Genomic DNA, 57485 nt, shown 5'->3' on the forward strand with positions numbered 1-57485 from the left:
ATCTCGCCGAACGCACACCGCAGCACCGGCGTGGGCGGGTGATCTCGCTCGGCGCGAGCGTCTACTCGCTCGGGCAGGTGCTCGGCGTGCCACTCGGCGCCGCCCTTGCCTCGCTGACCAGTTGGCGGTGGCCGTTCCTGGCCGTCGGCCTGCTGATGATCGCCACCTCGGCGGTGCTGTACGCGCGGCTCGAGCACACCCCGGCGACCGGCACCGCCCGCGGCTTCGGCGCGCTGTTGGCCCCGTGGGCGCAACCGCGCATCAGCTTGGGGCTGATCGCGACACTGTTGCTGCAGGCGGGCCGGCTCGGCGCCTACACCTTCGTCGGGGTGATCTTCGCCCATCGTTTCGGTTTCAGCCTCAACGCACTCGGACTCGTCGGCCTGCTCGTCGGCGCGGGATCGCTGGTCGGGTCGCTGAGCACCGGCACCATCCTCGATCACTTGCACCGGCGAAATATCAGCGGCGTGTGGGTTTCGGTGGTCGCCGCCGCGGCATTCGCCCCATGTGCCGCAGTGGCTTTGAGCACGCACCAGGTGCTCGTCGCCCTGGTGGCGCTGACCCTGTGGTGCGTGTTCGGCGGGGCGTTCTACTCCAGCCAGCAGGCTTACCTCTCCTCGGCCGATCCGACCCAGCGTGCGTCGGTCGTCGCCTGGAACAACTCGATGATGAACGCGGGCATCGCGATCGGCACCACGCTGCTCGGCACGCTCGCCGTCGGCGGTGCCGCCTTCGCCGGATCGACCGCCGCCCTCGGTATCACGGCGGCGCTGGTCGCGGCCGCCCTCCTCGTCCTGCTCCGAAAGGACCGTCAGCCAGCATGATTCCCGCATCGACCACCGCGCCGAACCGAACCGCCCTGCCCGTCGCGGCGTGGGCACAGGGCCCCTACATCTACGACGCCGACGGAAACGACTACCTCGACGGCTCTTCCGGCGTGCTCAATGTGAATGTCGGACATGCGCATCCGGCCGTGCTGCAGGCCATCGAGGACCAGCTCCGGCAGTTGACCTTCGTGCATCGCACGCAGTTCGGCAATGCGCCCGCGCGGCGACTCACCGAGCGCCTGCTCACCATCGCGCCCGCCGCGACCGCCGCGATCGAGTACAGCAACTCCGGGTCCGAGGCCAATGAATGCGCGCTGCGGCTGGCGTTCGCCTACCAGCACCGGCGCGGCGCACCGCAGCGCACCGTCATCCTGTCCGAGGAGCCCAGCTACCACGGGATGACCGCGGCGGCGTTGTCCATCACCGGCAGTCCCAACAAGCGCGATCCGTCGGTGGAGCCGCTGTTGGGCCGGCACCACGGAGATCGAGTCCTGGTGCGCCCGAAACCCGGTCGGCGGCGCGCCACCCACGAGGAATGGGCCCAGGCCCTGCTCGGCGTCGGACCTGCCAAGGTCGCCGCCATCGTCATCGAACCGCTCGGCGGCGCATCGTCGGGTGCCGCACCCATCGACGTCGATACCATGCACTGGCTACGCCGGGAGACGAAGAACAACGGGATCGTCCTCATCGCCGACGAAGTGATGTCCGGCTTCGGACGTACCGGAAAATGGTGGGCCTGCGACCATTCCGGTATCGCCCCCGACATGCTGACCTCGGGCAAGGGCGTCACCGGCGGCTACACCAGCCTGGCGGTCACCATGATCGCCGAGACCATCACCTCGGCGATCGCGGAGCCGCTCGGCCCGATCGCGCTGGGGCACACCATGTCCGCGAACCCGCTGGCCTGTGCGGTCGCCAACGCGGTGCTGAGCGTGCTCGAGGACGAAGCGCTGTTGCGCAACGCCGCGCGGGTCGGTGAACTGCTCGCGGCGGCGCTGACCAGCCTGTGCGACCGGCATCCGACGCTGTTGTCGGATCAGTCGGGCATCGGGCTCATGCGGGCGTTGCACATAGTGCCCGGACAGCCGGCCGACACGAACAAGCGAATCATCGCCGCTGCGAAGGAGAACGGGCTTGTGCTCTGTGCCGCAGGCATCGGCGAGACAACCAATTCGGTGCTCGTGGCACCGCCGCTGAACAGCACCCCCGAGCTCATCGATGAGCTGGCCGATCGCCTCGACAAGACGCTGTCGACGGTCTCCGGGAACCGAGCCGACCATGCGTGAGGTAACAGAGCTGCTCGCCGCCCTACCCACCGAACTGTGGATCGGCGGCGAGCAGACACCGGCGCTGGCGGGAAGCACCTTCCCCGTGCACAATCCGGCTACCGGCGAGGTCCTGACCGAGGTTGCCGACGCGGCGGCCGCCGATGGCGTGCGAGCCCTCGATGCCGCAGCCGCGGCGCAAAGCGGTTGGGCCGCAACGCCCTCTCGCGAGCGCGCCGAAATCTTGCGCCGGGCCTGGGAACTGGTCATCGCACGCCGCGACGACTTCGCCATGCTGATGACACTGGAGATGGGCAAACCGCTGACGGAAAGCCAGGGCGAGGTCGACTACGGCGCGGAGTTCCTGCGCTGGTTCGCCGAGGAGGCGGTCCGCGTGCACGGCCGCTACACGCGGTCGCCGTCCGGCAACGGCCGCATCCTGGTCACCAAACAGCCGGTCGGCCCGACCTTGGCCATCACGCCGTGGAACTTCCCGCTCGCCATGGGCACCCGCAAGATCGCCCCCGCGCTGGCGGCAGGGTGCACGGTGGTGGTCAAGCCCGCCGCGGAGACGCCACTGACCATGCTGCTGCTCGGACAGGTCCTCACCGACGCCGGACTGCCACCCGGCGTGCTGTCGATCCTGCCGACCGCGGACGCGGCGCCGCTCACCGACCCGATGTTCGCCGACGATCGGCTGCGCAAGGTGACCTTCACCGGGTCGACCGGCGTCGGCAAAATACTGCTCGCACAGTCGGCTACGCGGGTCCTGCGCGCCTCGATGGAGCTCGGCGGCAACGCGCCCTTCGTCGTCTTCGCCGATGCCGACATCGATGCGGCGGTCGACGGCGCGATGGCGGCCAAGATGCGCAACACCGGCGAGGCCTGTACCGCGGCGAACCGCTTTCACGTCGACAACGCGGTCCGCGCGGAGTTCACCACCAAGCTGACCGACCGCATGCGCGCATTGAAAGTCGGTCCAGGCCATCTCGACGGGGTGCAGGTCGGTCCGCTGATCAGTGCGAAGCAGCGTGACATCGTCACCGAATTGGTCAGTGACGCAACAGCAAAGGGCGCACTCGTGGCCACCGGCGGCGCGCGCATCGCGGGCGAAGGCTACTTCTTCGAGCCGACCGTGTTGACCGACGTGCCTGCCGACGCGCGCATTCTGCGCGAGGAGGTGTTCGGCCCGGTGGCCGCGATCACCGGCTTCGACGGCGAGACGGAGGGGATCATCGCCGCCGACAACACCGAATTCGGGCTCGCCGCATACATTTACACCGCTGACCTGGACCGCGCGCTACGCGTTGCCGAGGCGCTCGAGTCCGGCATGGTGGGGGTGAACCGCGGCGTCATCTCCGACGTGGCAGCGCCTTTCGGCGGCGTCAAGGAGTCCGGTCTCGGCCGCGAGGCGGGCACCGAGGGCATCGAGGAGTACCTCGAAACCAAATATATTGCCCTGCCCTGAAACCGGAGCGACTTGCCATACGCGTATTTTTACGGCATCTTTACGGGTAGGTGCGCCGGGAAGTCTGGTCGGCAAACCCGGCCCGCAGAGCGGCGGGTCGGGCCGTTCGACCGCGGGGAGATTCGCACCATGTTCGTGACACTCAGGGATGACAGCAGGGGCGGACTTCACTACGTCAGCATGGCTCTCGGCTGGGACCCGGTCCACCAGCGCCGTTGGTTCAGCGGCGGAGCCAAAGACATCGACCTGAACGCTTCCGCCTTGTTGTACGCCGAGGACAACCTCGTGGACGTCGTCTACCACGAGCAGCTCATGTCCAGGGACGGCGCGGCGCGCCATCTCGGCGACAGCACCACCGGAGAAGGCGACGGCGACAACGAGATCATCACCGTCGATCTGACCAGGCTGGCACCTGAGGTCACCCTGGTGTTCTTCCTGGTGACCTGTTACACGGGCCAGACCTTCGACCAGATCGAGAATGCGTTCTGCCGCATCGTCGATGGGGTGTCCGATGTGGAGATCGCCCGCTACGACCTGAGCAGCGCCGGGTCGCACACCGGGCTGATCCTCGGCAAATTGGCCCGATCGGGCAACGTGTGGCAATTCGACGCGATCGGCGAAGGGATTTCGGCCAGGCATCCCGCCGACGCGGTGCCTCAGCTGAGAACCTTGGTGCCGTAACGGGATTCAGCGCGCGCGGGCCGGACCGTCGAGTTCGTCCAGCACCTGCTGCCCGATGGCGAAGGCGGCGTTCGCGGCGGGAACTCCCGCGTAAGCGCCGGTATGCAACAGGACCTCGGCGATCTCCGCGGTAGTGACGCCGTTGCCGATGGCGGCACGGACGTGCATCGCTATTTCCTCGTGCCTGCCCAATGCCGTGAGTATCGCCAGCGTTATGCAGCTTCGGGTACGGCGATCCAGGCCGGGTCGGGTCCAGAGTGATCCCCACACCGCCTCGGTGATGTACTCCTGGAACGGGCGGGTGAATTCCGTGGTGCCGGCTTCGGCGCGATCGACGTGCGCGTCGCCGAGCACCTCGCGCCGCACTTGCGAACCCTGTTGTGCCCGCTCGTTCACGAGTTCTCCTTCAGCTGTCCGAGGATCAATTCATTGACGATGCCCGGCTGTTCGATATTGGCCAGATGTGCTGCCGGGCCGATGATTTCGAGCCGCGCCAACGGCACCGCATCGACTATCCGATGTGCGTGCGGCGGCGGCGTCGCGGGATCGTCCGCGCCCGCGATGACCAGTGTGGGCGCGCTGATCCTGGGCAGGCGTGCGGTGAGGTCCATCGTCTCGATCGCTCCACAGCACGCGGCATAGCCTTCGGCGGGAGTGCTCGCGATCATGTCCTGGAAGTCGCGGGTCCGTTCCGGACGGGCGGCCCGCCACCCCGGGGTGAACCAGCGCTGCACGGCCGCCTCCGCCACCGCGCCGGTCCCCTGGGCGCGAACAGTCGCGGCGCGGTCGGCCCAGCCGCCGGGCGGTCCGAGCTCGGCCGAGGTGCAGCACAGCGTCAACGTGCGCAGCCGGTGCGGTGCGTGCTGGCCGACCCACATTCCGACCATGCCGCCTAGCGACAGGCCGACGAAGTGCGCCCGGCGAATGTGCAGCCGGTCGAGCAGTGCGAGCGCGTCGGCACCGAGATCGGGCAGCGCGTACGGTCCGGGCGGAACGGGAGAACGGCCGTGCCCGCGATGGTCGTAGCGCACGACCCGATAGCCCGCCGCCGTCAGCGCGGCGACCTGGGGTTCCCACATCCGCAGATCGCTGCCGAGCGACCCACTCAGCAGCACCGGCGGACCATCCGACGCGCCCGCCACGACATAGTGGACATCGACCGCCGTCATCGCTCCCCCTGCGCCGCCGGCGGTCGTAGGCGCGACTGCCGGTCACGTAGTGCGCGCCGAATGAATTCCTGCGTGGAACCCAGATATCCGGCCGGCTCGAGCAGCTCACCGATTCTGCTGCGGTTCAGAAACTTCGCGATCACGGGATCGGTCGCGAGCACGTCGGCGAGATCGGTCGCTGTCGCCTCGGCCTGACGGCAACACTCCGCGACGAGGTCGCCTGCCTCTTGTCTACCCACCGCACCGCGCGACGCGGACACCAACTCGATGGCGACGTGCTCGGCCAGCAGTCGGCCACCGCTGCTGTCGATGTCGGCGCGCATCCGCTGCGCATCGATCCGAAGGCGGTCCAGGCAGACCCGAAGCCAGTGCGCCGCCGACCCCGTGCTGCGCAGCAGCTCGATCAGCGGCCGCCACTCGGCATGCCACGATCCGGCGGCCCGCTGGTGTTCGTGCGCCGCGGTGCCAAGCAGCGTGGCGACCAGCCCGGGGGCCTGCGCCGCCGAACCGACGGCCAGCACCGCGGCGACCGGATTCCGCTTGTGCGGCATCGTCGACGAGCCACCGCTGCCCGGCGGGCCCTGTTCGAGCACCTCGGCGATCTCGGTCTGCGCCAGCAGGGTGATGTCGCGCGCGATCTTCGCGACCGCACCGCTCGTCTGACCGAGTACCCCGGCGACCTCGGCGATCCGGCTGCGCTCGGTATGCCACGGCAAAACCGGCTCGGCGAGTCCGAGACGACGAGTCAGCTCGCTCGACACCTGGCTGCCCTTGCCGCGCAATGCCGCCAAAGTGCCGACAGCGCCGCCGAATTGGACCGCGAGACGGTCCCGGAGAATCACGTCGATCCGGTCCAGCGCCGCGACGACGCCGCCGAGCCACCCTGCCGCGGTGAGCCCGAAGGTGACCGGCGGCGCCTGCTGCAACAGACTGCGTCCGGCCAGCACCGTTTCCGCGTGCTCCTGCGCGAGTTGCGCGAGTCTGTCCGCGCAGGCGTGCAGATCGGCGCGCAACGCGGTCAGTGCCCGCGCGGTCACCAGCATGGCAGCGGTATCGAGGACATCCTGACTGGTCGCGCCCAGATGCACGTAGGCGGCGGCCTCGGGAGTGACCCGCGCCGTCAGCGCGCGCACCAGCGGTCCCGCGGGATTGCCGATGCCCACCGCCGCCGCGCCGAGCGCAGCGACGTCGTACTGCTCTGCGTGGCAGCAGCTTTCGATGACGGCTGCGGCCTCGGCCGGGATCACGCCGGTCGCGGCCGAGGCCAGGGCGAGCGCCGCCTCGAAATCGAGCATCGCTTGCACCCAGGCCCGATCACCGACCAGCTCGGCGACGGGTCCCGCCGCGAGCACGCCGTCGAACAACCCCTCAGACATCGAAGAACACCGTTTCGCTCGCGCCCTGGAGGTACACGTCGAACACGTATCCCGCGCCGTCGCGCACCGCGATCAGTGTGTCTCGCCGCTCCGGTGGCACCGTGACCAGCACCGGGTCGGCCCGATGCCGGTCGGCGTGCTCCGGAAAGTAGACCCGGGTGACCAGCCGATGCAGGAGCCCACGGGCGAACACCGACATATCGAGGTGCGGAGCCTGCAGACCCCCGGCACCGTCGCACACCGGACCGGGGACGACCGTGTAGAGGGCGAACTGCCCGCGCCGAGTGTCGCTGCGCGCGAAGCCTCTTCGGCCGCTCTGCTCGTCGTCGGCCGAGCCCGGTGCGTCGGCCTGCCAGGTCTCGACCATGGCGTCGTCGATGGCGGTGCCCGCTCCGTCGAACACCCGGCCTGTAATCCACACCGCGCCAGGCGTTCCCAGCGGCACGGCGAGCTCGCACTCGTCGCGGATCAAGCCGATGTGCAGATAAGGTCCAACGGTCTGGGACGGAGTGCTGCGCAAGCTAGTCATCGTCGTCCGCCTCGTGTTCGAACGGTGTCGCGCCGGCCCCGCGCAGGACGATGTCGAACTCGAAGGCCAGTGCCCGCTCCGGCTCGCTGCGCGCGTGATCGAAACGGCTGACCAGTAATTCCCGAGCATGCTCGGGAACCGAGTTGAAGACCGGATCCTGGAAGAACAGCGGATCGTCCGGGAAGTACATCTGCGTCACCAGCCGCTGGGTGAAGGCCTGTCCGAACAGCGAGAAGTGGATGTGCGCGGGCCGCCACGCGTTGTGGTGGTTACGCCACGGGTAAGCGCCGGGCTTGATGGTGGTGAACTCGTAGCGCCCCGCATGGTCGGTGTAGGTGCGCCCGGCCCCGTCGAAGTTGGGGTCGAGCGCGCAGTTCCAGCGGTCGCGGTCGTGCCGATAGCGCCCGCCCGCGTTGGCCTGCCAGATCTCCACGAGCGAGTGCGGGATGGGCTTGCCGTCGCCGTCGAGCAGTCGCCCGTGCACGATGATGCGCTGACCGATCGGCTCGCCCGCATGCTGAGCGGTCAGGTCGTTGTCGTTGGGGCCCAGTCGATCCGAGCCGAACACTGGCCCGGTGAGCTCGGTGAGCCGCTGCGGCAACAGGATCAGTGATTCACGCGGATGCCGCAGCACCGTGGAGGTGTAGCCGGGAAAGTCCAGCGGCGGGTGGATGTCGTCGGGGTCGCGACGGAAACCAGCCGCCGGTCGTGTCTTCATGATGTTGCCTCCAGCACGACGGCGAGACCTTGGCCGACGCCGATACACAGTGCGGCCAGTCCCCACCGGCAGCCGCGGTGCCGCATTTCGCGGGCGAGCTGATTGACGATCCTGGCGCCGGACGCACCGAGCGGATGCCCGAGCGCGATCGCGCCGCCGTTCACATTGACGATCGCCGGGTCCAGCTCCGGCCACCCGGCCAGACAGGCGAGCGACTGCGCGGCGAACGCCTCGTTCAGTTCCACCACCCCGACCTCGCCCCAGCCGATCCCGGCGCGCCGCAATGCGATTCGCGCGGCTTCTACCGGACCGATGCCGAATGCGTCCGGGTCGACGCCTGCCGCGCCGCGCCCGGCGATGCGGGCCAGTGGCGCGCTGCCGATCCGATCGGCGAGCGTCTCGTCACCGAGCAGCAGCGCACACGCGCCGTCGCTCAGTGGCGAGGCATTTCCCGCGGTCACCGTCCCGTTCGTGCGGAAAGAAGGGCGCAGGCGCGCCAGGGTGGCCACCGTGGTGTCCTGGCGCATCGGTTCGTCCCGGCTGAGGTCGATGCCGGGCACGGCCGCGACGTGATCGGCGTAGAAGCCGTTCTTCCAGGCCTGCGCGGCGAGTTGGTGACTGCGCGTGGCGAATTCGTCCTGTGCCGCGCGATCGATGCCGAACAGGTCGGCGAGCAGTTCGGTGCCCTCGCCCAGCGATACCGTCCACCGTGCGGGCATGGCCGGATTGACCAGCCGCCAGCCCAGTGTCGTCGAGTGCAGCGTGGCGTCGCCCGCGGGAAATCCCTTGGGCGGCTTGGTCAGTACCCAAGGTGCGCGGCTCATCGACTCGACTCCGCCCGCCACCAGGACAGCGGCGTCACCGGTCTCGATCATGCGCGAGGCGTGTAGCACCGCGTCCAGACTAGAGCCGCACAACCGGTTCACGGTGCCGCCGGGCACCGAGGTCGGCCAGCCCGCGAGCAGCGCGGCCATCCGCGCGACGTTGCGATTGTCCTCGCCCGCCTGGTTGGCGGCGCCGAACAGCACGTCGTCCACCGTCGCCGGGTCCAAATCCGTACGCTCGGCCAGCGTGCGCAGGACGTGCGCGGCGAGATCGTCGGGGCGGGTGCCGGCGAGCGCACCGCCATAGCGGCCGAAGGGCGTTCGCACGCCGTCGTAGAGAAATGCTGCGCTCATGACTGTGCCTCGCGAACAAGCAGTGGCGTTGCCGTGTCACTCATGATGTCGCCTGCAAGGTGTGCAGCGCCGCGAGTTCGGTGGCGGTCGGCGGTTCGGTGACGGCCAGATCGGCGGCCACCTGCAATTCCCAGCCGGTCGCCGCGCGGACCTGTTCGACGGTTACGCCTGGGTGCACGGCGGTCAGTACCAGCTCACCGTTCGCATCGGGCCGCATGATGCCCAGATCGGTGATCACCTGGGTCGGCCCGGCCCCGCGCAGCCCCAGGCGCGCGCGCTCGGCACCGCCGCGCCCGTGCCCGAACGAGGTGACGAAATCGACTCGCTCGACGAAGGATTGGCGCGATTGCCGGACCACGACGAACACCTCACCGCACGACGCGGCGATCTCCGGCGCGCCACCAGCTCCGGGCAGCCGCACCTTCGGCTTCCGGTAGTCGCCGATGACGGTGGTGTTGATATTGCCGAAGCGATCCAGCTGCGCCGCGCCGAGGAACCCGATGTCGATGCGTCCCGGCTGCAGCCAGTAGTTGAACACCTCCGGCACGCTGATCACCGCGTCGGCGGTCTCGGCGAGGATGCCGTCACCGATCGAGGCGGGCAGTCGGCCCGGTTTGGAACCCAAGGTGCCGGACTCGTAGATCAGCACCAGATCCGGAGCATGGGTGGTGCGCGCCAGATTCGCGGCGGTGGACGGCAGGCCGATGCCGACGAAGCAGCGCTGCCCACCGCGCAGCGCCCGCGCGGCCGCGACCGTCATCGTCTCGGTGGAAGTCGAGTTCATGCCACGCTCCCTACGTGCTGCGCCAGCCAGTCGGCGAAACGTGTCCGATCACGACTGATCGCGTCCCACGCGGCGTAATAGGCGTTGTCTCGGTCGGAATACCCCTGTGCGTACGAAGGATTCGCGCCGCCGGGGACCTCGGCCACCATCGTCACCGCCCATGCAGGCAGGAGTATCGCACCGGGCACCGGGGTGAGCTCGTCGACGATCTCTTCGACCGTGACCAGGCTGCGGCGCGCGGCCAGCACGGCTTCCTTCTGCACCCCGAGCAGACCCCACAGCTGTACGTTCCCGGCCCGGTCCGCACGCTGGGCGTGAATCACGGTGACGTCCGGGTTGATCGCGGGCACCGCGGTCAACCGCTCGCCGGTGAACGGGCAGGTGATCGGCTTGATGGTCTCGGTCACCGTCGGCAGATCCGTGCCAACGTAGCCACGCAGCACCGCGAACGGCAGTCCGGAGGCACCCGCGACATAGCGGTTGGCCATGCCCGCGTGGCTGTGCTCCTCGATCGCCAGCGCGCTCGGCCAGGCATGCTCGACCGCGTCCCGAAACCGGTGCAGGGAACCGACTCCAGGGTTACCACCCCAGGAGAACACCAGTTTCGCCGCGCAGCCTGCGCCGATCAGCTGGTCGTACACGATGTCGGGGGTCATCCGCACCAGGGTCAGCTCGCGCCTGCGCTGCCGGATGATCTCGTGTCCGGCCGCGACCGGGATCAGGTGCGTAAAGCCCTCCAGGGCAACGGTGTCGCCGTCGTGGACGAGTTCGGCTACCGCGTCCGCCAAGGACGAAATCCGGGCCACAATCACTCCTTACGTTCGTCGGGTCTGGGTCTGCTGCTGCCAGCCGGTGTACGCCTCGGCGAAATACGCCGCGCCATAGCGGGACTCGGCGATCAACGACAGCTCACCGCGCTGTCGTTCGATATCGAAGGGGGACGCCCCGCCCACCGCGTGCAGCATCGTGGTCGCCCAGTACGAGAAATGCTGTGCCCGCCATACCCGGCGCACGGCGAGTTCGGTGTATCGGTCGAGCACATCCGCGTCACCGGTTCGGTAGAAGTCGGTGATCACCTCGGCCAGCACCGCCACGTCGGCGAGCGCGAGGTTCAGCCCTTTCGCGCCGGTCGGCGGCACGGTATGCGCGGCGTCGCCGGCCAGCAGCAGCCGATCGTGGCGCATCGGCGCGGTGACGAAGGAGCGGAACGGCAGCACCGTCTTCGCGCTGATCGGGCCTTCCCGGAGGGTGAAACCGTTGCCGTTGACGCGGCGGCGCATCTCGGTCCAGATCCGGTCGTCGTCCCACTCCTGCGGGCGCTCGCCCGGTGCGCATTGGAAATACATCCGCTGCATCGTCGGTGTGCGCTGACTGATCAGCGCGAAGCCGAACTCCGAACGCGTATAGATCAATTCGTCGTGCGACGGCGGGGCTTCGGTCAGGAATCCGAACCAGGCGAACGGATACTCGCGGAACCATTCGCGGCGTGCGCCGGGCGGGAAGGCGTGGCGGCAGATCGATCGGGAGCCGTCCGCACCGACGAGTAGGTCGGCCTCGACGCGCACTCTGGCGCCGTCCGCCTCGGTGAACGTGACCGTCGGGCGTGCGCCGGTGACGTCGACGACGGTATCGGCCACGCCGTAGCGCACGTCGCCCCCGTCGACCGTGCGCCGCATGGACAGATCCAGGAACACCTCGGTTTGCGGGTACAGCCAGACGGATTCGCCGATCAGCTCCTGAAAGTCGATCCGGTGGTTCTCCCCGTCGAACCGCAGCACCACGCCGTCGTGCCGATGGCCCTCGGCCAGCACTCGATCGGATACTCCCGAATCCACCAGTAGCCGAACCGAACCCGCCTCCAGAATGCCCGCCCGGATCGTGCCCGCGATCTGTTCGTACGTACGGATATCGACGACGACGGACTCGATCCCCGCGCGATGCAGCAGATGCGAGAGCAGCAGACCGGCCGGGCCCGCGCCGACGATCGCTACCCGGGTGCGGGTGGTTCTCATGCCGGGCGTACTCCTTCGTCGATCAGCGGGGCCTGCTCCGGCGCGAGTCCGTCGACGGTGGTGCGCGGCACGGCGGCCATGGCGAGCAGCCCGATCCCGGCGACCGCGGCGAAAAGATAGAAGCCCCAAGGGTTCGCGGAGCCGAGGACGATGAGCCAACCGGTGATGGTCGGCCCGAAGATCGCGCCGAGCCGGCCGACACCCGCGGCGAATCCCATGGCGGTGGCTCTGATCTCGGCGGGGTACGCCTGAGTCACGTAGGCGTAGATGAGCACCTGCGCGGAGAAGACGAAGACCCCGGTGATCAGCACCAGCCCGTTGAGCAGCACCGTGCTGGAAATCTTGATACTGAGCAGCGCCAGGAAAACCGCCGCCGCACCGAACCACACCAGCACCGTCGGTTTGATGCCGCGCCGATCGGCGAGCGTACCGGCCGTGAGCAGACCGATCACCGCACCGATGTTCAACATCAACAGCATCGTCAACGAGGTCGACATGTTGTATCCGGCATCACGCATCAGCTTCGGCAGCCAGGTGTTCAAACCGTAGACGAGCAGCAGGCCCATGAACGATCCGACCCAAACCCCCAGCGTCGCACGCAGATACAACGGCTTCAGCAACACCGCGGGCCGCACCCGAGTCGGCGCGTCCTTGGCCGCGAGGAACGCCTCGGACTCCGGCAGTTTCGCCCAGATCACCGGCAGCAGCACGAAACCGGCCAGGCCACCGCCGTAGAACAGCGGCTGCCACTGCGGGATGACCCGTAGCGCGAGCAAGGCGGTGAGCACAGCGCCGGTGTGATAGCCGGTCATGGTGATCGTGCTGGCGAAGGCCCGGCGCGCAGGCGGCATGTGTTCGGCCATGAAGGTCAGCGCGGTCGGGAGGCACGCACCGAGCCCCACGCCCGCGATGAGCCGGAACGCGGCGAACACACTGACCGATCCGGCGAGCGGAATAACGGCGGTGAACAGCGAGAACACCGCGATCGAGCTGATCAGCATGCGGCGGCGGCCGTAGCGATCGGCGATCGGGCCTGATGCCGTCGCGCCGATGGCCACGCCGACCAGCGAGATGGTCGCGGCGAAAGTCGCACTGGCCGCGGTGAATCCGACGTGGTGCTGGTCGATGAGGGTGGGAATGACGGCGCCGAGCACGACCAGGTCGTAGCCCTCCAGCAGCACGATCAGCCAGCAGAGCACCGCCGGCCAGGACAACAACTTCTTCATGGTGACTTCGTTTCTGGTGTGCAGTTGTGACTGCCATCACGCTACGATCGGCCAGTTCAGAAATCCAATAGATGTTTTTTCACATCTGTATAGAGGAGATCTATGGCGGCCGAGTTCGATCTGAACCTCATCCGGACCTTCGTGCTGCTCTACGAGACGCGCAGCGTGACGGCGGCGGCGGACGTGCTCGGCGTCACCCAGCCCACCGTCAGCTACGGGTTGGGCAAGCTGCGCAGGCGGCTCGGCGACGAGCTGTTCGTGCGCGGGCCCGGCGGTCTGGTTCCGAGTTCGGAGGCCGAGCGGCTCTATCCGCCGCTGCGCACCGCCATCGAGCAGCTCGATGTGACCATCGGCGCCGCAACACAATTCGATGCGTCGGGACCGGTCAGTTTCTCGATCGGCCTGTCCGACCTCGGCGAGGTCAACACGTTGCCGCTGGTGCTCGCCGAGCTCGCGGCCCGCGCACCCGCGGCGACCTTGCAGGTGCACGCGTTCGACATCGACACCGCCACAGACGAACTCACCCGCGGCCGGGTCGACGCGATCGTGGCCAGCCCGGTGCTGGATTCGGTTCGGCTGCACCGGCTTCCGCTGTTCACCGAGGGGTATGCGGGCATGGTCGCGATCGATCATCCACGCCTGCGCGGTGATTCGGCGACCGAGGACGAGCTGCGCGGCGAACGGCACATCGTCGTCGACGGAACCACGGGTCATCCCGCGCCCCGGCAGGCGTTGCGCACCTATGGCCTGGAAGGCCGAATCGCCGTCCGTGTCACCCGTTTCGCCACGCTGCCGTATGCCGTGCAGGACACCGATCTGGTCGCCATCGTGCCGCAACGTGTCGCGCACGCACTCGCTCGAACGCATCGCGTGCGGACCTTCGCGCTGCCCTGGGCCATCGAACCCGCCGAGATCGCCGCCTACACCCGCAGAACACCCGGCCGCAGCCCCGCGCAGGCGTGGTTTCTCGAGGTGATTCGAGCAGCGCTGCAAGACTTGCCGTGAGCAGCATCAGTGTCGTCGGCCGACCCCACTTCTGCGGGCATGACTATCGGTGCTACGGCACATACGATCCCCGGACAGGCAGACTGCTCGTCAGACGTCCCATAATTGAATAAGGGGGCGGCGGGGCTGACGAATCGCTCTGACTTCGATGACGACCATGGGAGGAATCGTCAGTGAACGATGATCGGGCGGGAAAATTCGAGCAATTGGATCATGGGCGCAGCGGAGTGCGCGGGTTGGGGACGACCCTGCGCTGGTTCCGTGATCCGCTGGCCGTGATGGGTCGGCTCGCCGACCAGCAAGGACCGGTAGCCGGCTTCCGGATCGGCATGTTTCCGGCGGTGCTGGTGACCGGTCCGGAGGAGATCCACGAGGTCCTGGTGTCGCGTGCCCAGGAATTTCGGCGGGCCAGGGCGGTGACCGGCACGCTGTGGCCCGCGCTGCGCGAGGGGTTGATCATCTCCGAGGGCGAGGTGCACCGCACCCAGCGGGCGATGGTCGCGCCGCTGTTCACCGCGCGGCGGGTGCCGAAATACGTCGACGTGATGGCGACCCGCATGCACGCGCATCTGCGGCGGTGGCAGGCCGCGGGCGAGGTGGACCTGCTCGCCGGGGTACAGGCGATGATGCACGATGTCGTCGCCGGGCTGCTGATCGATGAGCCGCTCGACGAGCACACGGCCGTGGTCGACGCGGCGACCAGGATCTTCGACTGGGAGATGCGGGCGATGTCGCGACCGATCGTCGCGCCGTTGAACATTCCCACGAAGCGCAACCGCGACTTCATCTCCGATCTCGCGCTGGTCCGCGACTGGGCCGCCCGGATGATCAACGCGCGCCGCAGCCATCCCGAGCGGCACGACGACATCGTGACCGCGCTGCTCGCCCAGCGTGATCGCGACGGCGCGCCGATGAGCGAGGATCGGCTCGTCGACGAGGTGATCAACCTGTGGGCGGCGGCGCACGAGACCAGCGCCGACGCGATGTTCTGGACCGCATACGCGCTGTCGCGGCACCCGGCCGTCGCCCGGCGGGCAGGCGAGGAAGCCGACCGGGTACTCGGCGGGGCGACGCCCACCGCTGAGGATCTGGCACAGCTCCCTTACTGTTTGCAGGTGTTCAAGGAATCGATGCGGTTGTATCCGCCGTCGCCCGCGTTCCTGCGCGAGGCTGCCGAGGAGACGCGGATCGGCGACTACGCGATCGCCGAGGGCACGATCGTGTTCGTCGCGCCCTACGTGATGCACCGTTCGGCGCGGCAGTACCCCGACCCATTGGCCTTCGACCCGGATCGGTTCGCCCAGGAGTCGGCGCGACCGTGGGAACGACTGTCCTACTTGCCTTTCGGGGCGGGCGAACACGTCTGCATCGGTTCGGCCCTCGCGCTGCTCGAGGGGCAGATCTTCACCGCGCTGCTGCTCAGCGGCGGCACGCTGCAACGGATCGACGGCGACGTCGGGATGAAGCTGACGATCAACCTGCGCCCCAAGCGCGCGGCTCGACTGGTCTACCCGCCGAGACGGCGGGTATCGACCCGCGAACTGTCCGGGATCGAGGTCGGCGAATCTCGATGATTTCGCCGTCATTGTCCGACCGGGTCGCGGCGGCGGTGTCGCGCCGATTCTGTCGGCGGTCGTCGTCCACCCGGGCCGCGACCGAGCAGATCGAACGCATCCTCGCCTTCGCGCTCGGCGTCGGGGTCTGGATCTTCGGCGTCGGCGACGCCGCCGAGATCGCCAGGCAGTCACGGCATTTCCCGACCTGGTGGACCGTGCTGGCCATGTGTGGTGTCTACGGCACCGCGCTGCTGATGGCGGGGCTCGCGCTGCGCGCCCCGCTGACGGCCGTGCGAGCCCTCGCGGCAACGCACGCAACGGTTTTCGCGGTGGCCGTCGCGTTGTCCGGCTTCGCGGTGGCGCCGGGACAGATCACCGACGACGTGGCCTGGATCTATCGGCTGGTCCCGCTGGGCGGGGTCGCGGCAACGCTGGCCTGGCGGGCGCCGGTGGTCTCGATCTACGTCGTCGGCGTCGGCACCCTGGCCGCGTCGTCCACCGGACAGGCCACCGGCGACCTCAGCTGGACCGAGTTCGGGCTCACCTCGATGCGGATCCTCGGCATCACGGTGACCTTCGTCTACATCACGGCGATAACGCGCCGCGCGGCCCGCCTGCTCGACCAGGAACGGGCACGTGCCCACCATCAGGCCTCGCTCGCGGCGGCGGACGAGGCCCGCGCCAGCGAGCAAGCCCGCTTCGCCGGTGTGATCCACGACAAGGTGCTCGCCACGCTGCTCGACACCTCCCGCGGTGGTTGCCCCAGCATGCTTGCGCGGCAAGCCAATCAAGCCCTCGGCCAATTCGCCGCCATCGGGCGGGTCAGCGATCTGTGCACCGATCTCGAGGCGATCGACACGATCACCCGCGAAGCGGTCGGCGCCACCGATGCCGAACTGCGCGTACAGGTTCGGCACGACTGCAACTCTTCCGACCTGCGCGTCGACTCCGCCACCGTCACCGCGCTCGCCCAGGCCGCCGCCGAAGCCGTCCGTAACAGCGTGCGGCATGCCGACGTGCCTGGACGCACCGTCGCAAGGCAATTGAGGATCGAGGCGCGCGCGTCCGGACTCACCGTGGTCGTCGGCGACGACGGCGCCGGATTCGACCCGGCCCTCGTCGCGGCCAACCGGCTCGGGCTTACCGTGAGCATCGTGCAGCGGATGCGCGAAGCGGGTGGCCGCGCCCTTATCGAGTCCCAGCCCGGTGCGGGCACGCGGGTCATCCTGGAGTGGAATGCCCCCGATGACATCTGACAGCAGCGACCTGAGCAGGCTGCTCAGCGCGCACCGCTCCACCATGGTGACCATCATCGCCGTGGTGCTGGCCACCGACGCCGCCGTGATGATCCGCTCCGTCCGCCGAGCCGAGCTGCCCATCACGGTGTCTTTGGTCGCCGCCGCGATAGTCATCGTCGCCGCCACCGTTGTCGTCGTGCTGGATACGGGCAACCCGATTCACACCTACGCGGCCGTCTTCGCCGCCTCCGCCGGCGCCGTCGCCACCTTGATCGCCAGTGATCAGGTGAACGCCGAACTCAACGCGAACACCAGTGTGTGGACCGCCTACACCGGCGGCAGCGCGCTCGCGATACTCGTGCTGCGCGGCCGAAACATCCTGGCCTGGACGGGAACCGTGGCCACCTGGCTCGCCGTCGTGCTCGCCGCGGACGGCGACTCGACCGTCTACGTGCAGGCGATCGTCCCGCTCGTCAACGTCGCCATCGCCGCCGCGTTCGCCGCCATCATGCGCCCCACCCTGCGTTCGCTGCGCGAGCTCGAAGTCGAGTCCACCGCCCGCGCCGTCAAGCAAGCCAGGCTCGACGCCCAGAACGCCGAGCGCAAGCGCCAACTCGACCGCCTGGACCGCCGCGCCCGCCCCATGCTCGAACGCATCGCCGCCGCCGTGCCCTTCCAGCCCGACGAGCGCGAAGAATGCCGCCTGCTCGAGGCCGAACTCCGCGACGAGCTCCGCGCGCCGACCCTCTCCACCCCCGAACTCCTCGCCGCCGCCCGCGCCGCCCGCGCTCGCGGCGTCGAAGTCATGCTCCTCGACGACGGCGGACTCGAATCCGCGCCCGCCCCCCTCAGCGCCCGAGTCCGCGAAGTAGCCATCCGCGAACTGGACAACACCACCCACGGACAAGTCACCGTCCGCGTGCTCCCCCCTGGCCGCCACAACCTGGCCACCGTGCTGGTAGACGAGAAGTGCGGTAACCGCCGCACCGAGATCGACAGCGCCGGAACAGTAACCGTCACCCTCGACCGTGCCGTCCGCTCGGACGAGTCCAGCGACCCACCCCCACCCCGCAAGTCACCCTGACCCGCGGTCCGGACCTGCAGAGCGCTACTCGGCGCGGACCTGCATGGCCGCGACACCGAAACGCACTACCGGACAGATGATCACGTGGAACTGGTGACACTGCCTTCTCGCGTGATGCCGGCACCAGTTCCACGTGATCGGACGACCAACGACGCATTCAACCGGCCTCGGCAGGTAGTGTCCGACCTGCTGGATGTGAGTCCGCGTCACTGCCCGGTCGCATCCGACGGAATCCTGGTTTCGAGGAGGCGAGGGGTGCGGACTAGTGGCTGCTGACACACATGGCGGGTCTGCGGACGAGGGGGCATCCGGAGCTGGTTTGTGGGTGCAGCAGGTTCGGATAGTGCACCGGAGGGTGGAGTATCCGAGTCAGCCTGCGGTCGAAGAATTCGAGATGGTGATCGTCCCGAACGGGCCGATCGACGTCGATTGGCTCGGCGAGCAGATCGAGTCCTTGCATCTCGAGTACGACGAAGAGTCAGCCAGGAATCTTCAGCGTTACCCCTACGACCTGACGCAGACGCGTCGGCATTTCAGTTGGGGTGCGGATTCTCAGACGGTCCAATTTCTGATCGAAACGGCCGCGACCTTCGGACGCGACGGTTTGATTGCCGCCGGCGGTGCCGGAGCTACGTTGCTTCTTGAACAGGGTTGGCAGAAGCTGTACGACCAGCTGAAGGCGCGGGGGCACGACGTGCGGTACGGCAGGATCGCGACGCTCTCCGATGATGAGGCCGAGAGCCGGGGGCGGTGGCTGATAGTGAGCGAGTACGCGGTCGAATACGACGAGCTGATGCCCCGGGCGGTGGGTCGGAACAAGGCGGATCAGACATATTCGCTGACGGCGTCTGGTCCGGACGGTGCGGTGTACAACGTCGTGTTCCAAGTTCGGGGTACCAGCGCGACACTGCTCGAGTGCAAGAAAGAGCTGCCGTGATACCGGAGTGCCTGCGCCCCGACGTTTTTCGGAGCCGATAGCGAACCCGCGGTTGATTGGCTACATGACGCGGGGGCGGTGGGCTCGGATATCGACGGGGCGTCCGTCGGGATCGCGCGCCGTCATGGTCCATTGGGTGGGTAGGGTTTCGATCTCGCCGACGGGTAGCCCGGCTGTCAGGATTCGTTGGCGAACTTCACACAACAGTTCGTAGGTTCCTACGCGCAGTCCCCATCCTGCTCGGCCCAGTGGGTCCAAGTCGGGGATTGCGGGAGTGGTGGTTTCTACGAGCATCAGGTGGTCCGCTCCGCCGACATCGATGACCGCTATACGCGGATCGTCACGGGTGGCCGGGCGCTCGAATGCGAGTCTTGCCCCGAGCATCTCGTAATAGCTCACGAGCTGGTCGAGATCGGGGGTGGCGAGCGTCAGGTGGTTGATTCCGAGCAGTTCTTGCATGGTGCGTCGAGCGTAGTGCGGCTGCTGGGCGGCACCTAGCCCCCTTTGTTGGGGTGCCGAACAAGGTGGCTGCGCTCAGGGAGTGGCGTTTCGGTTCTGCAGCACCAGATCTCGGTATTCGGCGGCGAGGCGGTGACAGTCGCCGGGCCATCGTGCGGAGAGGTAGTTGCGGTCGCGGACGGTGAAGCCGCGGTTCGGGTGGTTTGCGGTGTCGCGGCGCGGAAGCAACGGCCCGGATTCGAACTGGCGGGGATCACGCAGGGCGGCAGTGACTTCCGCTTGGACGGTTCGGGGATAGGTGCGGTAGTAGTCGCCGAGGCGCAGGCGGGTCAGGTTCCAGGCGGAGAGTTCTAAAGTCGCTGTGACAGCGGTGGTTCGGCGGTCGTAGAGCACCGAGCGGCCGGTTTCGGGGTCGGTGGCGCGGGCGGCCAGCAGTACCCCGTGGCACACGGCGGCGACCGGTTTGTCGGCGAGCAGTGCGCGGCCGAAAATCCCCTGGGCGGTGGTGGATTCGAGCATCGATTTCATGCCGGGGGCGTGGCCGCCGGGGACGACGACGCCGGAGACTTCGTGATCGACCACGTCGGCATAGGCGAGCGGTGACTGGAAGTCGGGGTCTTCACGCATTCTGTCGTAGTCATGGAGCGCGTCGGGGCGGGTCATCAGGAGTGGGGACAGGATCGAGAAGCCCTGTTCGACGAGGCGCTCGTCGGCGAGGGCGACGCGACCTTCGGGGGTGGCGAAGCGGACGGGCACGCCTGCGTCTCGCAGTGCCGCCCACGGCACCGCGGATTCGGTGGGGTCGTAGTCGCGGGCCGGGAGGAGAAACAGGATCATCTACGAATGGTAGCGGTGAATTTGCCCGTTTAGAGGTTCAATGGCTGACGGCCGGGTCGGGTGCGGCGCCAGGCGACCGCGAGGAAGGCGACGAGGCCGAGCAGCGGCAGAGTGGCGATGGTCCAGCTGAGCGGCAGGGGTGGGCCCGGCTGGTCGAGGACGTGGATGCCGTCCAGGGTGCCTTCGCCGTGGCCGAGAGGTCCGTCGAGCAGGAAGGTGATGCGGTAGTCGCCGGGGTCGTCGATGGCCATGATGTCCAGGCCCCACGAATCGCGTTTGCGCGGGTGGCGGACGAAGGGGGCGTTGCGTTTCCAGGACTTGAACGCGGGGCCCGCCATCCGGAAGGCGCCGGTCTTGTCGGCGATACCGCCGTCGGGCACGAAGGTGAAGTCGAGCGACTTCATCGCGCGGATGGGCCAGGTGGAGAAGCCGACGGTCATGGCGTAGGGGCCGACCTGGACTCGCTCGGTGTGCACGATGTCGACGGGGGCGTAGGCGGCGGCGGGGGCAATCGCGACCAGCGACAGCGTGATCGTGGCGAGCACAGTGAGGGCGAGTTTGCGCAGCGCGATCATCGGGCGACCTCCGTGGCGGGCGCGGGCAGCATGCGGACGAAGCGGCCTGCGAGGAAACCGGCGAGCAGGCCGAGGGGTATCGCGACGACCGTGGACAGCACGACGTCGTCGAGGGCGAGGCGGGCGAAGAAATGGGTGAACTGCAATTGCAGCGGGAAGGTCACCCCGACCACGAGCCCGGTCACCAGCCCGGCAGCCGCCACGATCTTGTTCGGGTCGTACCCACGGGTGCGCGCCAGCCAGAACAGGCCCTCGACGGCGACGGCCGCGACGAGCAGGAACATCGGCATGATGGCGGGCAGGGACGGCGGCCGGGAACCGATACCGTCGCGCAGCGGCAGACCGATCGACGAGGCATAGGTCGCCGCGGCCCACGGCGAGAACCACCACAGGCCCGCCTGCATCGCGCCGAGGGCGACCGCGATGGCGATGGCCGCACCCGGCCGAGCCAGCGCCGCCGCGCCGAGGACGAGCAGCATCGGCCCGAACAGCAGAACCCCGAGAATGGTCGAGTCGACGGGCAGTTCCAGATTGTCCAACACCTGGGTGAGGATCGGCGCGAAGGTGATCATGATCGGGATTGCCAGCACGATGCCGACCTGCCCCCAGCGGTGATCGCGGTGCGCGGCGAAGACCATGATGCTGCCGATCATGGTGAGCGTGATCGACAGGAACAGCGCCACGTGCGACGGGGTGTTCAGCACCGCGTCGAAGCCGTAGATCGCATGCCACTGCATATCGAGCAGACCGTAGAGCAGGAACAACGCGGCGCCCGCCCCCGCGACCATGTAACCGAGCGGGGCCGTGAGGTTACTGCCGAACACCCGGATGGGCGTGCCACCCAGCGCAGGCACCGGCCGTCCGGCCCGTTGGGCGGACGTGGCGATGAAAACCATGGCGAGGCTGGCGAATCCGGAGATGGCGCTGCCGGAGTACAGGAACAGGTGCGGCAATGTGAAGAAGGTGTCGGGGCCGACGTCGTTGTGCCACTGGATATCCCAGCTGAGGCCGATCAGCGTGACGGCGGTGCCGAGCAGCACACCCCATGCGCCGACGCGGGCCGCGATGCTGTTGTCGGACGCGGCAATATGCGCGGTGGTCGTGCTCCCGTCTTCGATCGGGTCGGACGGTGCTGAGATATCCATGACGAGCGGTCCCTCCTCGGTGGCCTGGCGATTCGTGCTGATGCTTGCGTCCATCGGCTCAGCCGCCGACCCACAGGGGCACGGTGACCTGGTCGACGCCGTGGTGCGCGTCGATGAACAAGCGCAGTTCCCATGGGCCGGTCATCATCAGCGACACCGATGCGGCGCGGAAATGCCCGGATCCGGTGGCGGCGGCCGCAACCGGCGCTCCGGCGTGGCCCATCAGCGGCTGGATCGCTTGAACCTGTACCGCCGCATGATCTATCGCCGCCCCGGTGCGATCGGTGAGGGTGACGTCCACTGCGGTGTCGCCGAGCCGGAGGCTGTCGACGGTCACGGTGACGAGGTGTTGGGGCGTACCAGTTTTCAGCACGACAGGATCTGGCGAGCTGGGCCACGCCAGCCATCCGAGGGTGGCGATGACGATCACGGCGGCTACCGCCGCGACGATACGAAGCGGACGAGGTTTCCTGGACGACGCGCTCATCGACGCGCCCCCGCCGCGACATCGAGCACCACGGGAACGGTGAGCACGGTGTAATTCCGTTCGACCTGGATCCAGAGCCGGTACCGGCCCGCGACCGGGAACGTAAAGGTGAACGGAGCGTCGGGCCCGAACGCGGCGACCGTTTCATCGGGCGGACTCTCGCCGTTGGCGGGCGGCATGAGCATTACTCCGCGGCCCGCGCCGGGCATATCGTGCATCTCCGACGTGTCGTGCGCACCGCTCATCCCCGGCATGTCGTGCCCACCGCTCATCCCCGGCATGTCGTGCATCGAAGTCGGGCCCATCGAGTGGGCATGCCCCCAGACGATCGAGTTCTGCACGGCCGCAGCGATATCCACGCTGCCCTCCGACACCGGACCCGCCATGACAAGGTGTCCGACCATGCCGAGCCACGGCTGCAGATCGGAGGTGTCCCCGATCTCGGCGGTGATGGTCGTTGGTTTCCCCGCCACCGCCTCGGTTGTCCTGACGGTGATGGCATTGCCGTCGAGGACCATCGACGCGGACGTTTCGGACCCGCCGAGGCGCAACGGGCTGCTCGGCACCTGGGGCACCGCGTCACTCGGCACGACTTCGACTCCGGTTGCGGCACGGACCATTTGGACGCCCCCGCCACGACGAGACAATTCAGCCGACAACGCATAGCGACCGGGCTCGGACGCGGTCAGCCGGACCTGATAGCGGCCGGGGCCGGTCCGGATCGGATGTAGGTGCGAGAGTCCACCATTGGGGCCGACCACCAGCAGATGCACGAAGGCGCTGTCGTGCACGACAATGTCGTCCGCCACCGCTCCGGTGGCCGCATCGATCAGCACCAGATCGAAGTCGCTCCCCCGTCCGGCCACCGCCGAACCCTCCACCGTGAGCAGCACCGGCGGCCGGGAGTAGTCCGAGATCATCGGCTGGTTCAGCGAATACGGATCGGTGACATTTTCCACGGTGGGGTCGAGTTGAGCACCTGGTTGCGGCGGCAGCGGCAACGACACCGACAGCAGCGCGGCCGTCACCGACACGGCAACCCCGGCCACCATCCCACCGGCGGGCAGCAGCGCCCACGCGGTACGCCGCGCCCGCATCGCGACCACCACCGAAACCGGAAGCAGCACACCGGCTACCAGGAACCCGCCGTACACGAGCCGCTCCGGTGGCGAAGTGACCTGCGCGGGCACGACGAACGGGATCCGGGCCACGCGCGCACCGTCGCCGATCGCGAGTTCCCAAGGGCCGGGCCGATCCATCTCCATGGTCGCCGAATACATCCCCGGCGTGCCACCGAGTTCGACAACCGCCTCCGCAGTGGGCGCGCCAGGAGCAGGGCGATCCGGCACGGCTCCCCTCGGCGTCGCCGCGACGGTCAGCTGCCCCGCGGCCGTGCCCGTGTGCGTGACGACGTCCACCCGCAGCGGACCCGGCACGCTCGTCACCCGGCGCAGCACGACCGTGAGCTCCCGATCGCCGAGGGACTGCGCGACCGAGATATCCCCGCCCGCGGACGCGGAGTCAGCGAATGCGGGCGCCATCCCGGCCGATACGAGCAGGACGAGCAACCCTGCGACGAGCAATGCTCGACAGCGAACGGCACGGGCGACAGTCACCCGCGCCATGGTATGGCCGCCAACCCACGAGATCATCACCTCCTGAGGGGATCCCGACTCCCCCGTCAGGTTGATGCCCGCATAGGTGATGTCCCGGAGAATGCCGCCGCAACGCCTACAGCGGCGTCTTCTGACCGGACGGGGTCGGTGGCGCCGGCACCGGACAGGCGTCGGCTGCCTCGGCCACCACTTGCGCGGCCTCCGGAACCGGCGGACGGGCCCCTGCGGCGTACTCGGTACCGACGAGGGGTGGCACCGAGTCGAGAGCCGCGTTCTCCGCCGCCGTGAAAGCCCTTGCCCTGCTGAGGAATCGCCAGCCTTCCGGCGCCTCCAGGCTGAAGCCGCCGCCCCGGCCCGGCACCACGTCGATGACGAGTTGGGTGTGTTTCCACGCCTCGAACTGCGAGCCGGAGATCCACACCGGCACCGCGTCGAGGTCGGTGGACGGCAGGCTCGCAGGCACCTCCCCGACCGCAAGCCGCAGGTCGAGGATGCCGACCAGCACGTCACGATCGCCGATGATGAACTCCCCCAACGGATAGCACATCGGCGACGAGCCGTCGCAGCAGCCGCCGGACTGGTGCATCATCAGCGCACCGTGCACGTCGCGCAGGCGGCGCAGCAACGCCGCCGCCCCCACCGTCGCGATCAAACGGGGCGGGGCGGCACTCACCGTGACGCCCTTTCCCGCGCTGCCCGCTCACCCGGCATCAGAAGAATCCCATGGCTTTCGGCGCGTAGCTGACCAACAGGTTCTTGGTCTGCTGGTAATGGTCGAGCATCATCTTGTGGTTCTCCCGGCCGATCCCGGACTGCTTGTACCCGCCGAACGCCGCGTGCGCCGGGTACTGGTGGTAGGTGTTGGTCCACACCCGCCCGGCCTTGATGTCGCGGCCCGCACGGTAGGCGGTGCCACCGTCGCGGGACCACACGCCGGCGCCCAGGCCGTACAGGGTGTCGTTGGCGATCGAGATGGCGTCGTCGTAGTCGGTGAACGAGGTCACCGACACCACCGGGCCGAAGATCTCCTCCTGGAAGATCCGCATCGCGTTGCGGCCGGTGAAGATCGTCGGCTGCACGTAGTAGCCGCCGTTCAGGTCGCCGCCGAGCATCGCGCGTTCGCCGCCGGTGATCAGCTGTGCGCCTTCCCCTTTGCCGATCTCGATGTAGGAGAGCACCTTTTCGAGCTGGTCGTTGGACGCCTGCGCGCCGATCATCGTCTCGGTGTCCAGCGGATCACCCTGGCGCACCGCCTTTGTCCGCAGCGCGGCGAGATCGAGGAAACGATCGAAGATGTCGGCCTGGATCAGCGAGCGCGACGGGCACGTGCACACCTCGCCCTGGTTGAGCGCGAACATCGTGAAGCCTTCCAAGGCCTTGTCCAGGAAGTCGTCGTCGGCGCTCAGCACGTCGGAGAAGAAGATGTTCGGGCTCTTGCCGCCCAGTTCGAGGGTCACCGGGATCAGGTTCTGCGACGCGTACTGCATGATCAGTCGGCCGGTGGTCGTCTCACCGGTGAACGCGATCTTCGCGATCCGGTTGCTGGAGGCCAGCGGCTTGCCCGCTTCGAATCCGAAACCGTTCACGATATTGACCACGCCGGGCGGCAGCAGGTCGCCGATGATGCTCCACAGAAACAGGATCGAGGCCGGGGTCTGCTCGGCGGGCTTGAGCACCACGGCGTTGCCCGCGGCCAGCGCCGGCGCCAGCTTCCAGGTCGCCATCAGGATCGGGAAGTTCCACGGAATGATCTGCCCGACCACGCCGAGCGGCTCGTGGAAGTGGTAGGCGACGGTCTCGCTGTCGATCTCCGACAGCGAACCCTCCTGGGCGCGAATGGCTCCGGCGAAGTAGCGGAAGTGGTCGACGGCCAGCGGAATGTCGGCGGCCAGCGCCTCCCTGATCGGCTTGCCGTTGTCCCAGGTCTCGGCGACGGCGATCGCGTCGAGATGCTCCTCGATCCGATCCGCGATCTTGTTCAGGATCACCGCGCGTTCGGCGGGTGAGGTCTTGCCCCAGGCCGGGGCGGCGGCGTGCGCGGCGTCCAGCGCGAGCTCGATGTCCTCCGCGGTGGAACGCGCTACCTCGCAGAAGTTTTCGCCGGTGATGGGCGTGGGGTTCTCGAAGTACTGTCCCTTGACCGGCGCAACCCACTGGCCGCCGATCCAGTTGTCGTAGCGAGGCTGGAAGTTCACCGGGGACTCCGGCGAACCAGGACGGGCGTATACGGTCATCGAAAACTCCTAGCGTTCACGGCGGTCCCCCTTGTGATCCACGACACTAGAGTTCCAACGTTGCATCATCGTTGGGAACGGCCGAGCTCGCGATCCAGCATGGCGAGCTGCGCCGCGACTTGGGCATACAGCGAGGAATCCGGTTCGAGCGAGGCGAGATAGGCCGACCACGCGCCGCGGTCCTCGCGACCGTCGACCGACGAGATCCACCAGCCGAGAATCGCCGGGTCCCTAGAGGTCAGCACGGCGGCCCGCATCCGCGCCCGCAGCGACTCGCGCACCCGGCCGACGCCCGGCGCGCGGGAGGCGGGCAGCAGCTGGCCGCGGTAGCGCGCCACGGCCGCGCCGATGTCGCCGCGGCGCAGGCTGCGCCGCAACTCGCCGACGTCCGAGTCGAGCTCGGTCAGCAGCCGGTAGGGGCGCGAGCCGAGCGCGGTGCCGCCGAGAATCCGGCGCAGGCGCGAGATTTCGGCGCGCACGGTGACCGCGTCGAGATCCCGCTCGTCGAGCAGCACCGCGATGTGCTCGGTGCCGAGGCCTTCGGGGTGCTCCATCAACAGGAGCAGGATCTCCGAATGCCTGCGCGACAACGGGATTCGCTCATTGCCGAACAGCAGCGCCGGATTGGTGCCGAGCAGTTCGACCCGCGGTGTCGTCCGGATCGTGACCGGGTGCGCCCGCAGTTCCGACTCCGCGACGGCCACGGTCGCCCTGATCAGCGAGAGCACCTCCGGCGCAGCCACCCGCGGGCCGCCGGTGATGTCGATCGCGCCGAGTATCCGGCCGGTCGCGGGGTCGTGGACCGGTCCGGCCGCACAGCTCCATGGGTGCACCATTCTGCTGTAGTGCTCGGCGCCGAAGATCTGCACGCAATGATCAAGGGCCAGTGCCGTTCCCGGCGCGTTGGTGCCGACCGCGGCTTCGCTCCAGTCCGCGCCGTCGACGAAGTTCATCTCCGCCGCCCGGTCTCTGGCCGCCGAATCGCCGTCCACCCACAGCAATCGGCCGTGCGCATCGCTCATCGCGATCAACAGCCCGGTGTCTTCGGCGTCCTCGATCAGCAAGCTCTGCACTATCGGGCGCACCGACGACATCGGATGGGTGCGCCGGTAACGCTCCAATTCGATTCCGGTCAGCGAGGTCCGGCCGATCTGCCGATCCGGATCGATGCCGTTGCCGCGGCTGCGCACCCAGGAAGCCTCGACCACCCGCCGCACCGACCCGGGCGCCTCGCCCCGCTCGACGAACGACTCGTGCGCCGCCGACACATCCGTGCGCACCTGCTCCGCGTCCTCGTCCGGACGCAACGCCACCCACGGATTCACCCGAATATCCGCACCGCCGGCCACGTAGTCCATCCTCCTCGGCAAATCCGCCCCGATCAATGCGCCGCCGGGCCCGGCTCGACGCTACCGACCGATTCGGTGCGAGCCGTCGGTTCGGCTGAACGCGTTCGCCGAAGCCCGAGCGCGCACGTCCGAGAATCCCGCGACCTGGAGCACCGATTCGCCAAGTGGTGCGATGATTTTCGCGGCGCCGCACCGTCTGCATTCGCATGCGACTCGAAAAGAAGAATGCAGTGGTGTACGGAGCGGCGGGCAGTATGGGCGCGGCGGTGGCGCGAGCGTTCGCTCGGGAAGGTGCCCACGTGTTCCTGGCCGGGCGGACGCAGCAGACGCTCGACGCGGTGGCCGAAGAAATCATCGAGCAGGGCGGGCGGGCGACCGTCACCCCCGTTGACGTGCTCGATCGAGCTGCTGTCGAGGCGCATGCCGAACGCGTGGTCGGCCAGGGCGGGACACTCGACATCTCCTTCAACGCGGTGGGAATGGACGCGGTTCAGGACGTCGCACTCGTCGACCTGGAGCCTGCGGATTTCCTGGCGCCGATCGTGGCGTCGGCGCAGTCGCATTTCCTCACCACGACGGCGGCCGCGCGACGGATGACGGCGCAAGGGTCCGGCGTCATCGTGCTGTTGTCCGCCACGGCGGCCGGTGAATCCCGGCACCGGATGGGCGGATTCAATATCGCCTGCGCCGGCATCGAAGCACTGAACCGCAGCCTGGCCGGTGAAGTCGGGCCTTATGGCGTGCGCGTGGTGTGCATCCGTTCCAACTTCGCGCCGGAGACCGTGCCCGGGATGTCCGAGACCGATGCGGCGATTCAGCCCTTGGTCCGCGATACCAGGCTCGGTCGACTGCCCAGGCTGGCCGAGGTCGCCGAGACCGCGGTGTACGCCGCCTCCGACGGCGCGGGCGCGATGACCGGCGCGGTGCTCAACCTCTCGTGCGGTGCGCTCGTCGACTGAACGGCACGGCAGGCCCCGTGACTCGGGCGTCGGCTCAGAGGAACGGGGCCACCTGCTCGGCCGCCTCGACCGGGTGGCCGGCTTGGATGGGGGCGCCGAGCGCTTGGAATTTCCAGACGTCGGCTTCCCGCTGGACTTTCGCCACCACCATGCCGGTGTGCTTGCCACCGACGCGCAGGCTGCCGCCGGTCAGTTCGATGTCGGTGGTGCCGTCGACCAAGCGCCAGAAGGCGTTGCGCACGCGCTCGAATGTGTGTCCAGCGTAGGAGGTTACGACGAAAACGACGGTCGAGGCCTCGGGGGACAGCCGGGTGAGGTCGACGTCGATCATCTCGTTATCGCCTCGGCCCGCGCCGGTGAGATTGTCACCCTGGTGCCGGACCGATCCGTCTTTGGACGACAGATTGCCGTAAAAAGCGGCGTCCAGGAGTTCGCGGCCGGAAAAGACCAATGCCGACGCGTCGAGATCGATATCGACTTCCCGCAAACCGAATCGCCCCGGCTCACGTACCGGGTCCCAGCCCAATGCCATCTTCACATGGGACAATTCGGCGCCGCCCGGATTACGCAGCGCCAATTCCTGCGCGGTGGCCAGCGAACTCGCCACTGCCGGATCGGGCAGGTGCCGCACCGGCTTCGGTGTACGCCCCACCGCGACGCCGTGCGCGGACACCAGGGCGGCGAAACCGCTGCGGTATCCGTGCCCGAGGGGACGCAGCCGCCAGGGGTCGCCGCGATCCAGGTCGAACGCGACAACGGTCGATTCCGCGCGCGATCCGTCGATGACGTATTCGCACAGCCGGACGCCCGCGGTGTCATCGATCCGCAGTTCAGGCGCTGGGTAATTGCCCAGGCTGTCCTGCTGGTCGTCGAGCGCGACGACAACGCGAACATGCTCGATCCCCGGGGGCACCACGCGCAGATCTATCGCCAATGCCCCCGGTCGGCCGCCCTCCCCGGGCATCAGCCGCACACCTTCCCCGAGCGGTTGGTTGTAGAAGACCAGATCCGCGTCCGTCCGAACCATGCCGTTCGCGGTGAGCAGCAATGCCGACAGGTCGACCGCCGCGCCGTGTCGCACCGAAACAACAATGTGCTCGGCGTCGAGCACATTTACCTGCCCCCGAGCCAGTCGCACGGTCATTCACCACACCCTACAAAAACAATCGTGGAATGCCGGGAACGGCGCGCGTCGATTATGGCGCTCGAATAATTGCGCGAAAATGCCGCAATTTTCCGTCGCCGCGCAGCGCACGCCGGTATTGCCATGACAGCAGCGGCCGCTCTTCGTGCACCGAAATCCACTGCTCGCCGACCGGGCCGCGCCCTAGGCTGGTGCCATGTCGATAACACATCAGCTGGAACGAATCTTCGCGGGCCTCAACGCATCTCTGTATCGGGTCAGTGGCGGCAAGCTCGGCGGCAAGCTGGGCAAGGCGCCGATCCTGCTGCTCACCACAGTCGGGCGCAAGTCCGGCCTGCGCCGCACCTCACCGCTGCTCTACCTGCAAGACGGCGACCGCTACCTCATCGCCGGATCCCATCGCGGCACCCCGACCCATCCCGACTGGGTGCTCAACCTGCGTGCGAACCCCGAGGCGGAGGTGCGGATCAACAGCAAGACCATCCCGGTCACGGCGACCGAGCTCGCACCGGCCGAGCGCGAGGCCGCATGGCCCCGCCTGGACGCGATATACCCCAGTTTCGCCAACTACCGCAGCAAGACCGACCGCACCATCCCGATCTTCGCCCTCGTTCCGCGTTCGAACGGCACCGGCGGATCGCGATAGCCCCGGCAATCCCTGGGTCGGCTTTCCCCTTCCCCAGTTGTGACACTTATATAGCGCGCGTCACGAACGTGTCATAGTGTGGAGGCAGGCCACACCCGACCGATGGGGATTTCGCATGACCGTCGAGCACAACACCCGCACCCTCGAACACGACATCGTGACCGACTTCAGCTCGCGCCTGAGCTACGGCGGCTACCTCGACCTGGATACCCTGCTCAGCGCCCAGCATCCGGTCAGCAAGCCGGAACACCACGACGAGCTGCTGTTCATCATCCAGCACCAGACCACCGAGCTGTGGCTCAAACTGGTGCTGCACGAAACCCGCGCCGCGCGGGCCGCCTTCGACGCCGATGACATCGGCGTCGCCCTGAAATGCATTGCGCGCGTTAAACATATCCAGAAGACACTCACCGAGCAGTGGTCGGTACTCGCGACATTGACACCTACCGAGTACGCCCAGTTCCGTGACGTGCTCGGCAATTCGTCGGGCTTTCAGTCGTATCAGTACCGGGCCGTGGAGTTCATTCTCGGCAACAAGAACGCCTCGATGCTGAAGGTCTTCGAAGCAGACCCGGTCGCGCACAAGGAGTTACGGACGCTGCTGCACGAACCGAGCCTCTACGACGCGTTCTGGCGGCACGCGGCACGCAGCGGACTCGACGTGCCCGACTCGACTTTGGCACGGGACGTGACGAAGGCCTACCTGCTCGATCCCGACCTGCTCCCGCTCGTGAAGTCCATTTACGAAGCCCCGGAACAGCATTGGTCGGTCTACGAGACCTTCGAGGAGCTGGTCGATCTCGAGGAGAACTTCCAGCTGTGGCGCTTCCGGCACCTGCGCACGGTGCTGCGCACCATCGGCATGAAGCGCGGCACGGGCGGATCCAGCGGGGTCGGCTTCCTGCAGCGCGCGCTCGACCTCACCTTCTTCCCCGAACTGTTCGCGGTACGCACGGAGATCGGACGCTGACCCTATGACCTCGCCCTCCCTCGACTTCGCCACACGCGCGAAGGGTCTCGACGCTGCCGATCCGCTGGGTGACTACCCGAGCCGATTCCTCGGCAGCGACAACCCGGAGATCATCGCCTACCTCGACGGCAACTCCCTCGGCCGTCCGCTGCGCGCGACCGCCGAGCGTCTCGCCGCCTTCGTCAGCGACGCGTGGGGCGCACGCCTGATCCGCGGCTGGGACGAACAGTGGTTCGACCTGCCACTCACCATCGGCGACCGGATCGGTGCGGCGGTGCTCGGGGCCGCCGCGGGCCAGACCACGATCGGCGACTCGACCACGGTGCTGCTGTACAAGATCGCCCGCGGCGCGCTGGCACGCCGGGGCGAGCGCACCGAAATCGTGCTCGACCGCGACAACTTCCCCACCGACCGCTACCTCCTCGAGGCGATCGCCACCGAGCTCGGCCTGACGCTGCGCTGGATCGAACCGGAGTTCACCGGCGGCGTCACCGCCGCGCAGGTGGCCGACGCCGTCTCCGACCGCACCGCGCTCGTCGTGCTCAGCCACGTCGCCTACCGGTCCGGCTATCTGCTCGACGCGCCCGCCATCAGCGCCGCCGTGCACGACGCCGGCGCCGTGCTGCTGCTCGACCTGTGCCATTCGGCAGGCGCGGTCGAGATCGAACTCGACTCCTGGGCCGTCGATTACGCGGTCGGTTGCACCTACAAGTATCTGAACGGCGGCCCCGGCGCGCCCGCCTTCGGCTACGTCAACGCCGCGCACCTCGCCGACTTCACGCAGCCGATCTGGGGCTGGATGGGTCGTGAGAGCCCGTTCGAGATGGCGCAGGATTACGTTCCCGCCCAAGGCATCCGGCGGGTGATCAGCGGGACGCCCGCGATCGTCGGCATGCTGCCGATCCAGGACACCCTCGACCTGATCGAGGAGGTGGGCATGGCGGCCGTGCGGGCGAAGTCTGTCGCCCTCACCGAATTCGCGCTCGAACTGGCGCGGGCCTGGCTGCTGCCGCTGGGCGTTGCGGTATCGTCGCCCACCGACCCCGCCCGTCGGGGTGGCCACGTGACGATCGACCACCCCCAGTTCAAGGAGATCACCGCGCGACTCTGGCAACGCGGCGTCATCCCCGATTTCCGTCCGCCGCAAGGCATCCGGATCGGCCTGAGCCCGCTCAGCACCACCTACACCGAGGTTCTCGCCGGGATCTCGGCGATTCGCGATGAACTCACCGCGCCCTGACCTGGCGGGCGCGGTCCTCGACGATATCGATTCGAGGCCGGGCAGCGCGACCTCGCTCGCCAGGACCGTGCTCGGCGCCTACGTCCGCGACCTGGGCGGTTGGCTCGCGATCGCCGACTTCGGCGCGCTGCTTGCCGGGCTCGGCGTGCCCGAGCAGAGCACCAGGACGGCCGTCACCCGGCTGAAGAGCAAGGGCGTGCTCGACGCCGAGTCACGCGGCGGCCGCAGCGGATACCGGATCACCGCCGCGGCGGAGGCGATGTACACACGCGGTGATCCGCGCATCTTCGGCTTCCGGCAGATGGCCGATGGCGATGCCTGGCATCTGATCTCGTTCGGCATCCCGGAATCCCTGCGTGCCGCACGGCATCAGCTGCGCCGCAGGCTGTCCTCGATCGGCTGCGGCACCGTGTCGGCCGGTCTGTGGATCTGCCCGGAGTACCTGGCGGCCGAGGCGGCCACGATCGTCACGGCATTGGCGCTCGACGACTACGTGACCTCGTTCCGCGCCACCGACCTGACGGTCCCCGGCACGCTGCGCGCGGCGGCGGCGCAATGGTGGGATCTGCCCGCTCTCGCCGAGCGGCACCGCGCGTTCCTCGCCAACCACGGCGACATTCGCACCCGCGACAATCTGACCGACCGCCAAGCCTTCGAATACTTCGTCCCGCTGCTCGACGAATGGCGCATCATCCCCTACCTCGATCCCGGCCTCCCGGCACCGATGTTGCCCGCCGACTGGCCGGGACCGGCCAGTGTGCGGCTGTTCGCCGAAGCACAACAGCGGTGTCTGGCGCCGAGCCGACGCTGGGTACAGGCGAGCATCGGGGACGGAAGTAAACCCGGAATATTGATCCATTGATTTCCGAAATCACTTGGCACCCAATGCCGTAAAGTGTGGCTCCGCGCCGGGCAAATCGGGCTGAGCACGCGCGCGAACAGGTGTTATTCCTTTCGGTGGTGGACCGCAGTGCGGCGTTATACCATCAGGCCCCTTTGTCACTTCGTATGGCGGGACCAGAGCTTGACCAGTGGTATTCAGCGGACCCCCTCATCCGCTCGTCGTGAACGTTCCCGCCGGAGCTCCTCGACACACTCCCCCACCCTCGCCGCACTGCTCGCCTCGGCCGTGGAACGCAATCCCGACGGTGTCGCGGCGGTGTGCGGCGACGACTCGATCACCTACCGCCAGCTCGACGCCCGCTCCTCACGGCTGGCGCGGACGCTGCTCGCGCTCGGCGTCGGGCCGGAGACCATGGTGGCGGTGGCGCTGCCCCGATCGATCGACTCGGTGCTCGCGGTGTGGGCGGTCGCGAAGACCGGCGCCGCGTTCGTGCCGATCGATCCGGGATTGCCGGGTAAGCGCATCCAGTTCCAAGTGGGCGACTGCGGCGCCGACATCGGGCTGACGAACTGCGAATACGCGCCTGCGCTGCCCGCAGGCGTGCGGTGGCTCGCGCTGGACGACGCGGAGCTGGTCGCGCGGACCGCCGCGGCATCGGCGAATCCTATTTCTTACCTCGATCGTCCTACGCTGCTTCGGGTTTCGAACGTGGCGTATCTGATCTATACCTCCGGCTCGACGGGCAGGCCGAAGGGCGTCGCGGTCACCCATGCCGGTCTCGCCGCGTTCTGCGCCGAGCAAACCGCCAGATACACGCTCACTTCGGCCGCGCGCACCCTGCATTTCGCGTCACCGAGCTTCGACGCCTCGGTGCTCGAGCTGCTGCTCGCCATCGGGTCCGCCGCCACCATGGTGATCGCGCCGCCGACGGTCTACGGCGGCGCCGAACTGGCGGGCCTCATCGCGCGCCACGAGATCAGTCACGCCTTTCTGACCCCGTCGGCCCTGGCCTCGCTCGAGCCGACCGGACTCGACACGCTGCGGGTGGTCATCGTCGGCGGCGAAACCTGCCCCGCGCCCCTGGTGCACCGTTGGTCGGCTCCCGGACGTCGCTTCTTCAACGGCTACGGTCCGACCGAAACCACCATCATGGTGTCGATCAGCGCGGCGTTGGCACCGGACCTGCCGGTCACCATCGGCTCGGGACTGCCGGGGATCAGCTGCCGGGTGCTCGACAAGCGACTGCGCCCGGTCGGCGTCGGCACCGCGGGCGAACTGTATGTCTCCGGGTCCGGCCTGGCCCGCGGATACCACGATCGTGCCGGCCTGACGGCACAGCGCTTCCTGGCCGACCCGCACGGGTTGCCCGGCACCCGGATGTATCGCACCGGCGACATCGTCCGCCGCGGCACCGACGGCGACCTCGAATACCTGGGCCGCAGCGACGATCAGGTCAAGGTCCGCGGCTTCCGCATCGAACTCGGCGAGATCGACTCGGTGCTGGCCAGCAGGCCGGGGGTGCGTGCGGCGGTCACCGTCGACCGCAAGACGGCGGCGGGCGAGACGGTGCTGGCGGCCTTCGTGCAGGCCGAACCAGGGCATGCGCTCGACGACGCCGAACTGGCGAGCGCGGTGGCTCGGCAGCTACCGCACTACATGCTGCCCGCCACGATCACCGTGGTCGACCGGATTCCCCTGACACCCACCGGAAAGACGGATCGGGCGTCGTTGCGGGCCCGCGCTGTCGATCAGCTCGCGTGCCGCGCACTGTCCGGCCCCGGCGAGGAACTGGTCGCCGAGGTGTTCGGTCAGGTGCTCAGCCACGATCAGCTGGGCGCGGACTCCGATTTCTTTGCCGCAGGCGGCAATTCACTGCTGGCCACCCAGGTGGCCGCACGGCTGAGCGAGATGTGGCAGGCGCGGATCCCGACCCGGTTGCTGTTCGACCACCCGACCGTTGCGGCGCTGGCGAAAGCCATTCAAGCGCAGCAGTTCGACGAGAGCCGACCGGCGCTGCTGGCCCGGCCGCGGCCCGAACGGGTGCCACTGTCCCCGTCGCAGCTGCGGTTCTGGCTGCGTAACCGGTTCGATCCGGAATCGGCCGTGGACAATATCGGCTTCGCCTTCAGCATGTCCGGCGACCTCGATGTCGCCGCCTTGCGCGCCGCGTTCATCGATACCGTTGCGCGCCATGAGATCCTGCGCACGCGGTACCCGGCCGACAGCACCGGACCGCGGCAGCACGCGCTCGAAGTGTCGAGCGGTGTGGCCGATTTCGCCGTCGAGGAGATGCAGACGGCGACACCCGACGAGGTGGCCGAGCGGGTGCACGCCATTCTGTGGCGCGGCTTCGACGTGTCGATCGAGGTGCCGCTGCGGGTTCGGCTGCTCCGGACCGCCGACGAATACGTGCTGGTATGCGCGGTGCACCACATCTGCGCCGACGGTTCCTCGCTGGCGCCGCTGGCTCGCGACATCGCCGTCGCCTACACCGCGCGCGCCGCGGGCACCGCTCCGGCATGGCGTCCGCTCGATATCCAATACGCCGACTACGCACTGTGGCAGCAGGAGCTGCTCGGCTCCCGCGACGACCCGGACTCGCTGCTGTCCCGGCAACTTGCCTACTGGACGACCGAACTGGCCGGGCTGCCGGACGAACTGGAGCTGCCGAGCGACCGGCCGCGACCGAGCACTGCCTCGTTGCGCGGCGCGGCCACCCAGCGGCCGGTGCCCGCCACCCTGCACAGCGCCTTGCTCGCCGTCGCCCGCGAGCACAAGGCCACCCTGTTCATGGTGATGCGGACGGCCCTGGCCGTGCTGCTGTCCCGCCTGTCCGGCAGCACCGACATCGCCATCGGGGTGCCGATGACCAACCGGGCCGAGGCCGCCCTGGACGATCTCGTCGGCATGTTCGTCAACACGACGGTGTCGCGCACCAGGATCGATCCCGGCGAGAGTTTCGCCGCGCTGCTCGACCGGACCAGAGATCGGGATCTGGCGAACTTCGCCCACTCCGAGGTGCCGTTCGAGCACGTGGTCGACGCGGTCAACCCGGTGCGGTCACCGGGGCGCCATCCGCTGTACCAGGTCGGTTTCGCGTTCCAGAACTTCGGCAAGGCCAGCCTGGAGCTGCCCGGCCTGACCTTCGCCGGACTCGATGTCGACACACGCACGGCAAAGACCGATCTGCATATCGCGGTGGTCGACAACCACGACGCGGACCGCTCCCCCGGCCAGATCCTCATCCGGTTCGGTTATGCCACCGATCTTTTCGACGAACCGACGGTGCTGCGGTTCCTCGACGCCTATATCCGCGTGCTGCACCAGGTGGCCGCCGATCCGCTCGCCGCGGTCGGCGACGTCGACATGGTCCATCCGGAGCAACGGCGGCGGATCGAATCATGGTCGGCCGGTGATGCGCACGCGGTCGCGCCCGAAACTCTCGGCGCGGCACTGCGACGCTGGGCCGCTGCCACGCCGGATGCCATCGCCGTGGTGTATGGATCGGCGACGCTGACCTACGGGCAATTGCAGGCCCGAGCCAATCGGTTGGCGCGGTGGCTGATCGGGCAGGGCGTCGGGCCGGAAGCCGTTGTCGGGGTTGCCATGCGGCGTTCCCTCGATCAGGTTGTCGCACTGTGCGCCATCGCCGAAGCGGGCGGCGCGTGGGTGCCGATCGATCCGGATCATCCAGCGGAGCGGATCGGCTATGTGCTGGATTCCGCTGCGCCACACTGCGTGTTGACCACCAGTGGGGACGACTTCACGGTGACGGCGGCGCACACCGTCGACACACTGGATCTGACCGGTCTGGACTGCGCACCCGTGCGCGACGATGAGCGCCGGATGCCGCTGCGTGGCGACCATCCCGCGTATGTCATCTATACCTCCGGCTCCACCGGACGCCCGAAAGGCGTGGTGGTCAGCCACGCGGCGATCGTCAACCAACTCGACTGGATGCAGCATCAGTACGGGGTCGACGCCACCGACACGTATCTCCAGAAGACGCCTGCGACGTTCGATGTGTCGCTGTGGGGGTACTTCCTGCCCCTGCGGTCCGGCGCGCGGATGGTGCTCGCCGGTCCCGACGATCACCGGGATCCGGCCGCGCTGTGCGGGCTGATCGTCGCGCACCGGGTCACGCTCACCGATTTCGTGCCGACCATGCTGACGGCCTTCGCCGGACATGCCACTGCCGCCGAAGTGTCCTCGCTGCGTGCGGTTTTCGTGATCGGTGAGGCGTTGGCGCCGGAGACCGCGCGGGCGTTCGCGGCAATCAGCAGCGCCGAGGTGCACAACCTGTACGGGCCGACCGAGGCGGCGGTGAGCATCACCCAACACCACGTCGACCCTGCCGCGCCGGCGGCCACGGTGCCGATCGGTGTGCCGGAGTGGAATTCGCGGGTCTTCGTCCTCGATACGCGGCTGCGGCCGGTGCCGGTGGGCGCGGTCGGCGAACTGTATTTGGCCGGGGTCCAGCTGGCGCGTGGCTATAAAGGCGCGCCTGGGCTCACCGCCGGTCGGTTCGTCGCGAATCCGACCGAACCGGGAGCGCGGATGTACCGGACCGGGGATCTGGTGCGCTGGAACGCACACGGCACCCTGGATTACCTGGGGCGCAGCGACTTCCAGGTGAAGGTCCGCGGGCACCGCGTCGAACTCGGCGATATCGAGGCCGCGCTGCTCGCCGATCCCGGAGTCGGACAGGCGGCGGTCGCGGTGAAACCGTCCGAGGGCGGCGACCGGTTGGTCGGCTACGTCGTCGCGGCGGACGACTCGAACATCGACCCGAATGCGTTGCGGCAGTCGCTATCTCGCATGCTGCCTGCCTACATGGTTCCGTCGGCGGTGCTGCTGCTCGATGCGCTGCCGGTCAACACCAGCGGCAAGCTCGATCGCGCGGCACTCCCCCAGCCGGTTTTCGCGGCACGCGACGGCGTCGCCCCGTCCACGCCGCTGGAGGTCGCGATCGCCGAGGTATTCGCCGAGGTGCTCGCCGTCGCCCCGATCGGGGCGACCGACGACTTCTTCGAGCTCGGCGGCTCCTCGCTGATGGCTTTCACCCTGCACCAACGGCTCTCGGCCAGGCTGGCGCGCGACGTGCCGATGTCGGCGCTGCTCACCACTCCCACGGTGGGCGGTCTCGCCGCACATCTCAGCGGGACGGCCGCGCAGACTCGGGTGCCGACCCCGACCGAGGACGCCGTCCTCGACGAGGACATTACCGTCCACGACTGCCTCGCCCCGCACACCGGGGCACCGCGCGTGGTGTTGCTGACCGGCGCGACCGGCTTCCTGGGTGCACACCTGCTCCGAGATCTGTTGGAGCACACCGACGCACGCGTGTGGTGCCTGGTGCGCGCCGACAGCGCCGACCAGGGCGCCGATCGAATACGGCAGGTGCTGCAGCGCTATCGGCTGTGGGACGAGGCCGCCGGGGATCGAATCGTCGCCGTCCCCGGTGATCTCGCCGCGCCACGACTAGGGCTGCCCGACACCGACTACGACCGTCTCGCCGAGACCGTCGACGTGATCCTGCACAACGGTGCCCGGGTCAACCACATTGATCCGTACGCACGGCTGCGCGCGGCCAATGTCGAAGGCACCCGCGACATACTCCGGCTGGCGACGACCCACCGGCTCAAACCGGTACATTTCGTCTCCACCCTGGGCACCACCGTCGCCAAGACAGCGACACCCCGCCTCATCGTGGAAAGCACCAGGCTGCGGGCAGACCGGCTCGCCGAGAACGGCTATGTCCTGTCCAAGTGGGCCGCGGAGGAGCTGGTGTGGCAGGCGGGCGAGCGCGGCGTGCCGATCGGCATCTACCGTCCCGGAACGATCTGCGGTGACCCGGAAGCCGGCCTGAACAGCGCCGATGACTCGTTCTGGAACATGATCCGCGCCGCCGCGATTCTCGGGCAGGCACCGGATGTCAGCGACGCAGCCGTCTCCCTGAGCCCGGCGACGTATGTTTCCCGCGCCATCGTGGAACTCACCACCCGCCCGCGCGCGGAGACCGTGTACCACTTGGTCAACAAGACCCCGGTGGCCGTGAACACCATCTTCGCCCGGCTGCGCCGCCACGGCCTGCCGGTGACCACCGCACCATTGGACACCGTGCGGGCTGCCCTCACCGCCGAATCCCACCGGCGCAACGCGGCGGGCGACAACTCCCTCGTCCGCGCCGAACTGCTGAGCCCGAACTACATCGGCCTCGCCCGCCTCGATTGGAGCGACGCACACACCCGCGCCGCCCTCGCCGGCACCGGCATCTCCTGTCCACCGATCACCGAGGCCGCCCTCGACGCCTACATCAGCGAGTTCATCGCCTCCGGCTTCCTGCCGTCCGGCACCGCGCGCGGCGTGCCTGCACCTGACCCGATCCTCGGTGCCCCTCAGCAGGTGGTCGGGCCGGGGTCGGCGCCTGCGAGGACCGCGGTGAGCCAGAGCAGCGACGGTTCGTAGCCGATGAGCTCGGCCGAGATGTGTTCGGAGGCAGGGACTCTGAAGAAGCGTAGGTTGGCGCCGCCTGCGCAGTAGCGCTGCACGACCGGTTCGATGGCGGCGATCGGGATGATCGGGTCGGTGGTGGAGTGCCACATGGCGATCGGGACGTCCGGGGTGTCGCCGTAGCCGAGACTGTCTCGGTGCAGGATGTTCTGGATGTCGGGGTCCAGGAAGGCCTTCGAGTCTTTGAGGTAGTTCTTCAGCGGGCGCCACGCGCCGGTGGCGGCCGCTGTGTAGAGGCAGCGGTGTTCGATGTCGTGGACCATGGTCATGCCGTCGGCGGTGAGGAACTTGTCGAGGGGCAGCAGGTCGGGGAATTCCCTGGACAGTCCGATCAGCCAGATCCAGCCGACGAAATCGGCCTGCCCGGCGATGCCGGGGCCTGCGTCCATGGCGAACAGCGTCATGGCGTGTTTGTCGCCGGGCACGCCGCCCTGGGCGCTGCCCTTGATCGGCAGTTCGGGCGCGTAACCGCGGTGCAGTTCGGCGGCCCAGCCGGTGGCGCTGCCGCCGCCGGAGTATCCCCACAGCCCGATCGGCGAGTCGGCCAAACCCAGGCCCGCACGCCGGGTCGCGCGCACGCCGTCGAGCACCATGTGGCCCTCGCTCGGCGCCAAGGCGGTGCTGGTCTTGCCGTTGAAGTCGGGGATCGTCACTGCCATGCCTTCACCGAGGAACTGCAGCAACAGCTGGGTTTCTTTCATGGTGCCCGCGCGCACGGTGTGCGACGGGTTGCACGCCGGGTCCAGACCGTCGATCGCCTCCTGATAGGAGATGACGGGGCGCGGGCTCGGGCCGAGCCACGGGATTCCCGGGATCATGACGGTGGTAGCGGTGACGATCGGGCGGTCCCGGCTGTCGGTGCTGCGGTAGAGGATCTGTTCGGTGTGCACCGGCGGCCACGGCACGCCGAGCAGGTAGCTGGTGACCACGCGCTTGCGGATCACGTCGCCGTTGGCGTAGCGGTCGAGATCGTCCGGGTCGTCGTACCAGTGGTCGTCCGCGGGCAGCGGGACGGGAATGAACCGGTAGATATCGGTCTCGCTGGGCAGTGGCGGCAGCTGGTTCTCGTCTGGGCGGACCGGCCAGGTGCCTTGGGGGCCGGTGTTCGGCAGATCCGTCTCGGCGGTTGCCGTCGCGGCAACGGCGAGGCAGACAGCGAGCGTGAGACCTACTGCGAGGATGGCACGACGAACATGGATCACAAGCGGGGTACCTCTCGGGCGAAGCTGACATCGAAGCCAGAGACCGCTGTGCACAGCGGCCGCCAACCGGGACACCATCGAGCGCCCGACGGACCGAAACGAGGTCTCAGTTCACACGACCGCTCGCCGACGTGTCACTACGCAACCGGCCAGGGTTTGCCGACCGCCACTGTGCACACTGCATAAGTTGCCCGCCTGCCGAACAGTTCCCCGCCTGCCGAATTCAGAGCGTCGCTTCGCGAAATCGCAGCTGCTGCCCAGGCCGTAACTGCGCGAGCAGGTCGACGTCGGCCGTGACCACGGTCCCGACGACCGGATATCCGCCGGTGATGGGGTGATCGGCGAGGAAGACGACCGGTTCACCGCTCGGTTGCACCTGGATCGCGCCGAGCGGTACCCCTTCGGTCGGCAGCTCCTTGTCGTTGATCCGGGTCAGTGGCGGTCCGTCGCCGACCCTGGCCAACCGCACACCTACGCGATCGGCGCGGTCGGTCATCTGCCAGCGGCCGGTGCACAGCGACCGCGGATCGGTGAACCAGTCGTCCCGCGGGCCGAGCAGCACCCGGACGGTGACCGGACCGGAGTCCATCGGCGGTACCGGAGCCACTTCGACATTCGGCCACGGATAGTCCGCCGCCGGCCCCACGGTGAGCCGGGTGCCCTCGGTCAGCGGCTCGGGGCCGAGTCCGGCGAGGGTATCCCTACTGCGGGAGCCGAGCACGGGCTCGACGGCGATGCCGCCGCGCACCGCGACATACACGCGCAACCCAGCGGTGGCTGTGCCGAGCTTCAGTCGCTGTCCGGTGCGCAGCGCGAGAACGGACGCGCGGGCCTCGGCGACACCGTCCACGGTGATCGGCGCGTCGGCACCGGTCACCGCGAGCAGCACCGGCGCCTCGGCGACGAGTTCCAACCCGCCGAGCAGGGTTTCGATGCCTGCGGCGTCCTCCGGATTGCCGACCAGCCGATTCGCCAGCTTCAGCGAACCTCGATCGGCCGCGCCGGATACGCCGACGCCGACGGCGAACCAGCCGGGTCTGCCGAGGTCCTGGATCGTGCTCAACAGACCCGCGTCGAGGATGCGTACCACAGTCATTCGCCGGCCTCCTCGATGAAACGGACCCGGGTGCCCGGGCGCAGCAGGGACGGCTCGGCCCGGTCGAGGTCCCACATCCGGACGTCGGTGGTGCCGATGAGCTGCCAGCCGCCGGGCGAACGCCGCGGGTAGACGGCGCTGTACCCGTCGGCCAGCGCCACCGAGCCCGCGGGCACCGACGTCCGGGACTCGGACCGGCGCGGCACCGCTAACCCGGATTCGGCGGACTCCAGATAGCCGAAACCCGGGGCGAAGCCGATGAACGAGCACCGCCACACCGTGCGGGTGTGCGCGGTGATCAGCGCGCGCACCGAGATACCCAGCTGTGCCGCAACGCTTTCCAGGTCCGGCCCGTCATAACGGACCGGGATGGTGCGCACGTCGTCCGGTAGTGCCTCGGCCGAGCCAGCCCCTTGGATACTCCGAAACAGCTGCCGCAGTTGCTCTTCTACCGCTCGGCTGTCCGCCGCATCGGTCATGGTGACCAGGACGGTCTGCGCGGCGGGCAGCACATCGTGCACGCCGCACGGCACTTCGCGGCGGAGCAGATCGATGAACGCGACCAGATCGGCGTGCTCGTCGGGCGCGACGAGCAGCGACCGGTCCCCCGCGGGCAGGATCCGCAGCGGCGCTCTCGGCACGGTGATCGCGGACATCGACCCTCCTTCAGGCTAATTCGCGGCCGCGGGTTTCCGGCAAGCCGAACAGCGCGATGACCGCGAGAACATATCCGAACGCGCCGAACATCATCGCGCCGGCCAGGCCGAGCGTGGTGGAGGCCAAAAAGCCGACCACGGTGGGGAATACGGCGCCGACACCACGACCGAAGTTGTAGGTGAAGCCCTGCCCGGTACCGCGGGACGCGGTCGGGTACAGCTCGGACAGGAACGACCCGAAGCTGGAGAAGATGGCCGCGGTGCAGAAGCCGAGCGGGAAGCCGAGGATCAGCACCGTGGTGTTGGCCCCCTCCGGCACCTGGATGTAGGCGACCATGAACGCGACCGACAACACGGCGAAGAGCTGAATGGTGCGTTTGCGGCCGATCCGGTCGGCGAGGATGCCGCCGGTGACGTAACCGAGGAACGCGCCGCCGATCAGCAGGAACAGATAACCGCCGGTACCAACGACATTCAGGTGGCGGCTCTTCTTCAGGAAGGTCGGCAACCAGGTCGCGAGGGTGTAGTAGCCACCCTGCACACCGGTGGCCAGCAGCGAGGCGAACAGTGTCGTCCGGAGCAGGTCGCGCCGGAAGATCGACACGAACGATCCCGCCCGACTACCCGCCGATTCCCGGCGCTGGGTGACCGTCTCGGAGTCGGTCAGATTGCGGCGCACCCAGATGATCAGCAAGGCGGGCAGCGCACCGGTCCAGAACAGCACCCGCCAGGCCAGATCTTCGCTGACGAATTGGAAGACGAGCGTGTAGACCAGGACGGCCAAGCCCCAGCCGACGGCCCAGGCGCTCTGCACGTACGCCACCGTGCGGCCTCGATATTTGGTCTGCGCGTACTCGGCGACCAGGATCGCGCCCGCGGCCCATTCACCGCCGAAGCCGAGACCCTGGAAGGCCCGGAAGACCAGCAACGTCTCGAAATTGGGTGCGAACCCGCACAGCACGGTGAACAAGGTGTAGGTGGCAACGGTGAGTTGCAGCGTGCGTACTCGCCCGATCTTGTCGGCCAGCACGCCCGCCAGCGCGCCACCGAGCGCGGACACCAGCAGGGTGACCGTGGTCAGCAGGCCCGCCTGGCCCGAGCTGATGACGAAGTAGGACGAGATGGCCCCGAGCGCCAGCGGCAGCACCTGGAAGTCGTAGGCATCCAAGCCATATCCGCCGAACGCGCCGAGGAAGGCCTTCTTGCCTTTGGCGCTCAGCGTTCGGAACCAGTCGAAGGGTGGTGACTTTTCGGCCGGATCCACCGGGAGGTCTGTGGAAAGGCTCATGGCTGCCTCGCAATGCTCGAGCTCAGGAGAGCGACGTACGTCACAGCAGACTACGGATCGTTGAACGATTCTGCAATCCTAAGGTGGGATCGTCGGCTGGCGGTTCGATCGCTGGGTTATGCTCGAACGGCAAAGCCACTGGTCCGCGGAGGTTGGGATGACGACACCGGTAGATCGGCCCGATCCCGTCTACACGGCGCTGTCCGAACACAAGGGCCTGCTCGCCCGCTCCAGTCGCAGTTCGCAGACCGCCGACATCGTGCGGGCCAGCATCCTGGACGGGTCGCTGCGGCCGGGCACCCGCCTGTCTGAGCCGGATATCTGTGCGGCACTGGGGGTTTCGCGGAACACGCTGCGTGAAGCGTTCCGCTCGCTGATCGAGGAACGGCTCGTCACCCACGAGCTCAATCGCGGTGCCTTCGTGCGCATCCCGACCTCGGAGGATGTCGCGGAGCTCTATCAGTGCCGCCGGGTAATCGAGGGTGCGGCGGTGCACGGCTTCGACCCAGCGGGCCAGCCGCCGACCGACCTCGCCGCCGCGCTCGCCCACGCGGACGCCTGTGCCGCGAAACAGGATTGGACCGGCGTCGGCACGGCCGACATCGACTTCCACAAGGCGATCGCCGCGCTCAACCGCAGCAGGCGGCTGGACGAGATGATGTCGAGCGTGTGGAACGAGCTGCGTCTGGTCTTCCATGTGATGGCCGATCCGCTGACCTTCCACGAGCCCTACCTGGCCCGCAATCACGAGATCTACGAGGCGATGGTCGGCGGTCGTTCCGCCGTGGCGGAGCAGATGCTGGCCGATTACCTCAGCGACGCCGAGTCACACATTCGCGCGGCGTACACCCAGATTGTCGCCTGAGCTCCAGCGCGTTCGCGGCCGATCCAGACGAGTCCGCCACACCCTTTTCGGCACCGTGAGCGCAACCCTGGTCACCAGCCTGTCGACCAAGGACAGTGGGGCGACTTGTCCCGTGTGTCTCGTGCCAGGAGAGGTCCTCATGCCCGACAGCAGTGCGCAATTCCGGCCGATCGAGTCGTTGCTCGCACAGACCGCAACCGAGTTAGGAGTGCGGTCGGTGTTGGTGATGCGGTCGACGCCGACGCATATGGCGGTGGAGGCGACGGCCGGTGCGGCGGAGGTGCACTACACGGTGGGCGCCGAAGGCCGGAAGGGCTCGGCCTTCCCGGAGGCGCACGAGCTGTACTGCGAGCGGGTTGTCGACAACGACACCGAACTGTTCGTGCGTGATTCGCGCGCCGACCCGGACTTCGCGGGGAACGAGGACGAAGTGGAGTTCGGCTTGGTCAACTACCTCGGGTTGGCCGTACACAATCCGGACGGCAGCGTGTACGGCACCGTATGCGTGCTCGACGACCAGGTCCGCGACTACACAGCCGAGCAACGAGCCCGGCTCGAAGACCTGCGCTCGGCGGCCGAACAGGCCCTTGCCGCGCGCCCGGCGGCCCGCTGAGCTGCGGCGGGACACACGGAGAAAATCTACAGTCGTCACTGTAGACATTCGCGCACCGCTGTTATATGGTTCATCCCGTCAGCAGAGAAGAAAGTCGCATTGGCCGGGTAGAGGATGAACTTCCCGGAGAGATGAAGTGACTGAATACCCTCCCCTCCGGGTGGCTGACGACAACGCCACCGGAGGGGAGGGACCTACACCACGAAAGGTAGGGAGCGGTGCCCCGTTCCGACGCGCTCTCAGCGTTCGGACGGCATTGCGCGTATCGCAGCGCAGGCGGACACCGCGATTCCATGGATTGGAGGTGGTCGACAGTCCTAACGATGCGATCCCCACACCCCACCCTGCAGCACGGGATGTGGAAAAACGACGCCGGTCACGACGACCGGCATGGTGAATAAACCCCTCTGGGCCCCGGCGCTCCACGCGCCGGGGCCCAATTCTTGTTTCGCAGATAGGTATTCATGGAACAGACCCACGCCGACCCGGCAACCGACAACCCCGGCGCCAAACTGGACGACGACGACTACCCCGCCTACAGCATGGGCAGCGCCGCGGACGCCCTCGGCGTCACCCAGGCCTTCCTCCGCGCCCTCGACGCCGCGGAACTCCTGACCCCGCAACGCTCCGACGGCGGCCACCGCCGCTACTCCCGCTACCAACTGCGCATCGCCGCCCGAGTCCGCGAATTGGTCGACCAGGGCACCGCGCTCGACGCGGCCTGCCGCATCATCATTCTCGAAGACCAACTCGCCGAAGCCCAGCGCATCAACTCCGAACTGCGCCGGAATCACCAGCAGCACGCGGTCGGCTCCGGTCACGACATCGCGCATTGACCGTCGCGCGCACCAGGTTCGAGCGTCCGATGCTCACTGACGCGCGGATCGGGAGGTGGTCGACCCGACCACCGGTTCATCCCCCGTTCGCGGTCAACGTCGCGACCCCGGGACCGCTCAGCAGTGCGGCTGCGGCGGAACGGCCGGTCGCGATCAGGAGCAGCGCGCCTGCAGTGCCTTCGACGAGTTCGCCCGTGCCGGTCGACCACTCGGTGTCGGTCGCGACGAGGCGATACCCCGACAGTCGCTCGTCGATGCCGAACCGGTCGGCCGTCTCCCATACCCGGTCCAGCGCCGCTCGGGCCGGCACCGACGGCGTCTCGTGGACGATGCCGAGCGGGATGGCGATGTCTCGGGCATGCACCAGCACATCCAGCAGACGGTCCGCGGGGACCGTGCCGATCGGGACGAACCTGGACGATGCGGTGGCGCGGAGCTCCGCGAGCAACTGGCGGGTGCCGACGCGATCGGCGTAGCGAATGGCGCTGTCCCGCAAGCCCCGGTGCACGTTGCCACGGGCGCGGATCAGGTTGACCACTATCCAGCCGAGATCGGCGCGCGTCGACAGCACCAGATGCGCGACGACATCGCGGATCCGCCACCCCGCGCAGAGGGACGCGTGGTCCCAGTCGGATTCGGCGCGGTCGGCGAGCAAGTCGGCCACGCGCGCGCGTTCGGCGGCGACCGCGTGCCAGATCTGCTCGGTCGTCATGGATTCCATCGGTCGATCCCTCTCACTCGAAGTTCCATTACGGTAGGAACTCCACCCGAGTGGAGGTTCAAGTCGATGTGACCGAGGACACTTACCTCGCCGCGATGAGCATCGGCGAGTTGGCGCGCCGCACCGAAGTGCCCGTGCGGACGATCCGTTTCTATTGCGACAGCGGGGTTCTGGAGTATCACCGGACCGGCGGCGGGCATCGGGTATTCGACTCCCCCGCCGCGGTGGACCGGCTGCTGCTGGTGCGCCGGCTACGCGCGCTGGGTGTGCCGCTGCCCGCGATCGTCAGCGTGCTCGACGGCGCCGAGTCGATCGGTGCGGTCGCGGCCGCCGAACGCGCCGCCCTCGATGCCGAACTCGACGCGCTCCGGTGGCGCAGGGCGGCCCTGTTCGCCGTCGAATGCGCGCCGCCCGGCGAACGCGCACGTCGCCTGGAACTGCTTGCCGCGGTGCAGGACCGGAGCTCGATCATCGACAGCGCCGTCGCACTCTGGCGGCCCATTCTCGGTCCGTTACCCCGCGAGCAGTTCGATTCGTTCATCGACATGCAGCTGCCCGCGCTGCCGAGCGATCCCGCGCCGCATCGGCTGCTCGCCTACGCCGAGCTCACCGCGCTCGCCACCGACCCACGCGTCGAAACGGCGATGACGCAACAGATCTGGCGATCGGAGCGCGAGAAAATCGGGGACCGCAGGCAATTGGTGACGGCCGTCGCCGAGGTCTGCGAGATCGTGGCCCCGCTGGTCGCCGCCGGCGAAAAGCCCCGTCCTGGCGCGGAGCTCGACCTGTACGTGCACGCCCACGCGGCGGCCCGCCGCGAGCGAGACACCCCCGAGTTCCGGCGCGCACTCCGCGCCGGCACGGCAGACACCGATCCCCGGCTGCATCGCTACTGGCGCCTCACGGCCGAGATCACCGGGACCGAGGCGACAGCAGGCGGCATTCACTACTGGCTATCGGATGCGTTGCGGCACACGAGCTAGCGCCGCAACGGCTTCCTCGGCCGACTAGCGGTCGCGGCCCGCCGCGGGGGTGGACGTCTTGCGGCTGGTGCGGGCGCGGCGCCGGGCGGCCTGGAGTTCGGCGAGTTCCTGTTCGAGGATCTCGGCGATGCGGAATTGGCCGGTGTCGTGGATCTCCGGGGTGGGGATGGCGGGCGCCTCTTTGCCGGGCTTGGCATCGGCTGGGGTGGTGGGCTTTTCGTCGGCCGGGGCGGCGGGCCGCTTGACGGCGGCGCTCGGCGCTGCCGTGGCCGGGCGTTCCGCCGACTTCACGGTGAGCTTGTCGGGGGTCGCGGCGGCGGGCTTGCTCGGCTTCGCCGGGGCGGCGATGGTCTTCGACGGCGCGGCCTGCTGAGCGGCGGCCTTGGTCGGGGTGGCCGACTTCTGGCTCGGGGCCGCGGCGGCAGGCTTGGTCGCCGTGCCGGAGCCGTTCACCGGGGTGGCGGGCTTGCTGTCGGTGTCGCGCTTCTCGCCGTTCACAGGGGTGGCGGGCTTGCTCTTCGCGGCAGGCTCCTCGGGTGCCGGGGTCGGCACCGTGGGCTTGCGGTCGGAAATGGTCGGGGCGGAGCCGTTTTCGGACTTCGCCGCGGGGGCCGTGTCCTTGATGTCGGCGAGGTCGCTGCCGAGGGTCGCGGCGGCCACCACCTTGGCCGAGGGCGGCGGGGTGGCGGAACGGAACGCCGAGCGGGCGGGGGCGGCGGGCTCGGGCGTTGCGACATTGTCCTCGTCGGCGACCACCACGGTCTCGATCTCCGGGTCCACGATGGCGTCGCCGGTCGGTCCGGCGTCCAGTTCCGCGAGCGGATCCGGCTCGGCCTCGACGGTCAGCTCGGCGATCGAGTTGGACGCCATCACCTCCGCCGCCGAGCGGCGCAGCCGGTAGCTGGCGATCGCGGGCAGGGTGCGGCGGATCTGCTCGGCCGGGTCGGGCAGATCCCGGACCTGCTCGGTGGCGCGGTGGATGGCGAGCCCGTAGCGGGCGCTCGCGGCGTCATGGATGAGCAGCGCGACACCGATCATCACCGGTGCGACGGCGTGTACGGCGGCGTCGTACCAGTGCTCCGCACGCAGATACGGGTAGGTGTTCAGGGTGACGGTCAGCGACAGCAGCGCGACCTCGGCGGCGACGACCTGCTTACGGTTGTCGACAACACCCCACTCGGCCACCTTGTTCGTGCCGATCATGATGATGATCAGGCAGACGCTGATCATCCCTTCCAACAGGTAGCTGAACCAGTACAGCGGGTCGCTCGGCCCGCCGGGCGCGATGTTGTGCTGGACGTTGACCGCCGACCACAGCATGCCCGCGCCGACGACACCGGCCAGCGCACGCAACGACCAGGACCGATGCCGGTATAGCGAGGCGAGTTTGGCATGCGGGCTCGACTCACGGCGCTGCGCCGCAATTGCCTTGCGGGCGACCAGTAGATCTCGCATGTCGGCCTTCTCGATCGCTTCGGTGGTCTGCCTGGCGCGGTCGGCCGCCGATGCGGCGGCTTGAGCCTCTTTCCAGCGCTGACCACGGTCTTGCCCGCGAATCTTCTCGGCGAGCTCGCGTTCGGCCAGCAGCTCTTCCTCGGAGAGCGCTTCGGTCAACGCGGGATCGAATTGGTATGCCAGCCGACCGCGGGCCTTCTCGACCCGCCTCGCCAGCTGTGTGACCTCGTCCTCAATGGGATGCTGGATGGTCATTTCGGCTCCAGGAGGAGATTCGATGGCAGACAAGTGATCACGCGTGGGAAGGCTACATCGCATTCGCCCGCGACGCACCGTTGCCAGCGAAAACCGTCGATTTGCCGGGTGAATGCGGCGTGCCGCCGCTGTGTTTCCCGGATGATCATAGAACAGGCACGACGATTCGCAACCGCTGTGTTGCCGACGGACGACCAGGTGGCGGCCATGCGGCGGCGGTCACGGTGCGCCGAGTGTCTTTGCACCGTCGGCGAATACGACGAGATCAGGAACGGCCCGACTTCACTATGACCGGTTCGTCCGGCTCTCCACGATGAAACTCGCTGCGGTCGTGGCGCTCCCACCGATGTTGAGGGTGGCGAACCGACGGGCGCCGGGCACTTGGTAGGCTCCTGCTTGCCCGGTGACCTGCTTAAAGGCATCGAGCACCATTCGCACACCGGTCGCACCCACGGGATGGCCACCGCCGATCAATCCGCCCCCAGGATTGACCGGTATCCGGCCGTCGCGCGTTATATCGCCGCCTGCCACGGCTTTCCAGCTCTCCCCCGGGCCGGTGATGCCCAGGTGGTCTATCGCCATGTACTCGGACATGGAGAAGCAGTCGTGCACCTCCACCCCGTCCACCGCGTCGATGTCGGGCAGACCGGCACGGCCGAGTGCGTCGAGCATCGTCCGGCGCACATGGGGAAAGACGTAAGGGTCGTCGGCGGCGGCCCTGATCTTCTGTGCCAGCGGCAGGCCCGCGGTGCGATGACCCCAGCCGCTGATCACCGCGCGACCGTCGGGCCGTATGTCACTGCGCCGCGCCAGGAATCGGTCGGCGGCCAGGACCACCGCGGCCGCGCCGTCGGTCATCTGACTGCAGTCCTGGCGACGCAGTCGACCGGCCACCGGCGGGTTCGCGGTGTCGTCGGTGCCGAAGCTGTCCGGGGTGAAGGTCCAATTCCTGGTCTGCGCCAGCGGGTTTGTGCGCGCGTTGGCGATATTGAGCTCGCTGATGGCGCGCAGGTAGGTGTCGTCGAGGCCGTAGCGGCGATCGTATTCGTCGGCGAGCTCGGCGAACATGGTGGGCCACACGAACTTCGTGTCCCGCGCCTCGTGCCCGACCCAGGCGGCGGCACCGAGATAGCCCGCCGCCACGTCGCCCGGCACGGTCTTCTCCAGCTCGGCGCCGATCACCAGCGCGCAGTCGTAGCGGCCGGATTCGAGGTCGGCCATCGCGGCCTGCAGCGCCATACTGCCGGAGGCACAGGCCGCTTCGTGCCTGCCCGACGGAACACCCCACAGTTCCGGGATGACCGTGGCGGGCATACCGCCGAGCTGACCCTGGCCGGTGAACAACTGCCCGAACGCGTTACCGACGTGGATCACGCCGATCTCGGACGGTGCGATGTCCGTGGTCGCGAGGGCCTGGCCAACGACGGTGCCCACGAGAGCGTCGAAGCCCTTGCCGTCGCGGTGCCAGTTGACGGCGAAATCGGTCTGGCTGCCGCCGAGTACGTGAATGGTGCTGGTGGACATGGGGACTCCTGTATGTCGTGGTCGAACGGCGTTGCTCGCCGATTTCCGATCAGGGCTGGTCGCCGGTCAACCTCGCTCGCAGTTCGCGTCGCAGCAGCTTGCCGACCGGGTTGCGGGGCAAGCTCTCCACGGTCTCCAAGCGTTCTGGCAACTTGAACGACGCCACCTCGCGGGCGCGTAGATGCTCGGTGAGGACGTCCAACGTCACGGTCGCGTCGGGCGCGGGAACCACGAACGCACAACACTTTTCGCCGAGTATCGCGTCCGGGTAGCCGACCACGGCCACGTCGGCGACGCCGGGCGCATCGGCGAGGAGGCCCTCGATCTCGGCCGGGGCGATGTTCATGCCACCGCGGATGATGATCTCCTTGATCCGGTCCACGAAACGCAGGTACCGGCCGTCCGGGCCGCACAGCTCGAATACGTCTCCGCTGCAGAGGAACCCGTCCTCGTCGAACGGTTCGGTCGAGGCGGTGCCCGGCAGGTAGCCGCCGAACACGGCGGGGCCCGCGAGCCGGAGTTCGCCGGCCCCACCGACTTCGGTGACCGTCGCGCCGGTACTGACGTCGACGAGCTTCACCGCCGTCCGGTCGGCGAGCCGGGAAGCCCAATGCGCGCCCGGTGCGCCGTAGCGCGGCAGGTACTGCGCGCGCATCTCCGGATCGGGGAAGTCGACCGGTGCGCCGAGCAGGCACACGCCTTCGTTGGAGCCGAAGAAGTTGAGCACCTCGATGCCCAGCTCGTCCTGCCAGCCGCGCACCACGCTCGGCGGCAGCGGAGCGCCGCCGGACCCGACCCGCCGCAGCGACGACAGGTCGGCCGAGGCGCGCAGAGTTTCGTTGTGCAGCAGCATCGTCAACAGCGCGGGCGGCATGCTGGTGTGCGTCACCCGGCGCCGCGCGATCTGGCCGAGGAAGACCTGCAGGTCCAGCGGATGGTGTTGCACCAGGTGCCCGCCGGTGAGCAGCCACGGCAGGAAGGATGCCGCGAAGCCCGCCATGTTGACCATGGGGAAGGGGTTGAGCAGCACCGACTCCGGCGTGGGATGCAGGCCGTCCTGCACGCCCCAGGCCATGGCGAGCCAGTCACCGTGGCAGCGGGGAATCCCCTTGGGTGCGGCCTCGGTTCCGCTGGTCCAGCAGATGGTCACGCGATCGTTCACCGAAATCCGCAGTCCGCGAACATAGCGCCGCAGCCGTTCCCGATCGGTGGTGCCCACTGGTGCGTCCAGTGGGACCGCGCCATCCGGCACGCCGGGTCCGAAGGCGAAGACGGTGCCCTCGTCTTCTAGTACTTCCATTGCCTCGCAAGCGAGTTCGCGTTCCGACAGCTGACCCGCGGTGATGATCGCCGTCGCGCCCGCCGCGGAGACAATGCCGGACAGCTCGTGACGGCGGTAGGAAGCGGGCATGGGGGTCGCGACCGCGCCGAGGCGCCACAGTGCGAAATAGGTGGCCGTCAACGCGACCGAGTTCGGCAGCAGAACAGCGACGGTGTCGCCTTGCCGAATGCCGTGGCGGTACAGCACCGCTGCGAGATCGGTGATGCGCTCGTCGAGTTCGCGCCAGGACAGCGTCCTCGGTTCGGCACCGGTCAACGCGGTGAGGTTGGCGGGGTCGGTGACGGCGGGTGCGTCCGGGGCCGCGTCGATCCGATGCTGCAAGAGCTCCGGCAGCGTGTCGGGCTGCCACCAACCTCGATCGAGGTACTCGCGCACCCTGTCTTCGGGATGGCAGGTACGGACATTCCGCGCGGCGTCGCTGGAAACAGCTGCGGCAGTGGAGTTTGCGGGGATCGGCGATTCAGCCATTGGGGTGTTCCTTTATTCGAGACGCCGCAGCACCACCGCAGCGCCCAGACCGAGGGCCGCGGGGATGGTGATCAGCGCGTGTTCGCCGCCCGTGCGCGTTAGTGCGTCGAGCGCTTGGACGATCAGGTTGCCGCCGGTGGCGCCGAGCGGGTGGCCGACGGCGAGTGCGCCACCGGCCGGGTTGACCAGTTCCTCGTCGAGGTCGAGCTCTCTGGTGAGCAGAATCGGTGTGACGGCGAAGGATTCGTTGGCCTCCACCACGTCCAGGTCGGCAGCGGTGAGGCCCGCGCGGGCGAGCGCTACCCGTGCCGCGGCGGCCGGGGCGGTCAGCAATGGTGAGCGCACGGCGGTCTGCGCGGTGCCGATGATCCTCGCGATCGGTCGACGCCCGAGCGTCCGTGCCGCGCGGACGCTGCCAACGACCACCGCGGACGCTCCGTCGGCGAGCTGTGGTGCGGTGGCGATCGTATGCAGACCGTCCGCCGGGCGCGGTGCACCGGGCAGGCGACGGGCTACCCGCGCCCAGGCGGGGTCGTCACCGAACAGAGCCGGCAGTGCGGCGAAGGCGGTGCTGCCTGCGTCCGAGCGAGCCCCTTCGTCTGCCTCGAGCAGCACGGTACCGCCTTTGCGTACCGGCACTATGGCATCAGAACCCGGTGCGGCGGTTGCCTTCTGATGCGAGCGCACCGCGTAGGCATCGAGCTCGGCGCGGGTGATGCCGTAGGTGGCGGCGGTGAGATCGGCGGACACGCCGATGGTCACGAAGCCGGTGCGTTCACCGAGGTTGGAGTCGGTGGCGATGGCCGGGTGATCCGACAGCATCGGTATCCGCGACATCGACTCCACCCCGCCCGCGACGATGACGTCCGCACAGCCGGCGGCGACCCGGGCCGCGGCGCTCTCGATGGCGTCGAGTCCGGAGCAGCACAGCCGCGAGACGACACCACCCGGCACTCGGTCCGGCCAGCCGGCCCACAGCGCCGCGGCGCGGGCCAGGTTGCCGCTCTGCTCCCCTACCGTCGTGCTGATGCCGACCAGGATGTCGTCGACGGAATCCGGACTGAGCGAGCGGCTTTCGAGGGCATCGAGTAGTTGTCCGAACAGTTCGTACGGCGGAATCTCGGCGAGCGTGCCGCCTGTTTTACGAACTCGCCCCTTGGGCAGCCGGACGGCGTCGTAAACGTAGGCATCAGTCATGGTCGATCCTCGCGAGGGTTTCGAGCGTGTGACGACCGGCGGGATCCTCGGCCGAAGTGGCAGGCACGACGACGATCTCGTCGGCACCCGCGCGGCGATACGCGTCGAGACGGTCGGCCAGCGCGGTAGCGTCGCCGAACATGCCTACGGCAGCGGGCAATTCGTCGGGCACGGCGGCCAGGACATCGCGCGGATGCGCACCGCTGTGCGCCAGCCGCACCACCTCGCCGAAGCCCGCCTCCTCGAACATGGCGTCGTAGCCGGGGGCGCGCAGATAGCCCACCACACCGCGACGGACGGTGGCGCGCAGGTCGGCGGTCGGGTCCGCGGCGGCGGTGACCCACACCGAGATCGCGGGGCTCGGCAGGCCCGCGTCCGCGGCGGCCGTCCGCACGAGCTCGGCACACCGCGACACCTGTTCCGGCGTAACCAGATTCAGCACCACCCGATCGGCGGTCCGTGCGGCTGCCGCCAGGGCACGAGGACCGAAGGCGGCCACGGCGATCGACGAGTGCGGTGGCGCGAGCCGGAGCCGGTAGCCCTTGATGTGCTCCACCGCCCCGTCGAAATCGACCTTCGCACCCGCGAGCAACCGACGCAGGATGTGCGCGGTTTCCTCCAGATGTACTGCGGTGCGGTTTCTTTCCCGGCCGTGCCAGCCAGTCACCACCACGGTGCTCGAACTGCCGATCGCGACGTCGACGGCCCGGCCGGTGAGCGCCGCCACGCTCGCCACACCCATCGCGATGGTTGCGGGACTGCGGACATCGACCGCGAACGGACCGAGGCACAGCGGGATTCGGCCGGGTGCCATGCCGATGGCGGTGGCCAGCGCGACCGCGTCGAAGGTCGCCATCTCCCCGATCCACAGCCGGTGATAGCCGAGCTGCTCGGCCGCCGCGGCGACGGCGAGGGCGTCGAGCGGATCGCGGTCCTGCCAGTACGGCAGGCTCACGCTCAACCGGTGCCGATCGGCGCTCACTCGGCCGTGTGCGCGGCGGCGCGCATCCGGTCACCACTGACCCAGGTGGCGTGGAAACCGAGGGGCACGCGAGTCGGCAGGCCGAGGCGGCACAGCGGACCCGCGGCGAGGTCCGCGGCGTCGTAGATCCATACCTCCGACAGCTGGGTGTGGCTGTTGAAGGCGAACATGGTCAGCCAGGCGTCGTCCTCGTCACGGGCGTCCGGACGGGGAACCACGGCGAGTTCGCTGCCGAAGATGCCGTCGCCGAACGGCTGGGTCTGCTTGGCGCCGGTGCGCAGGTCGTACTTGATCACCGCGTCGAAGAGCATGGTGCTGTCCACCGACAGCCGCATCTGATACGACCAGCGGCCACACCGACCCGTACTGCCCTGATCGATGGCCGGGAACTCGGTGTTGACGTCGTCCATGACCTCCTCGATGGTGGCGCCGGTACGTAAGTTGAAGCGGTACTTGTGCAGTTTCGCCTCTGGTCGCAGGTAGGCGAGCAGCTGTGCGAGCGGGTTCGCGCGGTCGGAGACGGGGCTCGGCTTCGAGACCCGGCAGACCACCATGACGATCTCGTCGCCGTCCTCCCACGCGTTCACCGTGTGATAGATGTAGCCGGGCGCGGCCTCGAACCAGCGCACCTCGGCGCCGTCGCCGCGCCGGGGCAGCACCGCGAAACGGCTGGGCAGCGTGCGGTCGAAGAACAACTTGAACCGGCCGGCCGCCGCGGCCCTCGGGTCGTTGTAGAGCGGCAGATCCATCAGGATCGAGTAGTTCTCGGTGATCGCCATGTCGTGCGGCAGCCGCGGGCCCGGCAGCTCGAGCCCGGTGTAGTGGGTGACCGTGCCGGACGGGTCGGCGACGCCGTAGCGCAGGTACGGCGCGTGGATGCCGTAGTCGAAGAAGATGAACTCCTCGGTGCGCTCGTCGACCTTGGCGTGCGCGGAGACCTCGCCGGGCAGGGTGCCGCCGAAAGTGTCGACGCCGCGGGTCTGCAGGCTGATCGGGTCCAGCGCATAGGGTTTGCCCGCGCGGTACCACAGCGAGAGCAGGTTGCCGTGGTGGAAGACGACGTCGGTGTTGGCGGAGTTGCGTTCCCTGCGGTCGCCCGGCGGGTTGTCGTCCCACGGCTCGATCACCCCGCGCCACAACGCCGTTCCGGCCGCACGCTCGGCCTCGAACTCGGCGGTGCGGATGTAGCGGTTGCGGTAGGTGGCCTTGCCGTTCTCGAAGTGCACCGCGTGCAACATGCCGTCGCCGTCGAACCAGTGGTAGCGACCGATGGGCGCGAACTGCGGGTTGGGGCCGTTGCGCACGTAGACGCCGTCGAGGTCGGCGGGCAGTTCGCCGTGCAGGACGGCAAGGTCGGTCGCGGTGATCTCGTCGGCGGTCGGCGCGTACATGCCTTCCAGATACGGGTTGGTCAGTGCTTGCGCGGCCGGCGCGATGAGTTCTTCCTTGAGCGTCACGAGATGTCCTACCCTCCACTACAGTTAATGAAGTGATACGCGTCTCAGCGGAGGGTGTCAAGGGGTGCCGGTGAGCGGGTCAGGCGAGGCGGTCGAGCACGGCCCGCGAGACCGGTTCGAACCGGACGTCGGTGCGTGCGAGCCCGGCCTCGCAACCGCGGCAGCGCAGGGCAGGCGCCAAGTCGGAGCCACACGCGCGATGCCGGATACGCAAGCCCGGTTCGGGCGCTTCGGGATGCGCCGAGGCCGACCACGCGAGCAGGAAAGCGAAGATCGGGAACAGTGCGCGCCCGCGCGGGGTCAGCCGATATTCGCGCCCCGCGCCTTCGCCGGATCGGTACAGGATCTCGGCTTCGCACAGGCGAGTGAGCCGCTCGGTCAATGTGGTCGGTGACATGTTCATCGCCGCCCGGAAATCGCCGAATCTGCGCATGCCCGCCAGGGCGAGACCGGTCACGGTGGCGCTCCATCGGT

Annotated in this window: 51 protein-coding genes (2 of these 51 cut by a window edge); 19 read left to right on the forward strand and 32 right to left on the reverse strand. The window is 68.4% G+C overall.

The features are described from left to right. From ACIHA7_RS37710 to ACIHA7_RS37725, 4 genes are all read left to right on the forward strand, one after another. Positions 1-824, forward strand: partial view of an MFS transporter gene (locus ACIHA7_RS37710; RefSeq protein WP_397296538.1) — the 3' portion only. It extends 412 nt beyond the left edge of the window; the window shows 824 of its 1236 coding nt (coding positions 413-1236); its start codon lies off the left edge, out of view; its stop codon occupies positions 822-824. Then, entirely contained in the window at positions 821-2113 is a 1293-nt protein-coding gene (locus ACIHA7_RS37715; RefSeq protein WP_397296540.1) for an aspartate aminotransferase family protein, read from the forward strand. The genes ACIHA7_RS37710 and ACIHA7_RS37715 overlap by 4 nt, the downstream gene beginning before the upstream one ends. After that, positions 2106-3560: an NAD-dependent succinate-semialdehyde dehydrogenase gene (locus ACIHA7_RS37720; RefSeq protein ID WP_397296542.1), complete on the forward strand. Its 1455-nt coding sequence runs from the start codon at positions 2106-2108 to the stop codon at positions 3558-3560. The genes ACIHA7_RS37715 and ACIHA7_RS37720 overlap by 8 nt, the downstream gene beginning before the upstream one ends. A gap of 129 nt (positions 3561-3689) precedes the next feature. Beyond that, the gene (locus tag ACIHA7_RS37725; RefSeq protein ID WP_397296544.1) at positions 3690-4241 is read left to right on the forward strand and encodes a TerD family protein; all 552 of its coding nucleotides are present in this window, start codon (positions 3690-3692) and stop codon (positions 4239-4241) included. Positions 4242-4247: 6 nt separating this feature from the next. On the opposite strand, the gene pcaC is transcribed toward ACIHA7_RS37725, so the two are convergent. From pcaC to ACIHA7_RS37775, 10 genes are read right to left on the reverse strand one after another with little or no spacing between them, the layout of a single operon-like run. Continuing rightward, complete coding sequence (pcaC, locus tag ACIHA7_RS37730) at positions 4248-4637, reverse strand: 4-carboxymuconolactone decarboxylase (protein WP_397296546.1); 390 nt, start codon at positions 4635-4637, stop codon at positions 4248-4250. Then, positions 4634-5410 carry a 3-oxoadipate enol-lactonase gene (pcaD, locus tag ACIHA7_RS37735; protein ID WP_397296548.1) on the reverse strand — a complete coding sequence of 259 codons (777 nt, stop codon included), beginning with the start codon at positions 5408-5410 and terminating at the stop codon, positions 4634-4636. Before pcaD ends, pcaC begins: the two co-directional genes overlap by 4 nt. Next, on the reverse strand, positions 5407-6786 hold the full coding sequence (gene pcaB / locus ACIHA7_RS37740; RefSeq protein ID WP_397296549.1) for a 3-carboxy-cis,cis-muconate cycloisomerase: 1380 nt from the start codon (positions 6784-6786) through the stop codon (positions 5407-5409). The genes pcaD and pcaB overlap by 4 nt, the downstream gene beginning before the upstream one ends. After that, positions 6779-7315 (reverse strand): protocatechuate 3,4-dioxygenase subunit alpha, encoded by a 537-nt coding sequence (pcaG, locus tag ACIHA7_RS37745; RefSeq protein WP_397296551.1) that lies wholly within the window; start codon positions 7313-7315, stop codon positions 6779-6781. Before pcaG ends, pcaB begins: the two co-directional genes overlap by 8 nt. Beyond that, a complete protein-coding gene (gene pcaH, locus ACIHA7_RS37750; RefSeq protein WP_397296552.1) occupies positions 7308-8033 on the reverse strand; it encodes a protocatechuate 3,4-dioxygenase subunit beta in 726 nt (241 codons plus the stop codon). The genes pcaG and pcaH overlap by 8 nt, the downstream gene beginning before the upstream one ends. Further along, the gene (locus tag ACIHA7_RS37755; RefSeq protein WP_397296553.1) at positions 8030-9211 is read right to left on the reverse strand and encodes a thiolase family protein; all 1182 of its coding nucleotides are present in this window, start codon (positions 9209-9211) and stop codon (positions 8030-8032) included. Before ACIHA7_RS37755 ends, pcaH begins: the two co-directional genes overlap by 4 nt. A gap of 40 nt (positions 9212-9251) precedes the next feature. Beyond that, positions 9252-9995, reverse strand: coding sequence for a CoA-transferase subunit beta (locus tag ACIHA7_RS37760; RefSeq protein WP_397296555.1), 744 nt, complete (start codon positions 9993-9995; stop codon positions 9252-9254). Next, positions 9992-10801, reverse strand: a complete 810-nt coding sequence (locus tag ACIHA7_RS37765; RefSeq protein ID WP_397296557.1) for a CoA transferase subunit A — start codon at positions 10799-10801, stop codon at positions 9992-9994. Before ACIHA7_RS37765 ends, ACIHA7_RS37760 begins: the two co-directional genes overlap by 4 nt. 9 nt (positions 10802-10810) lie before the next feature. After that, the gene (locus tag ACIHA7_RS37770) at positions 10811-12007 is read right to left on the reverse strand and encodes a 4-hydroxybenzoate 3-monooxygenase (RefSeq protein WP_397296558.1); all 1197 of its coding nucleotides are present in this window, start codon (positions 12005-12007) and stop codon (positions 10811-10813) included. Continuing rightward, the gene (locus tag ACIHA7_RS37775; protein ID WP_397296559.1) at positions 12004-13233 is read right to left on the reverse strand and encodes an MFS transporter; all 1230 of its coding nucleotides are present in this window, start codon (positions 13231-13233) and stop codon (positions 12004-12006) included. Before ACIHA7_RS37775 ends, ACIHA7_RS37770 begins: the two co-directional genes overlap by 4 nt. A 102-nt stretch (positions 13234-13335) precedes the next feature. On the opposite strand from ACIHA7_RS37775, the gene ACIHA7_RS37780 reads away from it, so the two are divergent. From ACIHA7_RS37780 to ACIHA7_RS37800, 5 genes are all read left to right on the forward strand, one after another. Continuing rightward, on the forward strand, positions 13336-14238 hold the full coding sequence (locus tag ACIHA7_RS37780) for a LysR family transcriptional regulator (RefSeq protein WP_397296560.1): 903 nt from the start codon (positions 13336-13338) through the stop codon (positions 14236-14238). 173 nt (positions 14239-14411) lie between these two features. After that, the gene (locus ACIHA7_RS37785) at positions 14412-15812 is read left to right on the forward strand and encodes a cytochrome P450 (protein ID WP_397296562.1); all 1401 of its coding nucleotides are present in this window, start codon (positions 14412-14414) and stop codon (positions 15810-15812) included. Beyond that, entirely contained in the window at positions 15809-17050 is a 1242-nt protein-coding gene (locus ACIHA7_RS37790; RefSeq protein ID WP_397296564.1) for a sensor histidine kinase, read from the forward strand. The genes ACIHA7_RS37785 and ACIHA7_RS37790 overlap by 4 nt, the downstream gene beginning before the upstream one ends. Then, complete coding sequence (locus tag ACIHA7_RS37795; RefSeq protein WP_397296566.1) at positions 17040-18116, forward strand: hypothetical protein; 1077 nt, start codon at positions 17040-17042, stop codon at positions 18114-18116. Before ACIHA7_RS37790 ends, ACIHA7_RS37795 begins: the two co-directional genes overlap by 11 nt. A 394-nt stretch (positions 18117-18510) precedes the next feature. Continuing rightward, positions 18511-19053, forward strand: a complete 543-nt coding sequence (locus ACIHA7_RS37800) for a hypothetical protein (protein WP_397296567.1) — start codon at positions 18511-18513, stop codon at positions 19051-19053. A 60-nt stretch (positions 19054-19113) separates the two neighbouring features. On the opposite strand, the gene ACIHA7_RS37805 is transcribed toward ACIHA7_RS37800, so the two are convergent. The 9 genes from ACIHA7_RS37805 to ACIHA7_RS37845 all read right to left on the reverse strand — a co-directional run bounded on the left by ACIHA7_RS37805 (position 19114) and on the right by ACIHA7_RS37845 (position 27764). Next, positions 19114-19512, reverse strand: a complete 399-nt coding sequence (locus ACIHA7_RS37805) for a VOC family protein (protein ID WP_397296569.1) — start codon at positions 19510-19512, stop codon at positions 19114-19116. 75 nt (positions 19513-19587) lie between these two features. Then, the gene (locus tag ACIHA7_RS37810) at positions 19588-20349 is read right to left on the reverse strand and encodes a type 1 glutamine amidotransferase domain-containing protein (protein WP_397296571.1); all 762 of its coding nucleotides are present in this window, start codon (positions 20347-20349) and stop codon (positions 19588-19590) included. A 29-nt stretch (positions 20350-20378) separates the two neighbouring features. Next, a complete protein-coding gene (locus tag ACIHA7_RS37815) occupies positions 20379-20924 on the reverse strand; it encodes a hypothetical protein (RefSeq protein WP_397296573.1) in 546 nt (181 codons plus the stop codon). Next, a complete protein-coding gene (locus ACIHA7_RS37820) occupies positions 20921-22069 on the reverse strand; it encodes a hypothetical protein (protein WP_397296574.1) in 1149 nt (382 codons plus the stop codon). The genes ACIHA7_RS37815 and ACIHA7_RS37820 overlap by 4 nt, the downstream gene beginning before the upstream one ends. A gap of 58 nt (positions 22070-22127) precedes the next feature. Beyond that, on the reverse strand, positions 22128-22442 hold the full coding sequence (locus tag ACIHA7_RS37825) for a FixH family protein (RefSeq protein ID WP_397296576.1): 315 nt from the start codon (positions 22440-22442) through the stop codon (positions 22128-22130). A 110-nt stretch (positions 22443-22552) separates the two neighbouring features. Continuing rightward, positions 22553-24172 carry a hypothetical protein gene (locus ACIHA7_RS37830; RefSeq protein ID WP_397296578.1) on the reverse strand — a complete coding sequence of 540 codons (1620 nt, stop codon included), beginning with the start codon at positions 24170-24172 and terminating at the stop codon, positions 22553-22555. Between the two features lie 115 nt (positions 24173-24287). Next, the gene (locus tag ACIHA7_RS37835; RefSeq protein WP_397296580.1) at positions 24288-24845 is read right to left on the reverse strand and encodes a DUF779 domain-containing protein; all 558 of its coding nucleotides are present in this window, start codon (positions 24843-24845) and stop codon (positions 24288-24290) included. 37 nt (positions 24846-24882) lie between these two features. Continuing rightward, positions 24883-26406, reverse strand: a complete 1524-nt coding sequence (gene adh / locus ACIHA7_RS37840) for an aldehyde dehydrogenase (protein ID WP_397296581.1) — start codon at positions 26404-26406, stop codon at positions 24883-24885. Positions 26407-26471: 65 nt separating this feature from the next. After that, the gene (locus tag ACIHA7_RS37845; protein WP_397296583.1) at positions 26472-27764 is read right to left on the reverse strand and encodes a transcriptional regulator; all 1293 of its coding nucleotides are present in this window, start codon (positions 27762-27764) and stop codon (positions 26472-26474) included. Positions 27765-27985: 221 nt separating this feature from the next. On the opposite strand from ACIHA7_RS37845, the gene ACIHA7_RS37850 reads away from it, so the two are divergent. Beyond that, complete coding sequence (locus ACIHA7_RS37850; protein WP_397296585.1) at positions 27986-28714, forward strand: SDR family NAD(P)-dependent oxidoreductase; 729 nt, start codon at positions 27986-27988, stop codon at positions 28712-28714. Positions 28715-28748: 34 nt separating this feature from the next. On the opposite strand, the gene ACIHA7_RS37855 is transcribed toward ACIHA7_RS37850, so the two are convergent. After that, positions 28749-29858: a TerD family protein gene (locus ACIHA7_RS37855; protein WP_397296587.1), complete on the reverse strand. Its 1110-nt coding sequence runs from the start codon at positions 29856-29858 to the stop codon at positions 28749-28751. A gap of 196 nt (positions 29859-30054) precedes the next feature. Here ACIHA7_RS37855 and ACIHA7_RS37860 point away from each other — a divergent pair, with 196 nt between their 5' ends. The 5 genes from ACIHA7_RS37860 to ACIHA7_RS37880 all read left to right on the forward strand — a co-directional run bounded on the left by ACIHA7_RS37860 (position 30055) and on the right by ACIHA7_RS37880 (position 40026). Next, entirely contained in the window at positions 30055-30504 is a 450-nt protein-coding gene (locus tag ACIHA7_RS37860; RefSeq protein WP_397296589.1) for a nitroreductase family deazaflavin-dependent oxidoreductase, read from the forward strand. A gap of 115 nt (positions 30505-30619) precedes the next feature. After that, the gene (locus ACIHA7_RS37865) at positions 30620-31474 is read left to right on the forward strand and encodes a tryptophan 2,3-dioxygenase (protein ID WP_397296591.1); all 855 of its coding nucleotides are present in this window, start codon (positions 30620-30622) and stop codon (positions 31472-31474) included. Positions 31475-31478: 4 nt separating this feature from the next. Continuing rightward, positions 31479-32714: a kynureninase gene (locus ACIHA7_RS37870; protein ID WP_397296593.1), complete on the forward strand. Its 1236-nt coding sequence runs from the start codon at positions 31479-31481 to the stop codon at positions 32712-32714. Further along, positions 32695-33576 (forward strand): PaaX family transcriptional regulator C-terminal domain-containing protein, encoded by an 882-nt coding sequence (locus tag ACIHA7_RS37875; protein ID WP_397296594.1) that lies wholly within the window; start codon positions 32695-32697, stop codon positions 33574-33576. Before ACIHA7_RS37870 ends, ACIHA7_RS37875 begins: the two co-directional genes overlap by 20 nt. 267 nt (positions 33577-33843) lie before the next feature. Continuing rightward, positions 33844-40026, forward strand: a complete 6183-nt coding sequence (locus ACIHA7_RS37880) for an amino acid adenylation domain-containing protein (RefSeq protein WP_397296596.1) — start codon at positions 33844-33846, stop codon at positions 40024-40026. Here the strand turns inward: ACIHA7_RS37880 and ACIHA7_RS37885 are convergent. The 4 genes from ACIHA7_RS37885 to ACIHA7_RS37900 all read right to left on the reverse strand — a co-directional run bounded on the left by ACIHA7_RS37885 (position 39957) and on the right by ACIHA7_RS37900 (position 44313). Beyond that, positions 39957-41273 carry a lipase family protein gene (locus tag ACIHA7_RS37885; protein ID WP_397296597.1) on the reverse strand — a complete coding sequence of 439 codons (1317 nt, stop codon included), beginning with the start codon at positions 41271-41273 and terminating at the stop codon, positions 39957-39959. The two genes, ACIHA7_RS37880 and ACIHA7_RS37885, sit on opposite strands and share 70 nt — an antisense overlap. Before the next feature lie 223 nt (positions 41274-41496). Further along, positions 41497-42369, reverse strand: a complete 873-nt coding sequence (locus tag ACIHA7_RS37890) for a biotin-dependent carboxyltransferase family protein (protein ID WP_397296599.1) — start codon at positions 42367-42369, stop codon at positions 41497-41499. Then, positions 42366-43025 carry an allophanate hydrolase subunit 1 gene (locus tag ACIHA7_RS37895; RefSeq protein WP_397296601.1) on the reverse strand — a complete coding sequence of 220 codons (660 nt, stop codon included), beginning with the start codon at positions 43023-43025 and terminating at the stop codon, positions 42366-42368. The genes ACIHA7_RS37890 and ACIHA7_RS37895 overlap by 4 nt, the downstream gene beginning before the upstream one ends. 10 nt (positions 43026-43035) lie before the next feature. Further along, on the reverse strand, positions 43036-44313 hold the full coding sequence (locus ACIHA7_RS37900) for an MFS transporter (protein WP_397296603.1): 1278 nt from the start codon (positions 44311-44313) through the stop codon (positions 43036-43038). Positions 44314-44470: 157 nt separating this feature from the next. Here ACIHA7_RS37900 and ACIHA7_RS37905 point away from each other — a divergent pair, with 157 nt between their 5' ends. The 3 genes from ACIHA7_RS37905 to ACIHA7_RS37915 all read left to right on the forward strand — a co-directional run bounded on the left by ACIHA7_RS37905 (position 44471) and on the right by ACIHA7_RS37915 (position 46627). Beyond that, positions 44471-45178, forward strand: coding sequence for a GntR family transcriptional regulator (locus ACIHA7_RS37905; protein ID WP_397296605.1), 708 nt, complete (start codon positions 44471-44473; stop codon positions 45176-45178). A gap of 139 nt (positions 45179-45317) precedes the next feature. Next, the gene (locus ACIHA7_RS37910; protein WP_397296606.1) at positions 45318-45791 is read left to right on the forward strand and encodes a GAF domain-containing protein; all 474 of its coding nucleotides are present in this window, start codon (positions 45318-45320) and stop codon (positions 45789-45791) included. 542 nt (positions 45792-46333) lie between these two features. Further along, the gene (locus ACIHA7_RS37915; protein ID WP_397296693.1) at positions 46334-46627 is read left to right on the forward strand and encodes a MerR family transcriptional regulator; all 294 of its coding nucleotides are present in this window, start codon (positions 46334-46336) and stop codon (positions 46625-46627) included. Positions 46628-46703: 76 nt separating this feature from the next. Here the strand turns inward: ACIHA7_RS37915 and ACIHA7_RS37920 are convergent, their stop codons facing one another. Next, positions 46704-47348, reverse strand: a complete 645-nt coding sequence (locus ACIHA7_RS37920; RefSeq protein WP_397296607.1) for a maleylpyruvate isomerase family mycothiol-dependent enzyme — start codon at positions 47346-47348, stop codon at positions 46704-46706. 68 nt (positions 47349-47416) lie between these two features. Here ACIHA7_RS37920 and ACIHA7_RS37925 point away from each other — a divergent pair, with 68 nt between their 5' ends. Continuing rightward, the gene (locus ACIHA7_RS37925; protein WP_397296609.1) at positions 47417-48331 is read left to right on the forward strand and encodes a MerR family transcriptional regulator; all 915 of its coding nucleotides are present in this window, start codon (positions 47417-47419) and stop codon (positions 48329-48331) included. A gap of 24 nt (positions 48332-48355) precedes the next feature. Here ACIHA7_RS37925 and ACIHA7_RS37930 read toward each other — a convergent pair whose 3' ends face one another. From ACIHA7_RS37930 to ACIHA7_RS37960, 7 genes are all read right to left on the reverse strand, one after another. Further along, on the reverse strand, positions 48356-50041 hold the full coding sequence (locus ACIHA7_RS37930) for a hypothetical protein (protein ID WP_397296611.1): 1686 nt from the start codon (positions 50039-50041) through the stop codon (positions 48356-48358). A 285-nt stretch (positions 50042-50326) separates the two neighbouring features. Continuing rightward, positions 50327-51565 (reverse strand): acetyl-CoA acetyltransferase, encoded by a 1239-nt coding sequence (locus ACIHA7_RS37935; RefSeq protein ID WP_397296612.1) that lies wholly within the window; start codon positions 51563-51565, stop codon positions 50327-50329. A gap of 49 nt (positions 51566-51614) precedes the next feature. Continuing rightward, entirely contained in the window at positions 51615-53375 is a 1761-nt protein-coding gene (locus ACIHA7_RS37940; RefSeq protein ID WP_397296614.1) for a class I adenylate-forming enzyme family protein, read from the reverse strand. A gap of 12 nt (positions 53376-53387) precedes the next feature. Next, on the reverse strand, positions 53388-54572 hold the full coding sequence (locus ACIHA7_RS37945) for a thiolase family protein (RefSeq protein WP_397296615.1): 1185 nt from the start codon (positions 54570-54572) through the stop codon (positions 53388-53390). Next, a complete protein-coding gene (locus ACIHA7_RS37950) occupies positions 54565-55527 on the reverse strand; it encodes an LLM class F420-dependent oxidoreductase (RefSeq protein WP_397296617.1) in 963 nt (320 codons plus the stop codon). The genes ACIHA7_RS37945 and ACIHA7_RS37950 overlap by 8 nt, the downstream gene beginning before the upstream one ends. A gap of 23 nt (positions 55528-55550) precedes the next feature. After that, positions 55551-57011 (reverse strand): carotenoid oxygenase family protein, encoded by a 1461-nt coding sequence (locus tag ACIHA7_RS37955; protein ID WP_397296619.1) that lies wholly within the window; start codon positions 57009-57011, stop codon positions 55551-55553. 79 nt (positions 57012-57090) lie between these two features. Continuing rightward, positions 57091-57485, reverse strand: the final stretch of a protein-coding gene (locus tag ACIHA7_RS37960; protein WP_397296620.1) for a winged helix-turn-helix transcriptional regulator. The gene runs 553 nt beyond the window's last position; only the last 395 of its 948 coding nucleotides appear in the window; the start codon falls outside the window, past its right edge; it ends in the stop codon at positions 57091-57093.

This window comes from Nocardia sp. NPDC052316 (genome assembly GCF_044547795.1).
Taxonomy (GTDB): domain Bacteria; phylum Actinomycetota; class Actinomycetes; order Mycobacteriales; family Mycobacteriaceae; genus Nocardia.

What these genes read in the sequence shown, in the direction of transcription:
- ACIHA7_RS37935 (WP_397296612.1), bottom strand. Translation starts at nt 51,565, where the DNA reads ATGTCCACCAGCACCATTCACGTACTCGGCGGCAGCCAGACCGATTTC.
- ACIHA7_RS37775 (WP_397296559.1), bottom strand. Translation starts at nt 13,233, where the DNA reads ATGAAGAAGTTGTTGTCCTGGCCGGCGGTGCTCTGCTGGCTGATCGTG.
- pcaB (WP_397296549.1), bottom strand. Translation starts at nt 6,786, where the DNA reads ATGTCTGAGGGGTTGTTCGACGGCGTGCTCGCGGCGGGACCCGTCGCC.
- ACIHA7_RS37865 (WP_397296591.1), top strand. Translation starts at nt 30,620, where the DNA reads ATGACCGTCGAGCACAACACCCGCACCCTCGAACACGACATCGTGACC.
- ACIHA7_RS37715 (WP_397296540.1), top strand. Translation starts at nt 821, where the DNA reads ATGATTCCCGCATCGACCACCGCGCCGAACCGAACCGCCCTGCCCGTC.
- ACIHA7_RS37875 (WP_397296594.1), top strand. Translation starts at nt 32,695, where the DNA reads ATGAACTCACCGCGCCCTGACCTGGCGGGCGCGGTCCTCGACGATATC.
- ACIHA7_RS37905 (WP_397296605.1), top strand. Translation starts at nt 44,471, where the DNA reads ATGACGACACCGGTAGATCGGCCCGATCCCGTCTACACGGCGCTGTCC.
- pcaH (WP_397296552.1), bottom strand. Translation starts at nt 8,033, where the DNA reads ATGAAGACACGACCGGCGGCTGGTTTCCGTCGCGACCCCGACGACATC.
- ACIHA7_RS37940 (WP_397296614.1), bottom strand. Translation starts at nt 53,375, where the DNA reads ATGGCTGAATCGCCGATCCCCGCAAACTCCACTGCCGCAGCTGTTTCC.
- ACIHA7_RS37820 (WP_397296574.1), bottom strand. Translation starts at nt 22,069, where the DNA reads ATGGATATCTCAGCACCGTCCGACCCGATCGAAGACGGGAGCACGACC.
- ACIHA7_RS37915 (WP_397296693.1), top strand. Translation starts at nt 46,334, where the DNA reads ATGGGCAGCGCCGCGGACGCCCTCGGCGTCACCCAGGCCTTCCTCCGC.
- ACIHA7_RS37890 (WP_397296599.1), bottom strand. Translation starts at nt 42,369, where the DNA reads ATGACTGTGGTACGCATCCTCGACGCGGGTCTGTTGAGCACGATCCAG.
- ACIHA7_RS37855 (WP_397296587.1), bottom strand. Translation starts at nt 29,858, where the DNA reads ATGACCGTGCGACTGGCTCGGGGGCAGGTAAATGTGCTCGACGCCGAG.
- pcaG (WP_397296551.1), bottom strand. Translation starts at nt 7,315, where the DNA reads ATGACTAGCTTGCGCAGCACTCCGTCCCAGACCGTTGGACCTTATCTG.
- ACIHA7_RS37945 (WP_397296615.1), bottom strand. Translation starts at nt 54,572, where the DNA reads ATGACTGATGCCTACGTTTACGACGCCGTCCGGCTGCCCAAGGGGCGA.
- ACIHA7_RS37720 (WP_397296542.1), top strand. Translation starts at nt 2,106, where the DNA reads ATGCGTGAGGTAACAGAGCTGCTCGCCGCCCTACCCACCGAACTGTGG.
- ACIHA7_RS37930 (WP_397296611.1), bottom strand. Translation starts at nt 50,041, where the DNA reads ATGACCATCCAGCATCCCATTGAGGACGAGGTCACACAGCTGGCGAGG.
- ACIHA7_RS37795 (WP_397296566.1), top strand. Translation starts at nt 17,040, where the DNA reads ATGACATCTGACAGCAGCGACCTGAGCAGGCTGCTCAGCGCGCACCGC.
- ACIHA7_RS37810 (WP_397296571.1), bottom strand. Translation starts at nt 20,349, where the DNA reads ATGATCCTGTTTCTCCTCCCGGCCCGCGACTACGACCCCACCGAATCC.
- ACIHA7_RS37920 (WP_397296607.1), bottom strand. Translation starts at nt 47,348, where the DNA reads ATGGAATCCATGACGACCGAGCAGATCTGGCACGCGGTCGCCGCCGAA.
- ACIHA7_RS37870 (WP_397296593.1), top strand. Translation starts at nt 31,479, where the DNA reads ATGACCTCGCCCTCCCTCGACTTCGCCACACGCGCGAAGGGTCTCGAC.
- ACIHA7_RS37755 (WP_397296553.1), bottom strand. Translation starts at nt 9,211, where the DNA reads ATGAGCGCAGCATTTCTCTACGACGGCGTGCGAACGCCCTTCGGCCGC.
- ACIHA7_RS37770 (WP_397296558.1), bottom strand. Translation starts at nt 12,007, where the DNA reads ATGAGAACCACCCGCACCCGGGTAGCGATCGTCGGCGCGGGCCCGGCC.
- ACIHA7_RS37725 (WP_397296544.1), top strand. Translation starts at nt 3,690, where the DNA reads ATGTTCGTGACACTCAGGGATGACAGCAGGGGCGGACTTCACTACGTC.
- ACIHA7_RS37790 (WP_397296564.1), top strand. Translation starts at nt 15,809, where the DNA reads ATGATTTCGCCGTCATTGTCCGACCGGGTCGCGGCGGCGGTGTCGCGC.
- ACIHA7_RS37895 (WP_397296601.1), bottom strand. Translation starts at nt 43,025, where the DNA reads ATGTCCGCGATCACCGTGCCGAGAGCGCCGCTGCGGATCCTGCCCGCG.
- ACIHA7_RS37805 (WP_397296569.1), bottom strand. Translation starts at nt 19,512, where the DNA reads ATGCAAGAACTGCTCGGAATCAACCACCTGACGCTCGCCACCCCCGAT.
- ACIHA7_RS37910 (WP_397296606.1), top strand. Translation starts at nt 45,318, where the DNA reads ATGCCCGACAGCAGTGCGCAATTCCGGCCGATCGAGTCGTTGCTCGCA.
- ACIHA7_RS37760 (WP_397296555.1), bottom strand. Translation starts at nt 9,995, where the DNA reads ATGAACTCGACTTCCACCGAGACGATGACGGTCGCGGCCGCGCGGGCG.
- adh (WP_397296581.1), bottom strand. Translation starts at nt 26,406, where the DNA reads ATGACCGTATACGCCCGTCCTGGTTCGCCGGAGTCCCCGGTGAACTTC.
- ACIHA7_RS37800 (WP_397296567.1), top strand. Translation starts at nt 18,511, where the DNA reads ATGGTGATCGTCCCGAACGGGCCGATCGACGTCGATTGGCTCGGCGAG.
- ACIHA7_RS37815 (WP_397296573.1), bottom strand. Translation starts at nt 20,924, where the DNA reads ATGATCGCGCTGCGCAAACTCGCCCTCACTGTGCTCGCCACGATCACG.
- pcaD (WP_397296548.1), bottom strand. Translation starts at nt 5,410, where the DNA reads ATGACGGCGGTCGATGTCCACTATGTCGTGGCGGGCGCGTCGGATGGT.
- ACIHA7_RS37900 (WP_397296603.1), bottom strand. Translation starts at nt 44,313, where the DNA reads ATGAGCCTTTCCACAGACCTCCCGGTGGATCCGGCCGAAAAGTCACCA.
- ACIHA7_RS37845 (WP_397296583.1), bottom strand. Translation starts at nt 27,764, where the DNA reads ATGGACTACGTGGCCGGCGGTGCGGATATTCGGGTGAATCCGTGGGTG.
- ACIHA7_RS37780 (WP_397296560.1), top strand. Translation starts at nt 13,336, where the DNA reads ATGGCGGCCGAGTTCGATCTGAACCTCATCCGGACCTTCGTGCTGCTC.
- ACIHA7_RS37860 (WP_397296589.1), top strand. Translation starts at nt 30,055, where the DNA reads ATGTCGATAACACATCAGCTGGAACGAATCTTCGCGGGCCTCAACGCA.